This is a genomic window from Pantoea sp. PNA 14-12 (genome assembly GCF_004364735.1).
GTDB classification, from domain to species: Bacteria; Pseudomonadota; Gammaproteobacteria; order Enterobacterales; family Enterobacteriaceae; genus Pantoea; species Pantoea stewartii.
On the sequence record NZ_SOAJ01000006.1, the window covers coordinates 57,026 to 114,696 of the forward strand.

The 57,671-nt window shown below is 52.2% G+C and carries 44 protein-coding genes, 1 tRNA gene and 2 other RNA genes (2 of these 47 running past the window's edge); 14 read left to right on the plus strand and 33 right to left on the minus strand.

The features are described from left to right. The 6 genes from wecC to trxA all read right to left on the minus strand — a co-directional run. Positions 1–581: the 5' end (the start) of a UDP-N-acetyl-D-mannosamine dehydrogenase gene (gene wecC, locus C7434_RS18805; protein ID WP_133745813.1), read on the minus strand. 679 nt of this gene lie to the left of the window's left edge; the window shows 581 of its 1,260 coding nt (coding positions 1–581); it begins with the start codon at positions 579–581; the stop codon falls past the left edge of the window. Continuing rightward, the gene (wecB, locus tag C7434_RS18810) at positions 578–1,708 is read right to left on the minus strand and encodes a UDP-N-acetylglucosamine 2-epimerase (non-hydrolyzing) (RefSeq protein WP_033737347.1); all 1,131 of its coding nucleotides are present in this window, start codon (positions 1,706–1,708) and stop codon (positions 578–580) included. Before wecB ends, wecC begins: the two co-directional genes overlap by 4 nt. 10 nt (positions 1,709–1,718) lie before the next feature. Next, entirely contained in the window at positions 1,719–2,768 is a 1,050-nt protein-coding gene (gene wzzE, locus C7434_RS18815; protein ID WP_033737408.1) for an ECA polysaccharide chain length modulation protein, read from the minus strand. A gap of 26 nt (positions 2,769–2,794) precedes the next feature. Then, positions 2,795–3,880: a UDP-N-acetylglucosamine--undecaprenyl-phosphate N-acetylglucosaminephosphotransferase gene (gene wecA, locus C7434_RS18820; protein ID WP_033737346.1), complete on the minus strand. Its 1,086-nt coding sequence runs from the start codon at positions 3,878–3,880 to the stop codon at positions 2,795–2,797. Between the two features lie 278 nt (positions 3,881–4,158). Then, positions 4,159–5,418 carry a transcription termination factor Rho gene (gene rho / locus C7434_RS18825; protein ID WP_006121431.1) on the minus strand — a complete coding sequence of 420 codons (1,260 nt, stop codon included), beginning with the start codon at positions 5,416–5,418 and terminating at the stop codon, positions 4,159–4,161. Positions 5,419–5,759: 341 nt separating this feature from the next. Next, the gene (gene trxA / locus C7434_RS18830; RefSeq protein WP_006121430.1) at positions 5,760–6,092 is read right to left on the minus strand and encodes a thioredoxin TrxA; all 333 of its coding nucleotides are present in this window, start codon (positions 6,090–6,092) and stop codon (positions 5,760–5,762) included. 117 nt (positions 6,093–6,209) lie between these two features. Between trxA and rhlB the strand changes: the two genes are divergently transcribed. Both rhlB and gppA read left to right on the plus strand, forming a co-directional pair. Beyond that, positions 6,210–7,502 carry an ATP-dependent RNA helicase RhlB gene (rhlB, locus tag C7434_RS18835; protein ID WP_033737345.1) on the plus strand — a complete coding sequence of 431 codons (1,293 nt, stop codon included), beginning with the start codon at positions 6,210–6,212 and terminating at the stop codon, positions 7,500–7,502. Between the two features lie 7 nt (positions 7,503–7,509). Then, positions 7,510–8,994: a guanosine-5'-triphosphate,3'-diphosphate diphosphatase gene (gppA, locus tag C7434_RS18840; RefSeq protein WP_006121428.1), complete on the plus strand. Its 1,485-nt coding sequence runs from the start codon at positions 7,510–7,512 to the stop codon at positions 8,992–8,994. 28 nt (positions 8,995–9,022) lie between these two features. Here the strand turns inward: gppA and rep are convergent, their stop codons facing one another. After that, on the minus strand, positions 9,023–11,044 hold the full coding sequence (rep, locus tag C7434_RS18845; RefSeq protein ID WP_133745814.1) for a DNA helicase Rep: 2,022 nt from the start codon (positions 11,042–11,044) through the stop codon (positions 9,023–9,025). Between the two features lie 141 nt (positions 11,045–11,185). Between rep and ppiC the strand changes: the two genes are divergently transcribed. Further along, positions 11,186–11,467, plus strand: coding sequence for a peptidylprolyl isomerase PpiC (gene ppiC, locus C7434_RS18850; protein ID WP_039339212.1), 282 nt, complete (start codon positions 11,186–11,188; stop codon positions 11,465–11,467). Here the strand turns inward: ppiC and C7434_RS18855 are convergent, their stop codons facing one another. Next, positions 11,468–13,528, minus strand: coding sequence for an AsmA family protein (locus tag C7434_RS18855; RefSeq protein WP_133745815.1), 2,061 nt, complete (start codon positions 13,526–13,528; stop codon positions 11,468–11,470). Positions 13,529–13,591: 63 nt separating this feature from the next. Further along, positions 13,592–14,365: a cyclic-guanylate-specific phosphodiesterase gene (gene pdeH / locus C7434_RS18860; protein WP_058701519.1), complete on the minus strand. Its 774-nt coding sequence runs from the start codon at positions 14,363–14,365 to the stop codon at positions 13,592–13,594. A 268-nt stretch (positions 14,366–14,633) separates the two neighbouring features. On the opposite strand from pdeH, the gene C7434_RS18865 reads away from it, so the two are divergent. From C7434_RS18865 to C7434_RS18875, 3 genes are all read left to right on the plus strand, one after another. Next, positions 14,634–15,566, plus strand: coding sequence for a sugar kinase (locus C7434_RS18865; protein WP_033737334.1), 933 nt, complete (start codon positions 14,634–14,636; stop codon positions 15,564–15,566). A 65-nt stretch (positions 15,567–15,631) separates the two neighbouring features. Further along, positions 15,632–15,931 (plus strand): hypothetical protein, encoded by a 300-nt coding sequence (locus C7434_RS18870; RefSeq protein WP_033737332.1) that lies wholly within the window; start codon positions 15,632–15,634, stop codon positions 15,929–15,931. Between the two features lie 535 nt (positions 15,932–16,466). Then, positions 16,467–17,339: an alpha/beta hydrolase gene (locus C7434_RS18875; RefSeq protein WP_006121422.1), complete on the plus strand. Its 873-nt coding sequence runs from the start codon at positions 16,467–16,469 to the stop codon at positions 17,337–17,339. 4 nt (positions 17,340–17,343) lie between these two features. Here the strand turns inward: C7434_RS18875 and C7434_RS18880 are convergent, their stop codons facing one another. From C7434_RS18880 to C7434_RS18985, 21 genes are all read right to left on the minus strand, one after another. Then, positions 17,344–18,852 carry a pitrilysin family protein gene (locus C7434_RS18880; RefSeq protein WP_033737328.1) on the minus strand — a complete coding sequence of 503 codons (1,509 nt, stop codon included), beginning with the start codon at positions 18,850–18,852 and terminating at the stop codon, positions 17,344–17,346. A 246-nt stretch (positions 18,853–19,098) separates the two neighbouring features. After that, positions 19,099–20,388: a dicarboxylate/amino acid:cation symporter gene (locus C7434_RS18890; protein ID WP_172677667.1), complete on the minus strand. Its 1,290-nt coding sequence runs from the start codon at positions 20,386–20,388 to the stop codon at positions 19,099–19,101. 215 nt (positions 20,389–20,603) lie between these two features. Further along, on the minus strand, positions 20,604–22,613 hold the full coding sequence (gene hmsP, locus C7434_RS18895) for a biofilm formation regulator HmsP (RefSeq protein ID WP_033737324.1): 2,010 nt from the start codon (positions 22,611–22,613) through the stop codon (positions 20,604–20,606). Between the two features lie 186 nt (positions 22,614–22,799). Then, positions 22,800–23,807: a glycosyl hydrolase family 8 gene (locus C7434_RS18900; protein WP_033737323.1), complete on the minus strand. Its 1,008-nt coding sequence runs from the start codon at positions 23,805–23,807 to the stop codon at positions 22,800–22,802. A gap of 9 nt (positions 23,808–23,816) precedes the next feature. Then, complete coding sequence (gene bcsD / locus C7434_RS18905) at positions 23,817–24,263, minus strand: cellulose biosynthesis protein BcsD (protein ID WP_033737321.1); 447 nt, start codon at positions 24,261–24,263, stop codon at positions 23,817–23,819. Continuing rightward, the gene (locus C7434_RS18910) at positions 24,263–28,069 is read right to left on the minus strand and encodes a cellulose biosynthesis protein BcsC (RefSeq protein ID WP_058701523.1); all 3,807 of its coding nucleotides are present in this window, start codon (positions 28,067–28,069) and stop codon (positions 24,263–24,265) included. Before C7434_RS18910 ends, bcsD begins: the two co-directional genes overlap by 1 nt. An 11-nt stretch (positions 28,070–28,080) precedes the next feature. Then, positions 28,081–31,053, minus strand: a complete 2,973-nt coding sequence (bcsB, locus tag C7434_RS18915; RefSeq protein WP_133745816.1) for a cellulose biosynthesis cyclic di-GMP-binding regulatory protein BcsB — start codon at positions 31,051–31,053, stop codon at positions 28,081–28,083. Continuing rightward, positions 31,050–33,158 carry a UDP-forming cellulose synthase catalytic subunit gene (gene bcsA / locus C7434_RS18920; protein WP_133745817.1) on the minus strand — a complete coding sequence of 703 codons (2,109 nt, stop codon included), beginning with the start codon at positions 33,156–33,158 and terminating at the stop codon, positions 31,050–31,052. Before bcsA ends, bcsB begins: the two co-directional genes overlap by 4 nt. A gap of 53 nt (positions 33,159–33,211) precedes the next feature. Beyond that, a complete protein-coding gene (gene bcsQ / locus C7434_RS18925) occupies positions 33,212–34,015 on the minus strand; it encodes a cellulose biosynthesis protein BcsQ (protein ID WP_033737319.1) in 804 nt (267 codons plus the stop codon). Continuing rightward, entirely contained in the window at positions 34,006–34,584 is a 579-nt protein-coding gene (bcsO, locus tag C7434_RS18930; protein ID WP_006121412.1) for a cellulose biosynthesis protein BcsO, read from the minus strand. The genes bcsQ and bcsO overlap by 10 nt, the downstream gene beginning before the upstream one ends. Before the next feature lie 594 nt (positions 34,585–35,178). Continuing rightward, a complete protein-coding gene (gene dppF / locus C7434_RS18935; protein WP_033737317.1) occupies positions 35,179–36,201 on the minus strand; it encodes a dipeptide ABC transporter ATP-binding subunit DppF in 1,023 nt (340 codons plus the stop codon). After that, complete coding sequence (gene dppD, locus C7434_RS18940; RefSeq protein ID WP_006121410.1) at positions 36,191–37,177, minus strand: dipeptide ABC transporter ATP-binding protein; 987 nt, start codon at positions 37,175–37,177, stop codon at positions 36,191–36,193. The genes dppF and dppD overlap by 11 nt, the downstream gene beginning before the upstream one ends. Positions 37,178–37,189: 12 nt before the next feature. Further along, positions 37,190–38,092, minus strand: coding sequence for a dipeptide ABC transporter permease DppC (gene dppC, locus C7434_RS18945; RefSeq protein ID WP_006121409.1), 903 nt, complete (start codon positions 38,090–38,092; stop codon positions 37,190–37,192). A 9-nt stretch (positions 38,093–38,101) separates the two neighbouring features. Continuing rightward, positions 38,102–39,121 (minus strand): dipeptide ABC transporter permease DppB, encoded by a 1,020-nt coding sequence (gene dppB / locus C7434_RS18950; RefSeq protein ID WP_033737316.1) that lies wholly within the window; start codon positions 39,119–39,121, stop codon positions 38,102–38,104. Between the two features lie 205 nt (positions 39,122–39,326). Beyond that, positions 39,327–40,937: a dipeptide ABC transporter periplasmic-binding protein DppA gene (gene dppA, locus C7434_RS18955; protein ID WP_006121407.1), complete on the minus strand. Its 1,611-nt coding sequence runs from the start codon at positions 40,935–40,937 to the stop codon at positions 39,327–39,329. A gap of 899 nt (positions 40,938–41,836) precedes the next feature. Continuing rightward, a non-coding RNA gene (locus C7434_RS18960) (RtT sRNA) lies at positions 41,837–41,965 on the minus strand. 33 nt (positions 41,966–41,998) lie between these two features. Further along, positions 41,999–42,126: non-coding RNA, RtT sRNA (locus C7434_RS18965), on the minus strand. Between the two features lie 33 nt (positions 42,127–42,159). Then, positions 42,160–42,236 (minus strand) — tRNA-Pro (locus C7434_RS18970). Positions 42,237–42,361: 125 nt separating this feature from the next. Then, complete coding sequence (eptB, locus tag C7434_RS18975; RefSeq protein ID WP_006121406.1) at positions 42,362–44,053, minus strand: kdo(2)-lipid A phosphoethanolamine 7''-transferase; 1,692 nt, start codon at positions 44,051–44,053, stop codon at positions 42,362–42,364. Positions 44,054–44,307: 254 nt separating this feature from the next. Further along, a complete protein-coding gene (locus C7434_RS18980) occupies positions 44,308–44,736 on the minus strand; it encodes an organic hydroperoxide resistance protein (RefSeq protein ID WP_006121405.1) in 429 nt (142 codons plus the stop codon). 94 nt (positions 44,737–44,830) lie between these two features. Beyond that, complete coding sequence (locus C7434_RS18985; RefSeq protein WP_033737315.1) at positions 44,831–45,295, minus strand: MarR family transcriptional regulator; 465 nt, start codon at positions 45,293–45,295, stop codon at positions 44,831–44,833. A 62-nt stretch (positions 45,296–45,357) separates the two neighbouring features. On the opposite strand from C7434_RS18985, the gene C7434_RS18990 reads away from it, so the two are divergent. From C7434_RS18990 to tnaB, 3 genes are all read left to right on the plus strand, one after another. Continuing rightward, complete coding sequence (locus C7434_RS18990) at positions 45,358–45,951, plus strand: HD domain-containing protein (RefSeq protein ID WP_006121403.1); 594 nt, start codon at positions 45,358–45,360, stop codon at positions 45,949–45,951. 702 nt (positions 45,952–46,653) lie between these two features. Then, positions 46,654–48,069, plus strand: coding sequence for a tryptophanase (tnaA, locus tag C7434_RS19000; RefSeq protein ID WP_133745818.1), 1,416 nt, complete (start codon positions 46,654–46,656; stop codon positions 48,067–48,069). A 113-nt stretch (positions 48,070–48,182) separates the two neighbouring features. Next, positions 48,183–49,430 carry a low affinity tryptophan permease TnaB gene (gene tnaB / locus C7434_RS19005; RefSeq protein WP_006121401.1) on the plus strand — a complete coding sequence of 416 codons (1,248 nt, stop codon included), beginning with the start codon at positions 48,183–48,185 and terminating at the stop codon, positions 49,428–49,430. 101 nt (positions 49,431–49,531) lie between these two features. On the opposite strand, the gene C7434_RS19010 is transcribed toward tnaB, so the two are convergent. Further along, positions 49,532–49,825 (minus strand): HTH-type transcriptional regulator, encoded by a 294-nt coding sequence (locus tag C7434_RS19010; protein WP_006121400.1) that lies wholly within the window; start codon positions 49,823–49,825, stop codon positions 49,532–49,534. A 985-nt stretch (positions 49,826–50,810) separates the two neighbouring features. Here C7434_RS19010 and C7434_RS19015 point away from each other — a divergent pair. From C7434_RS19015 to C7434_RS19035, 5 genes are all read left to right on the plus strand, one after another. After that, entirely contained in the window at positions 50,811–51,527 is a 717-nt protein-coding gene (locus tag C7434_RS19015) for a DUF3053 domain-containing protein (RefSeq protein WP_006121399.1), read from the plus strand. 437 nt (positions 51,528–51,964) lie between these two features. Then, complete coding sequence (locus C7434_RS19020; RefSeq protein WP_054634740.1) at positions 51,965–53,899, plus strand: PTS mannitol transporter subunit IICBA; 1,935 nt, start codon at positions 51,965–51,967, stop codon at positions 53,897–53,899. Positions 53,900–53,993: 94 nt separating this feature from the next. Beyond that, on the plus strand, positions 53,994–55,142 hold the full coding sequence (gene mtlD / locus C7434_RS19025; RefSeq protein ID WP_133745819.1) for a mannitol-1-phosphate 5-dehydrogenase: 1,149 nt from the start codon (positions 53,994–53,996) through the stop codon (positions 55,140–55,142). A 7-nt stretch (positions 55,143–55,149) separates the two neighbouring features. After that, entirely contained in the window at positions 55,150–55,752 is a 603-nt protein-coding gene (locus C7434_RS19030; RefSeq protein WP_205956235.1) for an MltR family transcriptional regulator, read from the plus strand. 102 nt (positions 55,753–55,854) lie between these two features. Further along, entirely contained in the window at positions 55,855–56,217 is a 363-nt protein-coding gene (locus tag C7434_RS19035; protein WP_006121395.1) for a YibL family ribosome-associated protein, read from the plus strand. Positions 56,218–56,226: 9 nt separating this feature from the next. Here C7434_RS19035 and C7434_RS19040 read toward each other — a convergent pair whose 3' ends face one another. Next, complete coding sequence (locus C7434_RS19040) at positions 56,227–57,189, minus strand: VirK/YbjX family protein (RefSeq protein WP_033737309.1); 963 nt, start codon at positions 57,187–57,189, stop codon at positions 56,227–56,229. A gap of 287 nt (positions 57,190–57,476) precedes the next feature. Beyond that, a protein-coding gene (gene sodA / locus C7434_RS19045; protein WP_006121393.1) for a superoxide dismutase [Mn] crosses the window boundary here: on the minus strand, positions 57,477–57,671 show its 3' end. It continues 423 nt past the right edge of the window; only the last 195 of its 618 coding nucleotides appear in the window; the start codon falls outside the window, past its right edge; the stop codon is at positions 57,477–57,479.

The window sequence follows — 57,671 nt, forward strand, 5'->3', positions numbered from 1 at the left end:
AAAATACGATATAACGCGCTGGCACGGGCAGAACAGGCTGGCGTCATGCCGCCAATAACACGATCGTTTTTAATCAGCTCGACCATGATCTGGCCGGGCAAAACACGCTCAGGGCAGTAGGCAATAAAAACGTCCGGTTCATCGCCCTGCTGGGGGAAACGTAAATCAGGCCGCGCGGCAGCCAGCCACTCCGCCATCTGCTCGGTACTGCCTACCGGAGACGTCGACTCCAGAATCACCAGATCGCCTTTTTTCAAAACCGGTGCGATGGATATTGCGGCCGCCTGCACAAAACGTAAGTCGGGCTGGCGATCGGCCTGGAAGGGCGTAGGGACGGCAATCAAAAAGGCATCCGCCGCTTCCGGTTGCGTGGTGGCACGTAAATCGCCACGCGCAACGGCTGCCTGCACCACCTGTTCCAGATCGGGTTCGACGATATGAATGGCACCGCGGTTGATGGTGTCAACAGCCCGGGCATTGATATCAACGCCCACCACTTTTTTTCCCTTTGAGGCAAAAACGGCTGCGGTAGGCAGCCCAATGTAACCCAGTCCAATGACGGAAATGGTTTCAAAACTCATAAGTTGGCTCTGTTATCTTTTAAGGCTTGTAAGATTCGCCCGCAGGCATTGCCATCCCCATAGGGATTATGGGCGCGGCTCATGGTCTGCCAGGCCTCGTCGTCATTCAGTAATGCGCTGACTTCGGCAACAATCTTCGCCGTATCCGTTCCCACCAGTTTTACCGTTCCCGCGTCAACCGCCTCTGGCCGTTCCGTGGTTTCACGCATCACCAAAACGGGTTTACCCAGTGAAGGCGCTTCTTCCTGAATTCCGCCAGAATCGGTGAGAATGAGCCAGGCACGATTCATGAGCCAGACAAACGGCAGATACTCCTGCGGTTCAATCAGTACAATGTTCTTGATGTCACGCAGAATGCGGTTAACGGGCTCATGGACATTCGGGTTGAGATGCACAGGATAAACGATCTGCGCCTCAGGGTGCTGACGCGCAATTTCGGCTAAAGCGCTACAAATACGCTCAAACCCCCCGCCAAAACTTTCCCGCCGATGGCCCGTTACCAGTACCAGCTTTTTGTTTTCATCCAGAAACGGATAACGTGCAGCCAGTTGCGCATTAATGGCGTTATCATCCAGTACCCGATCGCGCACCCACAGCAGGGCATCAATCACCGTATTGCCGGTAATCACAATGCTGTCATCGGGCAGATTTTCATCCAGCAGGTTCTGTCGGGAACGGGAGGTTGGCGTGAAATGCAGCCGTGCCAGATGGCCTGTCAGTTTACGATTGCCCTCTTCAGGCCACGGCGATGCCAGATCGCCTGTCCTTAAACCCGCTTCAACATGGCCGACAGGTATTTGTTGATAGAACGCAGCCAGACTGGCCGCCAGCGTGGTTGTGGTGTCACCGTGAACCAGAACAATGTCGGGTTTGAAATCGAGAAGGACGGTGTGCATGCCTTGCAGGATACGGCAGGTTATTTCCGTTAATCCTTGTTCAGGCCGCATAATATTGAGGTCGTAGTCAGGTTGAAGCTGAAATAAGCTCAGCACCTGATCGAGCATTTCACGGTGCTGTGCGGTTACGCACAGCCGTGATTCAAAAGCCGGATCCTGTGCCAGGGCCTGAACGAGTGGTGCCATCTTAATGGCTTCAGGTCGGGTGCCAAAAACTGTCAGAACTTTCACACTGTTTCTCTCAATCTTGTGTATCTGACATGGGTCGCCGACGACGTGCCAGTGCCACACCGGCGCCAACCAGTGCCCCTACCGCGCCCCACATCACCATCATAAATACCCGGCGTGGGCTGTCACGTGACACCGGCTCTTCCGGTGTACGTAAATAACGGTAGGTCTGAAATTTATTGGTTAACGCAGGTCCTGCATCCAGTGTCGTCAGCATCGCTTTATTTTGATCGTAGCTTATATCAAAGCTCGGTCCCGTCGCACGCAGGGTGTCGAGTTGCCCCTGCAATAGCGGCTGACCGATTAAAAACAGGTCGCTGTCAGCAAGACTCTCACTGACTTCATTCGTCTGTTTTTCAGTAATTCCTTTTTGGCTGGCCACCTTCAGCGCCTGTTCCAGACGATGAATGCGACGCTGGAAGACGGCATTCGCCACAGCTTCCTGACGCCTGACCTGTGCCTGAAGTTGCGCATCTCGTGCCTGCCACGCACCTTTTAGCTCCGCGTTGAGATGACGTGCTGCGCGCTCACTGGCATAGGCAATGTATTGACGCAACAGGTTGTTGGCATCGCTCGCCGTTTCCGCTTTCAGTTTGACGCTGTCGAACGTGTTACGCGCGGTATCCGCTGGCGTAAACTGGATGTTATCAATTAGCTCATCTAACAGGACCGCATCATTGTGCGCATTGCCGCTTTTCCGGCTTTTGTAATAGTCGGTTTGCAGCCAGAACTCGCGACGAGTATCCCAGGAGGAAAGCTGCACCAGAAACTCATGATAAACCTCATCCATCACGTTGGGAGACGCGCTGGTTAACGTCACGGCGTCATTGCGTACATCCAGGTTATTGAGAAACTGCTGCTGTGAATAGTACGAGCCCAGCATATTCACTGTTGGACGTCCTGTAATCGCCGTTGTGCTCCATACCTGTTTCATCAGCAGCGTCGCCAGCCAGGCTGCCACTGCAAACAGCACTGCGCAACCGACTATCCAGTGCTTTCCGCGCCACAAGCGGCAGCACAGGCCGCGAATATCCAGTTCGTTCTCCACAACGTTTGCAGGCATCACAGCGTCATCCTTTTTAAGACTCATCAGGGTTCATTTTTCCTGGCATTTCTAAAATTATTCAGGCGGCGTTTAAAGCGTCTGATTTTTCTTGCCACGCGCCATGCGTGCTTCAAACAATAGCCGTAACCCATGAAGGCAATCAGAAACAGAATTAACATCACCCATTCAGGTATAAAGGCAAGGTATTCTCCCAGTACGCCAATACCTGCAAGAAGTGCCGCAGCGGAAGTAATCAGGACGAAAGCCTGACGGGAAGTAAAACCGGCCCGCATAATTAAATGGTGAATATGCTGACGATCGGCAGAAAAGGGGCTCATTCCCTTGCTTAAACGACGATACATGATGGCTACCATATCCATTAAAGGAATGGCGATTAGCCACAATGCCGTAACAGGTGTAATAGGATGACTCAGGCCCTGAGTCGTTTCGAGCAAAATCCATATGATGGTGAAACCAATCATAGTGCTGCCCGCATCCCCCATAAAGACTTTGTAGCGCCGGCCCAGAAAACCGAGATTAAGAAAAACATAGGGTAATGTGGCGGCGATCATCGCGAAGCACCACATTGCGAGGCTGTGTTGGCCATCAAGGTAGAGAATAATTCCCATTGCCGCAAAGGTCACAATGGAAAGCCCCCCTAAAAGGCCATCGATGCCATCGACCATATTGAAAGCATTAATTGCTGCCCAGACAGCAAAAAGAGTGAGGACGTAACCAAACGGCCCGACAATCAATTCAACCGGGCCTATGATAAATCCGAGGCTCAGCAAATAGAGCTTGCCAAAAAACATCATCACTACAGCCACAATACCTTGTACTGTCGCGCGAATTTTTACGCTGATGTCGAACCTGTCATCCAGCGCCCCGACAAATACCAGTACGCCCGCGCAGGCCAGGTAAAGCATGGCGTGCGGCAGGTAATAATTAGTAATGTAAAAGGCGAAGCAGATACCTGCATAAACGGATATGCCCCCCACCAGCGGTACTACCCCCTGGTGGCGCTTACGCATATTGGGCTTGTCAACCAGTCCAATTTTCTCGGCTGCTTTACGAGCAAGGAAAAGAAACGCCAGGGAAAAGACAAAAACTAAACCAAGCTCAGTACTCATAGTGAGTAAATTCACGTTAAACGCTCTCAGCTATCATCCTGGATACACACAATACGCGAAAGAAGGCGCATATTACCGTCCCAGATTCCGAATTCGGCATTAAGCGGTGTACGAACGGTCAACCGTCCACCACTTTCACCGTCATTATTATTACGTCTGCCAGACCACAATCCTATAGCCCGTAAATGAAAAACGCCACGTCAGAACGTGGCGTCAGAGCTATTTTACGATCTTTTAAAGTAAAAAACGCCATCCTGCTCAGATGGCGCTTAAAAGGATCAAGAGCGCTTCATCATGTCGAAGAATTCATCGTTGGTTTTGGTCATGGCCAACTTGTTGATCAGGAACTCCATCGCGTCGATTTCGCCCATTGGGTGAATAATTTTACGCAGGATCCACATTTTCTGCAGTTCTTCCTGAGAGGTTAACAGCTCTTCTTTACGTGTACCGGAACGGTTGTAATCAATGGCCGGGAAGACGCGTTTTTCCGCAATCTTACGTGAGAGATGAAGCTCCATGTTACCGGTGCCTTTAAACTCTTCGTAAATCACTTCGTCCATTTTCGAACCGGTATCCACCAGCGCAGTTGCGATAATGGTCAGGCTACCGCCCTCTTCCACGTTACGCGCCGCACCAAAGAAACGCTTAGGACGATGCAGGGCGTTAGCATCCACACCACCTGTCAGCACTTTACCGGAGGCCGGCACCACGGTGTTATAGGCACGTGCCAGACGCGTAATGGAGTCGAGAAGAATGATGACGTCTTTTTTATGCTCAACCAGGCGCTTAGCTTTTTCGATCACCATCTCTGCAACCTGAACGTGACGCGAAGCCGGCTCATCGAAGGTTGAGGCAATCACTTCGCCTTTGACCAGGCGTTGCATCTCTGTCACTTCTTCCGGACGCTCATCGATCAGCAACACCATCAGCACGCAGTCAGGATGGTTATAGGCAATGCTCTGTGCGATGTTCTGCAGCAGCATGGTTTTACCGGCTTTTGGCGGAGCAACAATCAGGCCACGCTGACCGCGGCCAATGGGCGACGCCAGGTCCAGTACGCGCGCCGTTAAGTCTTCGGTTGATCCATTACCGCGCTCCATACGCAGACGACTATTAGCGTGCAGCGGCGTAAGGTTTTCAAACAGAATTTTGTTGCGCGAGTTTTCAGGCTTGTCGTAGTTGACTTCATTAACTTTCAGCAGCGCAAAATAGCGTTCACCTTCTTTTGGTGGGCGGATTTTGCCGGCGATGGTGTCACCAGTGCGGAGGTTAAAGCGGCGAATTTGGCTGGGAGAAACGTAGATATCATCAGGACCGGCGAGGTAGGAGCTGTCTCCAGAGCGGAGGAATCCAAATCCATCCTGCAATATCTCCAGCACACCATCACCGAAGATGTCCTCGCCGCTTTTCGCGTGCTGCTTCAGGATTGAGAAAATAATGTCCTGCTTGCGCATACGAGCCTGGTTTTCCAGCCCCATATTCTCGCCGAGGGTAATCAGCTCAGAAACCGGCGTATTTTTTAATTCGGTAAGATTCATAGTGATGGGTTCTTAAACTCGGGGTAATACTCGAAATGTTTGTCGTGAATGGTATGGCAGTTAATCCATGCCTGTTCTGTTAATGACTTTTCAACTCTTCTCAACGATCGTTGTCTTGAATGATGACTGGAAGCGAGGAGTCGGTCGATTTAAGTCAGAGTAGAGCTAGTCGTTAGATTGCTAAACCGCTGGTAGGTACAGTGCGACAGGGTTTAACAAGGGAAAACTTTGAATGCTAACTACAAGGTATGATCATAGTGCAGTGAAAATAAGTTAGCACGCTTAAAAGCGAACGTCCAGCAGGAGGAAAAAATTTAACCACTGCCGAACGTTCAGCCCGCTTACGCCAGGTTGGCGTTCAGGAACTCTTTTAATTGACCTTTGGACAATGCGCCCACTTTCGTTGCAGCGACTTCACCGTTTTTAAACAGCAGCAGCGTCGGGATGCCACGAATGCCGTATTTCGGTGCGGTACCTGGGTTATCGTCAATATTCAGCTTAGCGATGGTCAGCTTGCCATCATACTCTTCTGCAACTTCATCAAGGATTGGGGCGATCATTTTACAAGGACCACACCATTCAGCCCAGAAATCTACCAGTATAACGCCGTCGGCTTTCAGCACGTCGGTGTCGAAACTGTCATCGGTCAGATGAACGATTTTATCGCTGCTCATGTTTTACTCCACAAGATTATGCCTGGCGAATTGGCGTAATATAAACCAATGTTGGTTGACTTTATTTCATCGGATACGCTTTCGTAAAGCGATAGTAAGCTGATATTCTACCACACTATGAGCAAAACACACTTAACTGAACAGAAGTTTTCCGACTTCGCCCTGCACCCACAGGTAGTGGAAGCCCTTGATAAAAAAGGGTTTCATAACTGCACGCCTATTCAGGCGTTAGCACTGCCATTTACGCTTTCAGGGCGTGATGTCGCAGGTCAGGCGCAAACCGGTACCGGCAAAACGATGGCGTTTTTAACGTCAACGTTTCATCATCTTCTTTCTCACCCTGCACCAGAGGGACGCCAGGTTAACCAACCACGCGCGTTAATTCTGGCACCTACGCGTGAACTTGCCGTGCAAATTCATGCGGATGCAGAACCGCTGGCGGCATCGACCGGCCTGAAACTAGGCCTGGCTTACGGTGGCGACGGCTATGACAAGCAGTTAAAAGTTCTGGAAAACGGTGTCGATATTCTGGTCGGCACCACGGGTCGCTTAATTGATTATGCGAAGCAGAATCACGTCAACCTCAGCGCCATACAGGTCATGGTGCTGGACGAAGCCGATCGCATGTTCGATCTCGGCTTTATTAAAGATATTCGCTGGTTGTTCCGCCGCATGCCACCCGCAACTCAACGCCTGAGCATGCTGTTTTCGGCCACGCTCTCGTATCGCGTGCGTGAACTGGCCTTTGAGCACATGAACAGCGCCGAATACGTCGAAGTCGAGCCGGAACAAAAAACGGGCCACCGCATTAAAGAAGAGCTTTTCTATCCTTCCAACGAAGAGAAAATGCGTTTGCTGCAAACGCTGGTGGAAGAAGAATGGCCCGATCGCGCGATTATTTTCGCCAATACGAAACATCGCTGTGAAGATATCTGGGGCCATCTGGCTGCGGACGGTCACCGTGTCGGCTTGCTGACCGGTGATGTGGCTCAGAAGAAGCGTTTACGCATTCTGGATGACTTTACCAAAGGTGACATCGATATCCTGGTAGCGACCGATGTTGCGGCACGTGGCCTGCATATTCCCGCAGTGACACATGTCTTTAACTACGATCTGCCTGATGACCGCGAGGACTACGTTCATCGCATTGGCCGTACAGGACGCGCAGGGGCAAGCGGCCACTCAATCAGCCTGGCATGCGAAGAGTACGCGTTAAATCTGCCGGGTATTGAAGAGTACATTGGTCACAGTATTCCGGTGAGCAAGTACAACAGCGATGCGCTGTTAAGTGAACTCCCGCCGCCGAAACGTCTGACGCGTAATCGTACAGGCAACGGTCAGCGTCGTGGCGGAAATAACGCCAGTCGTCGCGGTGCTCCACGTCATAACAACCGTAAACGTTCGGGTTAAGTTCACCATGCTAAGCGCATCGACACTCTATGCTGCGATTGATTTAGGATCTAACAGCTTCCACATGCTGGTAGTCAGCGAAGTGTCTGGCAGTATTCAGACTATCGCCAAAATCAAACGCAAGGTGCGCCTGGCTGCTGGCCTGGACAGCGCCAATCATTTGTCAGCTGAAGCGATGGCGCGGGGCTGGCAATGTTTGCGGCTTTTCTCGGAACAACTTCAGGATATTCCGCCTGACCAGATTCGGGTGGTGGCGACGGCTACGCTGCGTATTGCAGCAAATGCACAGGTCTTTCTGGATAAGGCTCAACAGATTCTGGGCTGCGCCGTCAATGTGATTAGCGGTGAAGAAGAAGCCCGTCTGATTTATCAAGGCGTGGCGCACACCACCGGCGGCTCCGATCAACGTCTGGTTGTCGATATCGGCGGCGGCAGTACCGAGTTAGCCACCGGTGACGGCTCCCATGCCAGCGTGCTGTTTAGTTTGCAGATGGGCTGTGTCACCTGGCTGGAACGCTTCTTTGGCGATCGTCACCTGGCGCAGGAAAATTTTGACCAGGCAGAACAGGCCGCCAAAGCCATGCTGCAGCCCATTTCGGCAGAACTGCGCAAACAGAGCTGGCAGGTTTGCGTCGGTGCATCCGGCACCGTGCAGGCGTTACAGGAAATCATGGTGGCACAGGGCATGGATGAGCGCATCACCCTGAGCAAACTCCAGCAGTTAAAGCAGCGCGCTATTCAATGTGGCAAGCTGGAAGAGCTTGAAATCGAAGGACTGACGCTGGAACGTGCGCTTGTGTTCCCCAGTGGGCTCTCAATCCTGATCGCCATTTTTCAGGAACTCAATATCGACAGCATGACGCTGGCCGGTGGTGCACTGCGCGAAGGGCTGGTGTACGGAATGCTGCACTTACCTGTTGATCGTGATATTCGCAGCCGTACTCTGCAAAATGTTCAGCGCAGGTTCAACATCGATGTGTGCCAGGCCGATCGGGTACGTCAGCTGGCTGAAAGTTTTTTTCGCCAGGTCAGCGTGGTCTGGAAACTGGATCAGCGCTGTCGGGAATTACTGCTGAGCGCCTGTGCTATCCACGAAATCGGGCTGAGCGTCGATTTCCGTCAGGCACCTCAGCATGCTGCCTACCTGGTTCGCCATCTTGATCTGCCGGGTTTTACGCCCGCGCAAAAAAAGCTGATCGCCTGCTTACTGCAAAACCAAAGCGGCAGCATCGATCTTGCGTTACTGACCCAACAAAATGCCGTACCGCCGCGTCTGGCAGAGCGCCTGTGTCGCCTGCTGCGCCTGTCGATTATCTTTTCCAGTCGCCGTCGCGATGACACCCTGCCTGCCGTACGTATGCAGGCCGATGATGAAGCGCTGAATGTCACATTGCCGGCGGGCTGGCTGGATGTACATCCGCTTCGGGCGGAACTGCTTGAACAGGAAAGTCATTACCAGTCCTATGTACACTGGCAGTTATCGCTGACCTGAGTACTTGCGGTTACGCCCGATCGGCGCATTAACCCTTTTTCGCCTTTTCCAGCATCGCCCGTAATCCGGCCACCCGACTCTGGCCGGTTTTCATTCGCTCTTCAGCACTGACCACCTTACGCTCGGTTTCCCACACCACATCATCCTGCGGCAGCTCCAGCAAAAAGCGGCTGGGCTCGGGGCGAACCAGTTCACCGTACTGACGGCGCTCACGGCATAAGGTGAACGTCAGCTCTTTCTGCGCACGGGTGATACCGACATAGGCCAGACGGCGCTCTTCTTCAACGTTATTTTCATCAATACTGCTCTGATGCGGGAGCAATCCTTCTTCCATGCCAACCAGGAAAACATAGGGGAATTCCAGCCCTTTAGACGCATGCAACGTCATCAGCTGCACCTGGTCTGACTCGTCGTCACTTTCGCCGCGCTCCATCATGTCGCGTAACGTAAACCGCGTGACGACCTGGGCCAGCGTCATCGGCTCATCCAGATCGCTCCCTTCCAGCATTTCCGTCATCCATTGAAACAGCGTATTGACGTTTTTAATGCGCATTTCAGCGGCTTTAGGGCTACCGGAGGTTTCAAACAGCCAGCTTTCATAATCGATGCCGCGAATCAAATCACGGACAGCGTTGACGGGTTCCCGCTCACTGAGCTGGATAATCTCATTGAGCCAGTGAGTGAAGCGCTGCAGATGCTCAAGACCGCGGCCGGTCAGGGTCTGCCCCAGTCCCACATCGAAGCTGGCGTTAAAAAGACTTTTACTGCGGATAGTGGCCCATTCACCCAGTTTTTGCAGCGTCGCCGGGCCAATTTCACGCCGGGGAGTATTCACAATCCGTAAAAAGGCGCTGTCATCGTCGGGGTTAGTGAGTACGCGTAAATACGCTAACAGATCTTTTATTTCTGGCCGTGAGAAAAAGGAGGTGCCACCTGAAATCCGGTAAGGGATACGGTTCTGCATCAAGAATTTTTCGAATACCCGGGACTGGTGATTCCCCCGGTACAGAATGGCGTAATCTTTATACTGCGTTTTATTGATAAAGTGATGAGCAATCAGTTCACCCGTTACCCGCTCGGCTTCGTGTTCTTCACTGTTTGCGCTCAGCACTTTCAGTTCACTACCGATACCCAGTTCAGAAAACAGGCGCTTCTCGAACACGTGCGGATTGTTGGCAATCAGGATATTGGCAGCTTTAAGGATACGCTGTGAAGATCGGTAATTCTGCTCAAGCTTCACCACTTCCAGCGTCGGGAAATCCTCATTCAGCAGGACCAGATTTTGCGGACGCGCTCCGCGCCAGGAATAGATCGACTGATCGTCATCGCCAACGACAGTAAAACGCGCTCTGGCACCCACCAGCAATTTAACCAGTTCGTACTGGCTGGTATTGGTATCCTGATATTCATCGACCAGCAGATAGCGAATACGTTGCTGCCAGCGCTCGCGCACTTCCTGATTACGCTGTAGCAGAAGGGTCGGCAACAAGATCAGGTCGTCAAAATCCAGCACATTACAGGCTTTAAGGTGCTGATCATACAGGGCATAGCAGTGCGCGAAAACGTTATCGCGCTCCGAACGGGCTAATGCCGCCGCCTTGGGCGGATCAACCAAATCATTTTTCCAGTTGGAAAGGGTGGAAATCAACTGCTGCAGTAAGGTCTTGTCCTCTTCCAGCCACTGGCTGGTCAGGTCTTTAAGCAGGGCCAGTTGATCCTGGTCGTCGAACAGGGAAAAGTTAGACTTCATTCCCAGCGCTGCATATTCGCGCTTAATAATCTCCAGTCCCAGGGTATGGAATGTCGAGATCATCAGGCCGCGCGCCTCCTTACGCCCCAGCGTTTGCGCGACGCGCTCTTTCATTTCACGTGAGGCTTTATTCGTGAACGTCACGGCCGCAATGTGGCGCGCCTGGTAACCGCACTCCCGAATCAGATGTGCGATCTTATTGGTGATAACGCGGGTTTTACCCGAGCCAGCCCCCGCCAGCACCAGACAGGGACCGGTGACAAATTCGACGGCACGTTGTTGGCTGGAGTTTAAACGCATAGGGAATCGCTCTGTTGGAATAAGATACCCGCTTCGCCTCACACGCGTGCCAACGGCATGAACGCGGTGCCGTTAACGTCTCTGCGATTTGAAAAGACGGGTTTATAATGGAGGGCAATTATACACAACAGAGACACCATCATGGCGAAAACTGCCGCGGCTTTACATATTCTGGTGAAACAGGAGGCAGAGGCGAGAGTCTTGCTGGAGAAGTTGAAAAAAGGGGAGAATTTCCAGCAGCTTGCTAAAAAACACTCCATCTGCCCTTCAGGCCGAAACGGCGGCGATCTGGGTGAATTCCGGCGGGGAAAGATGGTAGCTGCATTTGATAAAGCGGCCTTCACCTGCCCACTGTTACAACCCTTTGGGCCGGTGAAAACCGCGTTTGGTTACCACATCATCAAAGTGCTCTATCGCAACTGATTATTTTTTGCTTTTCATCTGCTGCAATATCCGGCTGCACTGATTTTCATCATTATCGCTGGGGGAAATCAGTGCCAGTAAGGCCGCCGCCGGTGCTACCACGGCACCCAGGGCAACGGCTGCCGCACCACGCGCCAGTAGTGGCCCGGTCTTCACACCGGCATCCGGATTTTTAAACGTACCACGGACGTAAAGCGGTGAGCGCAGGGTCACGATACGAATGCCTTTACTCTCTGGATTCACAGACAGGTCCAGACGTTCAGTGGCGAAATTCGCATTTCCCGTCACGTTGATGACCGCATTTTCCGTATCGAACACAAACAGGTTTGGCGTGGCCAGACCGTTTTGCAATTTCAGATCCGTTGCCGCACAGTTGATGCGCACCTCATCATCACCGAACAGCTTACCAACCAGATAGTTACCGACATTTAATCCGGCAATCTCCATCAGGTTGCGGCTAATCAGTCCGTCGTTCATTAGCAGCTTGAGTTGGCCGTTACTGGTTGCGAGCAGGTCAGCCACAGAATTGCCCGTGCCCGTCAAGCTGGCATCACCGTTAAGCTGTCCCAGACTGTTTTGCATTGCCTGTACATTGGGAAACAACTGGCGCAGGCGAAGTTTACGCGCATGAATATCCGCGCGGCCTCGCATGGGAGAGCGATCGCCTTCTAAACGAATAGTGCTGTTCAGGTTGCCCCCGGCCATGCCAAAACGCAGCGGATCGAGCAGTAGATTACCGTTATCAAGCTGCAAATGCGTGTAAAGATCGCTTAACGGCAAGGAATTACTGTGTTCGATACGTTTACCACTGAACTTCACGTCAGCATCCATCACCGACCAGTTTTTCGTATCGAATTGATCATGAGGCAAAACACGATCGGCAGGCTGTGTCGATTTTTCGCCGCGCTTTGCCTTAGCCTGTTGCGTTTTCTCACTGCCTTTGCCGGAGTCAACGCCAATAAGCGGCCCCAAATCTGCCATACGCAATTGGTCAGATCGCAGTTCCCCCACCAGTTTAGGGCGAGGTTTGCCCTGGCTGTAGGTCAGGGAGCCATGAATATCGCTATCGCCAATGTGCCCATTGAATGCCTGATAGCGGAAAACAGACCCGTCTTTACCAGTGAATTTAGCAATAAGGCGACCATCTGTTTCATAGGGCGGCGTATCCGGTAATAACACGCCCGTCAGGCCATACAGATTCGCCAGCGTGTCGCCAGAAAAACGCAAACGCACATCCAGTCCGCCCAGATTTAACGGATCCTGCACACCGCCAGAAAGCTGTACCCGTGTAGTACCGTTACGGACATCCGCCTGCACCGGGAACGGTGTCGTCTGGCTTCGCAGTGATAACATGCCGCCGAGCTTACCCTGGCCCGTGAGTTTTTCATTGTTATAGCGCCCTTCGGCCTGCCAGCCGAAAACAAAGTCGCCCGCCCCTTTTTGGCTGTCGTCTCCACCCGCGATTTGCGCGAAAGGCACAGGTTTGCCAAGCGAATTGAGTTTTACAGTGACATCAGCCTTGTTAACCGCATCGCGATAAAGCAGGGTTCCCTGATCGAACAGAATATTGTCCAGCCGAAATGACCAGGCGGAAGGCGGTGCATTGTCATCTTTGCTGTCACTTTCAGCGAGCGTAAACGTCCAGTTGTTTTTCTTGTCGGCGGTTTGAATCAACCGGGCATCCGGCTGCTGTAGCTTTATCCAGGGGATAAAGACTTGTTTGTGCAGCAGTGCCAGCGGCGCAAGCGTTGCGTCGACGCGCTGGAGATGAATCATAGTGACATCGGGAATATCAGGCGGATTGCCCAGCATGATGTCTTCGGCATGCAGATGCGGCCAGGGGATAAAACTGCGCCATCCCGGTTCGTCGCGTTGTCGTTGCCACGCGATACCCAAATCACCACGAATGGCAAAAGGTCGGTTCAGTTCTGCTGAGACTTTTTTGTTGATGGTCGGCTTCAGGCGATTCCAGTCGAATGTGGCAATGACAATGACCACGACGACGATCACCAGGACTAAAATTCCCGCTATCCAACTGACTATTTTTCCAGCGCGTGACATTAGGCATCCTCCCTGCTCTTTCACGGTCTCCGTTAAAGATAGTCGAGAGCGAGCCGGAAGGGATCAATCAAGCTGGACAGGCAGGTACGCCAGTTCCGAAAAAGGGGCGGGGCGTGAGAAAAAATATCCCTGCGCCGCAATGGCCGGAGAGGCTTTTACCTGCTCCCATTCATCCTGCGTTTCCACGCCTTCAACAATAACGCCGTTACAGTAGCGGTTAATCAGCGACAACAGCATAGGAAAGAGTGTTCGCCCTTCCCCCGATGCACACAACAAAATAAACAATTCGCGCGACAACTTGATGTAGTCGTATTTCAGCTCCGTCAGGGCAGAAAAATTTGCCATCCCTGAGCCGAAATCATCCAGCCAGAGCGGCCCCAACTCCGGCATTTGCGCCACCATCTCTTCCTGAGGCAAAACGTGGTGCTCGGTCAGTTCAAAGCGCACCCAGGGCAATCGGGTGATAAGGCTGCGAATCGGCAGATGATGTTGTATTAATGACAGAGAGGGGCCGTCAATATTGACTGATGCCATGACCTCATTATCGGCAAAGAAAGCTTCCCACTGGCTAAGCAACGTTAACTGCTCCTGCACAACGTCAAGGCGCTCTGCTACCTCCAGCTCAGCAAAATACGCTTCCGGGGAGAGTTTTTTTTCAGGTTCAGACGGATGCATGACCGCCGTCAGCAACTCAATCGCCAACAGCCGCCCAGAGACTTTGTAGATAGGCTGAAAGGTATACTGGCGTTGACACTGTCGCCAGAAGAGGCGCTTTTTCTGCTGGGGAGTGATGTCAACTGAAGAAGGTAGCCATTGACTAATATTCTCCATAACCATGGTCTTTTCCTGGTTGATAGTAAGCGCCTTCATTTGGGCGGCTTAGCGGCAATTATCGTTTGTATTTCGATACATAGTGAAAATCTGGCCACATAGGAGCCACGAGTCTACGCGAGTTTTGACACGACAATCGCCGAAACAGGGCGCGTTATCGGGTTAATTATCATGTTTTAGCGCCCTAAATTAAATTAAAACACTGTTTTAAAAAGTTGACGACAGGCCTTACAAACGCGAGACTGAAGCGAACTTTTACTACAGGCCTGAAACCATGACGCAGATAAAGATCGCTATTATTGGTGAGTGCATGATTGAGTTGTCCGAGAAGGGTGAGAACCTCAAACGCGGCTTTGGCGGTGACACGCTGAATACTGCGGTTTATCTGGCCCGGCAGGTCAGTCAACAGGATGTACGGGTTGATTATGTCACCGCACTGGGCATTGATCCCTTTAGCGCAGAGATGATGACTCGCTGGCAGGCGGAAAACGTCAATACTGCACTGATCCAGCGCCTTGAAAACAAAATGCCGGGTTTGTACATGATCCAAACCGACGATCAGGGCGAACGCTCCTTTTGGTACTGGCGCAGTGATGCGGCAGCCCGTTACTGGCTTGATGGCCCGGGTGCCGACGACATTTGCCAACAGCTTAAACATTACGACTATCTTTATCTGAGCGGAATCAGCCTGGCTATCCTGCCTGACGACAGTCGCGCCCGGCTCATGCAACTGCTCGCAGACTGTCGGGCAAACGGGGGGAAAGTGATATTTGATAATAATTACCGCCCGCGCTTGTGGAAAGATAAGGTCACTACTCGCCAGGCTTACCAGACAATGCTCGAAAACACGGATATGGCGTTCCTGACGCTGGATGACGAGCACCAGTTATGGGGCGAACAGTCTGTTGAGGACGTCATTGCCCGCGCACGTGATGCGGGCGTAAAGGAAGTCGTCATCAAACGCGGGGCAGAATCGTGCCTGATTGCGTTTGAAGACCAGCCATTGGCCGAGGTGCCTTCCGTCGCACTGCCAAAAGAAAAGATTGTCGATACCACGGCCGCCGGCGATTCATTCAGTGCGGGCTACCTGGCCAGGCGACTTGTCGGCGCGACGGCAGAAGAAGCGGCACGGCGCGGTCATCTCACCGCCAGCACAGTGATTCAGTACCGCGGTGCGATCATTCCGCGTTCGGCAATGCCGGAATGATTGCCAGTCGCTCATCACGGGGACACCGGTACAGGCAGCATGTCTGTGCCTGAAGGAAAACGGGGGTGGATACGAAGCACATTAATCTGGTCTGTCTGGTATACGCGACAGGGAAAAAGCGTCAGGCTTTTACAAAGCGAGTGGGTGTAAGACGCAGATTATTGAGCCAAATCCCCCCATCCTGTTTTTCAAAAACCGCGGTACGAAGCCCAGACGTTATCCGCAGGCAAAGGATATTCAACGATACGGTACCGTCTGCGCTCGCTGAAGGCAGCTTCAAAGGCATGGCTTTTGCCATCAAGGCAAAGGCGCAGAATGACGTCGATGCGCTAACAGCGCTGGCAGAAAACCGTGGGACACCGTAGTAAAGCCGCCAAAACTGTTCACGAAGGTAAATCAAGGGGACAGTTCCGTGATCCGGAGGGCTGTTACTGAAACGTCACCTGGACCGCCTTCTGGAAAGTTGACGGTCAGGATACGCTGACGATTAATAAGCCCCCATGAAGCGGGACGATATATTGAGCCGCAATGGCATCGTACCGTCCGGCATCCAGACATTATGTTTCCTGAAACATCACTGGGGAATAAATTCCTGCTATTTCCGTCAGGGCAACATGAAAAACCGCTCATTTAGCTTAAGTCAGCTCAGCCGTTTTAACGCCGTCGCCTCTGGCCCTCATCTGTTAACAGTTTCTAATCTTAATGCGATTTTATTCCTTTTAAATTATTAAGTTAGCCAGACAGCTTCAACGCCAGGCATAGTCCGAATCTCATGTATAAACCGCTTTTAAGTTGGACGATTACATTAAAACAGGCCATCTTTTAAACAGCGACAGCAGGATGCTGTTCTCACGGCCGCGAACAAAACAACGACAACATCTCTCGCATCAGGACACTGCTATGAATACAGAAATTATTAATATCTGGCCAAATGGTGATGCGCCAGGCGCCAGCGATTCTCGTGCTCAGCCCCAGATTGTGGATACCGCAAAAGAGTATGAACCCTACGATCGCGTAGCAACCGGTGTACGCTGCCCGGAAATGGCTATCTGGCATCCTGTTGAATCCAATGGCATCACCTTGCTGGTTGCGCCAGGGGGCGGCTACCAGCGCATCATGATTGATCGTGAAGGCAGTGCGCTGGCAACGTTCTTTACTTCGATGGGTTATACCCTGGCGGTAATGACTTATCGCCTGCCCTATGATGGACATCACGAAGGACCAGATGCACCGCTGGCCGACGCACAGCGCGCCGTGCGCGTACTACGTGAACGGGCACAGCGCGGGCTAAACGGAAAATATATTGTGATGATGGGCTTTTCTGCTGGCGGCCACGTCACCGCGAGCCTGGGTACGCGTTTCGGCGAAAAACTTTATCCCGTTCAGGACAGTGCAGAAAACCTGTCGCCTCGGCCGGATGCAATGGTTCTGGTTTATCCGGTCATCAGTATGCGCGATGGTCTGGCCCATGAAGGATCACGCACACGCTTATTAGGTGCCTGGCCCGATCAAAAAACTATTGATGCTTATTCACTCGAGACCCGGGTTCACAGTCAGGTGCCGCCTACGTTGCTGATTCATGCCGCCGATGATGATGACGTGCCAGTGAATAACAGCATGGTATTTTTTAGCGCGTTACGGGAACATAACGTCCCCGTGGAAGTGCATTTTTATCAGAAAGGCGGGCACGGCTTCGGCATTCGTGGTGTAGCGGATTTGCCCCTTGCCAGTTGGCCGATGCTGGTGACCGAATGGCTCAGGGCAAAAACCTGATCAATCAGGAGGCCGGTGGGGCAGCGTCACCTGCGGGGCTGCTCTCCGGCTGGCTGACGTCAGTGCCGCCTGACTGCGCTGCCGACGGAGCAGGTTCCCCCATCAGTTTGTCCCAGTCAGCTTTAAGGCTTTTCACATTGGTTTCTGTTTCGCCTTCCGGCTGAATCAGCACCATCATGAGTTCCTGACTGAGCTGCTGCCGTAATTCCTGATTCATCTGATCACGTGTCAGACCTGCCAGGAAATCCTGCCGCAACTTTTGATACTGTTCCGGCGCGATATCCACCACAGAATTACGTTGCGAGCGCAGGCGCTGACTGATCAGCACGTCCGTATCAGTGCGAGCATAGGTGGTAAACAGCTTATTCAGTTCCAGCAGCTTCTGAGCCATCAGCGCGTCAAACTCTTCCTGAGGCAAACCGTTATCGCGTACGGCGGCCAGCTCACGTGCCACCAGATTCATATTCTGTTCCAGGCTGTCGTTGCGCGTGTCCATATTAATGGAACACTGGGCGCGTTGATAAAGCACCCGGCAATCAAAGCCAACCTGAACGCCCTGCGCTTTGCTGTTGCTCAACGCACGTTGAACGTGCCAGAACAGCGCCTCACGCGCCAGGTCGCCCCGCCAGTAACGCTGGAGGTTTTGTGAATCACGGATAGGCTGCCAGGGTGTATCCCACACCAGAGAAAGACGGTCCTGCGCGCCGCTGCCGCTTACCAGATTCACTGGATCATGCGGTAACGGAGACAAGGTCGGCACCGGCGCAGCCGAACTGCGCTTGCCTTCCAGCGAGGAGAACGCTTTATTGATCTGCTCAGAAAAACTACGGCTGTCGACATTGCCGACCACATACAGAGTGATGGCATCCGGCGTGTACCACTGCTGATAAAAGCTTTTTAGCTGTGCGATATCCACCGGCGCGCGCGGTTTCTCTGCCGGATCGTGCGCTAATAGCGCGGACCCTTTCAGTCTGTAGCGCCACCAGACATCCTGCGTATCCGTTGGCCAGGTTTTAACCGGATCGGAAGCAGATAACGCGGTGTCCACCACCTGATTAGTGATCGCCATATCGCCAGCCGTCGCGGCCAGCCAGTTCAGGGCTTCCTTTAACAGGTCTGGACGGTTATTGGGTAAGCTTAAGTTATATTGCGTGTAATCATACGATGTGATGACGGGCGGTAACGGGCGCTGTGGATCGATGCCCTGCTGCCATAAAGCACGCTGCTGATTTGTATCCAGTGCGGTGTTATGAACCAGCGCCAGACGTGACAAAAGGTGGCTAAAACCGGTTTGCTGCGCACTTTCTACCAGTGAGCCTGTGTTAACCACCATACGCAATTCAATGCGGTCGCTTGGCCGTTGCGGTGTTGCCAACAGTTGCCAGCTAAATCCGTTGTCCAGTTTTCCCTGTTGCCAGGCTGGATCAGGTTGCAGCGTTTCAGCGGATGCACCGTAACTGGTCGCTGCCAGCACTAGTCCACCAACCAAAAGCCGAATTCTGGTGCCCTGCATGTGAACCCCTACTCAAACAATTCAAAAAATCGTTATCACTGGCACGTTTAGCCGCGTTTATAAGCGAACCGGTCATTGCCGATTCGCGCTGCCGATCATTAACAACAGGTTTGACCACAGGAAGACCGGGATGTCACGCAACGAAGTGAAAAACGTTGAAAAAAAACAAGTGGGGTTATTATCCAAATGCCCGCTGTCAGGGCAAGTGACAGCGGGCATTTGAGAGGATTAAATCACATTCAAGGATTAAATCGTGGATTCAGACGGGTCTTTTGCGCCATTTTTGCCCGCTAATGTCTCACCCAACTGTTTTTTATCCAGTTGATCAACCCATTTCGCGACCACAACGGTTGCTACGCCATTACCTACCAGGTTCGTCAGCGCACGGGCTTCTGACATAAAGCGGTCGATACCCAAAATCAGCGCCAGGCCGGCGACGGGTAAATGTCCCACTGCCGACAGTGTTGCAGCCAGAACAATAAAGCCGCTGCCTGTAACGCCCGCCGCCCCTTTAGAAGAGAGCAGTAATACCACCAGCAGGGTAACCTGATGGAAGATATCCATATGCGCATTTGTTGCCTGAGCAATGAAAACAGCCGCCATCGTCAGGTAGATAGAGGTACCGTCCAGGTTAAAGGAGTAACCTGTGGGAATGACCAGTCCCACCACGGATTTCTTACAACCCAGCCGCTCCATCTTATCCAGCATACGCGGCAGCGCCGATTCGGATGAGGACGTTCCCAGAACAATCAGCAGTTCTTCTTTAATGTAGGCAATGAATTTGAAGATGCTAAAGCCACCGAAGAGGCGGGCAATCAGCCCCAGCACAACGACGACAAACAGCACACAGGTAATATAGAAACAGATAATGAGCTGGCCAAGCTGCACCAGTGAACCTACGCCATATTTACCAATGGTAAAGGCCATGGCACCAAAGGCCCCGATAGGCGCCAGGCGCATAATCATATTGATGATGCCGAAAATGACCTTTGAGAAGCTCTCGATCACATTGAAAATCAATGTGCCCGTGTTGCCCAGACGATGCAATGCGAAGCCAAACAGCACGGCAAACAGTAATACCTGCAGGATATTGCCACTGGCGAAGGCGCCAATCACGCTACCCGGAATCACATCCAGTAAAAAGGCCACAATGCCTTGCTGCTCAGCCTGTTGCGCATAGATGGCAACCGCTTTGGCATCCAGCGTCGCAGGATCAACGTTCATTCCCGCGCCAGGTTGCACAACGTTAACGACGATCAGGCCGATAATCAGCGCAAGGGTACTGACGATTTCAAAGTAAAGCAGCGCAACCGCACCGGTGCGACCCACGGCTTTCATGCTTTCCATTCCGGCAATACCGGTAACGACTGTGCAGAAAATCACGGGGGCGATGATCATCTTGATCAGTTTAACAAAGCCATCCCCTAGCGGCTTCATCTGCGTCCCTAAATCAGGATAGAAATGGCCCAGAAGCACGCCGATGGCGATGGCGACCAGAACCTGGAAATAAAGGCTTTTAAATAGTTTCATAAACAGGTATCCACTAACGAGAGGTAATGTTGTCGGATTTTTTATTGTGACTGTCTGACAGGGCTGGCAGGTCAGGCAGTGGACAGAAAATAACACTCTGTTTACGTGATTAATACAGGGCTGCAAAGTCAGGGGAAATGATAGGCGCGTAATTCTGAACTGAAACGCTTCAGCAAGGGGTTTTGTAACTAAATTTCTCGCAAAATCAAGGAATCAGGGCGTTATTCCTCCTCCAGGGCATTATCCAGCCATTGATGAGTAAATTGCGCCAGCGGCACGGCTTCAGAATAAAGATAGCCCTGACCAATCGTGATACCGCGGGCCAGCAGCCAGTCACGCTGTTCACTGGTTTCCACCCCTTCAGCAATGACATCCAGGTCAATAATGTCAGCAATGGCCGCCACGATACGCACCATCGTGTCGTCCTCAGGCAACGCGGCAACAAAGCTGCGATCCATTTTCAGTTTGTTAACCGGTAAGGCTTTAAACTGATGCAGGTAGTTAAGATTGGAATAGCCCATCCCAAAGTCATCCAGTGCAACGGCAACGCCGGTTTTTTGCAACATCCGCAGCAGGGAAATAGCCTGCTCAGCATCGCCCATTTGCGCGGTTTCGGTAATCTCCAGCACTAATGTGCCTGGCGCAATTGAATGGCGCGCCAGCAAGGATTGCAGATGATTCACAATGCTGACATCGCGTAACTGAACGGCAGAAATATTGATACTCAGCGGGACCCTCACCCCATGGCGCTGCCAGCCAGCCAGAATGCGGCATGCTTCTTCAAATACCCAGCGGCCAATCGCTGAAATCACCCCGATTTCTTCCGCGCTGGCGATGAACTCTTCGGGTAATCCGTACCGGCCGTCCGCCTGACGCATACGCAGTAGTGCCTCCGCACCCGCCAGCCTGCCGGTGCGCATATCAATCTGGGGTTGCAAATAGAGGGCAAACTGCTCGTCGTGCAAGCCCTGTAAGATATCGTGTTCCTGAGTTAAGCGCTTTTGCGCCCGTTCGGTGAGGGCGGCATCAAAAAACAGGATCTGATTTTTGCCCTGACGACGGGCTGACATCATTGCGGAGGTCGCACGATCCAGCATCTCATTAGCCCCCGTCGTTTCATCTTCTTCGCTTAACGCCAGACCGATACTGGCATTGGGTCGCAGTTGTAGCTGATGCAGAGTGACAGGCTGATTAAGGCGAATCATCAGATTGCGGGCCAGCCGCATCGCGCGAAAGGGGTTGCTGGCTGATTTCATCAGTAAGACAAAATCACTGGTAGCAGTCTGTGCCAGCAATGTCTGATCATCAATGGTGCTGCGAATTTTCTCGGCCAGCGTCAGCATCAACGTATCGCGCTGTTCATCACTCAGTACACCATTCGCTTCCTGCAGGGTTTCGATGCGTATCACCATCACACTAAAAGCATGGCGACGAGCGCGGATAAACTGTTCCAGTAAAGCTAAAAACAGCGCCCGATTCGGCAGATCGGTGACGTCGAAATGCGTTGTTAACCGACTCATCTGATCATGAATGGACTCAAGCACCTGCTGGTTGCGGTTATAGCTGCGAATCAGCATACCGATTTCATCGTCACGGTGATCGGCTGGCACAGACAGTTTGTGGGTCAGAATCGCCTGCGGTGGCAGTTCCTGTATTTCACGGGAGATACGGCGCAGCGGATGCACCACCAACCGGTTTATACACCAGCTAATTGAAACGGACAGGATGAGTGCCAGAAGCAAATAGGTGATGATCATCGTGGAGAACGTGCTCAGAATAAACTGGTAAACACGAAATGAATTCGCCTGCAGTACCAGATAAGCCAGCGGCTTCGGTAAACCGGTATGCTCAACAGAGTAGAGCGGTAAGGTGATTTGCACCGGCAGTTCAAAGATCCTGGCGATCAGTCTGGGAACGGGTTTCTCGTTTTCGAAGTTCGCATGCAGCGCCTGGAACGCATTCGGCAGCACCACATCAGCACGCGACAAAATCCCGGCAGGTTTTAACGAATTAAGAATGCGTTCAGCCTGAGGGATGTCCGCTTTCAGCACCGCTTCAGACAGCGGCTGACGCACGGTATGCGCGATATTCTCCATCTGCTGGGCGTAGTCGATTCTGCGCTGTTGCACAAAATGAAACAGTTGGATAACGATAAAAATGCTGATGGTCACTGTCGCAATCAGCGAGACTGTCGCCATCTGTTTTATCGTCAGCGATCGGCTTACGCGCAAAAATTCACTCCCGGCTCGTGACGAGCGTAGACATCAGAAAAGAAAAGCGCGTCAAGTATATCCTATCGCAAGATGTATTTGTGGCTTAAGGGGGCGGAAGCAGACGAATCGGAATTGCGGTCACGTCAGTGACCACAAGAAAAGCGGCATGCCGGAACAGCATGCCGCAGAGCGGGCATCAGGCGCTTAGTGCTTCTCCTGCCAGGCTGTCCAGGTCAGCAACTGGAGGCTGGCAGAAAAGTAGTTCTGCCCGGGCGACAGCTTGTCGCTCAGGTAGCCGGTTTGGTTCAGCACCAAATCCCGTACCGCCAGTAAGCCGCCGTCCATATTATAAGGGGCCGCCGTATTGGCCAGAACATCAAACCAGGCTGGCGTATTCGTGCGACTATAACCTTGCCAGAGGCGCTGAAAGGGGCCCAGCGCCAGGCTTTGCGGATCGTACCACCAGATGTTGAGCGGGACGCGAATCGCGTCATAACTGAATCGGTTTGAATAGCCCACCGCTGGCGCAACGGAACCATCCGCATTCAGCGCTACCCAGTCCAGCGGCAGGTCGCTGTTGCCGAAATGCATTTTGCCCAGCAAGGCCATTCCACCGTCAATCAGCTTATTCCATACCTGTAGATGGCTACGCTGGCCAAACTCCTGCCAGGCAACAAACAGAAAATAAGACGGGTTCAGCACCACATAGCTGTTTTTGTTGAAACCCTGCGCACCGGGCATCAACACGGTGTAACCGCCGAAATTCGCCACATCCAGTTTTACAATGGCACGCTGAATGCGGTCTGATTCCTGTTGGTAATCTGCGACGTTCCACTTTTGCGCCGCACGCTGTAACGCCCAGGCAATTAACACATCGCCATCAGAAGCATTGTTTTTATCCGCTACCGGATCCTGTGCTCCGGGAATATAGCGCCAGTAGAACAGATCGTTTTGCGGATTTCGCAACGTGGTGCGCGTCCATTTCCAGAGCCGGTCAAAAGCCGCGCGGTCATCGTAAGCGACCGCCAGCAACATGCCGTAACCCTGCCCTTCGGTATGGCTGACATTATTATTTCCCGTATCAATAATGCGCCCGTCTGACTGCAGGAAGCGGCTTTTGTAGGTATCCCACCCGTTGGCCATCGCCTGAGCACTAAAAAACATCACCATAAAACAGACCAGAATTCCTGACCACACTGACTTAAGTCTCATCAGAGCACCTTATTGATATCGGAAATGCAACGTATTGCCGTCATTAAGCTCCAGCGTCACCGGTACGGCTTTACTGCCGCCCTGTCCCTGAAGCCAGCCGGAGAAAAGCCCCGCGAGAATGGCAGCAAATGCCGTCTGCCAGTCGGCGACAGGCTGATAACTGTCGCCTGCGGGTGCAGCGTGGTGCTTAATTAAGATGGCATTATCCTGTGGCTGTAACTGAACAAACCCCCAGTTGAAGCGGGCCAGTTGCAGGTTACATTCACGCTCCAGATCCTGCACGGTACGGGCTGCGGGCAACGCATAACGTGCCGCAAGTGATTCACCCATGTTATATAAAAAAGCCGTGGCCTGCTCCTGGCCCGCGTTGGCAATCATGCCTTCGACCAGAACGCTGACCAGATCAAACCAGCCAGGCTGATGTGGGTGGCTCGGCCCACTCAAAGCTTCACTCATTAGTTGTCTCCGAACAGGTAGCGGAAATAGAGCTGCGCGCTGCTTTCGTTATAATCACCAAAGGTGTCATAACCCAGTTGCCCGCCAATCGTGACATCTTTATCGATTTTATAATCGGCACCTGCATGCAGGTTGTAACCTACACCGTTTTTACTGTTGCCCTCGTAGAAGGCGCTTTTGACATGCCCGTTGGCGGCCAGCGCTTCCAGCTGTGCCTGACGGGACGGATCGTTCGGGAAGTACGCACTCTTATCCTGGCTGTAACTCTGGTAACCCAACGCGCCGCCAATATTCACCTTCAGGTCATCGAAGGTGCGCGTGAAGTCGATCGGGAAGGAGATGGACGCATAATCCTGCGGGCTAAAATAGCCACCCTGTCCGTAGCTGAAGTAGCTGAGATTTTTTGAGAAATCCATCCACGATAAACTCATACCGACTTTAAGTTCACGATCGTCAGCATGGAATGGACGAACATAGACGCCCGCATTGGCTTGCAGGTTGTTGTTACTGGCTACGTTTTCACCTACATAGCTGTAAGCGCCAGCCCCGACATACATGCCGGCGTCGCCATTATCGTAGCTCAGTAAGGCATTACCGCCGTTTTTGGTGACGTTCCCCCAACGCTTGCCGCTGGATTTATCTTCAGTCCCGACATAGGACAGCAGACTGTCAGTAATCGCACGCCGTTCCCCGGTCAGGATAAGCGTCAGGAAGTCCGTGATTTTGGGCGACCACTGCACACCACCGACCAGCGTATTCAGGTCCTGGCCCAGCGGCGTACTGCCTAAATCCACTTTGTAGCTGTCGCCCTTAAGCGCCAGGCTTAGCTCAACCCCTGAGGCCGTTTGCGAATTGGTCGAGGCCGTCGGCACGTCGTCCACTTTTGCGCCATTGGCCGCCACCACTTTGCCTTGTTCCAGCGCGTTGGTGCCGAAACGCCGCCATGCATCGCCCGCAGCGCTGCCCGCCGTCAGTGACACTGGCGTCATGGTAAAGTCGAACCGTGCGTCGCCGAACGGCACAGTTGAGAAAGTGAGTGGAGCTTTCGCTTCCGTCAGCTGACTCAGGCCCGACTCACCGTCACGTCCGCGTACCTGTACCGTGCCCTGTGCCCAGGTGCCCGTTTTTTCCTGGAGGGTTTCCATCATGGCATCAATATCATGTAACGTCTGAGCCTGCTGAGAGGGAACATTCGTCGTACTGGCCACGGTGGCATCCGGCGATGTGCCTGATGAGGCCGGCGCAACCTGCCAGGGCAATACCGTGCCATACGTCGACGGCGTGCGCCCAACAGGCGAGGTGCTGCGGTTCACAAATGGGTTGTCGGCGAGTGCCAGTCCGCCGATGGTTGGCGTGGTGCCGGGCTGCGCACCTTGCAGACCGATAATTTGTCCCCGCGCCGTTCGCAGATAACGCATGGCCTGGCTATGGTCGCCATTGGCTTCTGCCACCTGCGCGAGGAGCAACTGACGTTGCGGCGTCGGGTCGGGCGTCAGGCCACGGGCCAGTTCATTGGCACGCTGCACATCGTTTTGCGCCAGGGCAACATTGATCGCGCCAACGCGCGCGTCCTGCGACGGCGTATCCTGCGTCATTAAGTAGTCATAGACGACGCCCGCGTCTTTATTCATTTTGCCGTCCTGATAGAGACGGGCCATGGCAAACATTAAATCGCGGTTTTGTGGATCGCGCTGCAGCGCGCCAATTAACTTATCGTACGCGGCGGCGTACTGTTTCTGCTGACGCAGACGATCCACCTCGTTAATCAAATAGCCTTCACGCAAGTCGGCCAGTTGCTTAGGCGTACTGCGTGCCTGCAGCGCAGGCGTGCTCAGAAAACGTTGTGCTTCACTCTCAAGTCCGGCCTGGTTCAGCACGGCCACCTGTGCAGCATAGTCACCGGCATTGCCCTGAACACCCCGTTGCATATTGCCACGCACGACCGCTACGGCACCGGCAAGATCGCCTGCTTTTGCCAGTTTCTGTGCCAGATTTCCCGCATCAACCGGATTATCCGGCGGGTTGACGGCAAGGGCTTTTAACGTATTCGCCGCTGCCGCATCAGATCCTTGAGCCAGATACTGATCGGCCGTGGCCATTTGCAGATTAAAATTTACCCGCTGTGCCAGTTCCCGCATATCACGCGTTTGTGCACTGGCGGGAATACGGGCCAGCAATGCGCTTGCCTGCTGCCAGGCACCACTTTCGCTGGCGTTTAACGCACCGGCATAAAGCTCAGCCGTGCTGGCGCCGTCGCGCATCACTGGCTGCATCACGCTCGCTGCCTGGATTGAATCACCTTGCTGCCGATAAAGTCGCGCCAGATCAAGGCGTAACCAGCCATCCTGCGGATAGCGCTGAATGCCCTGCTGCAAGGTGGCGATAGCCGCACTGATGTTGCCCGCTGCCACCTGCCGCTTCGCCAACTGGCGAACAGGATCGACGCTGCTGCCACGCGGCGCCACACTTTGTCTGACGCTTTCTGGCAGCGAAGCCAGTAATGTATTGGCCTCCGCAGTGCGATTCTGCTGGCGTAACACATAGAACAGCCCTTCGCGCGCATTGCGGTTATCCGGATCGTTTTTTAAGATCGTGCGATAAGCCTGCTCAGCCTGCTCAGGTTGATTGCTTCGACGTAACACATCAGCGCGGAATAAGCCTGCTGCCACGCCTTTTTCGCCTTCCGCCTGAGTAAGGGGGGCGCTGATTGCCAGTGCCTGCGCACTGTCACCGTTTTTAAATGCCTGTTGGGCGTTGGCTAACTGGGCATAAAAACGCGCATCAGCAGCCTGCTTCTGCCGATCGGCGCTCTGATCGCCGCCCAGTTGTGCCGCGCGCTGCAAGTAGTCCGCCGCCTCCTGATAACGGCCTTCTCGTTGAGCCACATAACCCATGCCAGCCAGCGCATCCGCATCCTGGGGGTTCGCCTGCAGCACTTTGCCAAAACTGGTTTCTGCGCTGTTCACATCACCGCTGTTCAGCGCGCTAAAACCTGCCCCCTTCTCCGCGCCGCCGACATTTTTACGGTAATAGTCCATCACCGCAGTATCCTGGGGATGACGCTGCTGCCAGGTTTGGTAAAGCGGCGCATCTGAAGCCTGGGGCCCCAGCCATAAAAGTGCCTGGCGAAGAGAGCGATCGGCATCCTGATTGCCGCTGGCCAGTGTACTGAGCAGCTCAATCCCTTCACGTCGGGTTGAATCCTGATATGTCAGTGCTTTTCCCAGCGCCAGTCTGGCCCCCATATCCTGCGGATGCTGAGCCGAAAACTGGCGCAATGCTTCAATCGCCTGCGGCAGCAGGGCACGGTCACCCGCCATGGTCAGGTAATATTCCGCAGCAACGCTGGGGGGCGGCTCATTGCCGCTAAAGGTATTGCGCCAGGTTTGCAAGGCCGCCGCGATATTGCCACTCCGCGCCTGCTGGCGAGCCAGGGAGAGCTGTGCCTGAGGAATGCTTTGCAGCTGGCGAGCGTTATCCAGTTCAGCCAGGTGCGGATCGTTGGGCGAAACCTGGCTGAGGCGCGCACGGTACTGCATCGCGCCCGCATTATCGCCACTTTGCTGAGAATAGAGCGCCAGCAGGTAAAGTGCCTGGGTGTTATCAGGCTCCACCATTAACACTTTCTGCAGGGACGCCTTCGCCAGATCATCGTGCGCTTTTTGATGCCAGTAGGTTGCCTGATCAAATAACGCCTGCAGCGCAGGATTGCTGCTCTCCGCTGCCTGAAGCGGCAGAGATAAGGCGATTGTCCCGCCCAGCACTAACGCGCGACAGATCCCGGCACTGATTTGGTTTTTATTCATTATTATGGCCCTTACTTCTTACCGGCATCGCGATTATCATTTGCCTGCAGTCGACGCGAGGCATGTCGTTTCAACATGGCCCACGCGGCACTGCCCACCACGGCGGAAAACAGCAGCGCAGCCAGCGCCATTAATACCGAGTGCTGGTTGGCATACCATACCACCATCATGTACCACGGCATTTCCCCACTGGGAAACTGCGGCCCAACCCGGAAGCTTCGGATGCCATTCTCATCGGTAATAATGGCAGTATCGCCTCTTACCGCCGCATTAATGCGGGCAGAGCTGAGGTCACCATGTAATCTCAGCAACTGGTCGTCACTGGTAGCAACCGCCATCACGACCAGACGATCCGGGTTCCATGTCGAGCGGTAACTCAGAAAACCACGCCAGGACTCATTCGAAGAGAAATAGCGATCGGCATCCAGTGGTTGACGATACCAGTCACCCATCAGCCAGCTGCGCAGTTTTTCAAGCGTGGTCGGTTCTTTCACACCCAGCGCGCTGCCGTTAGCGTCATAAGGCGAGTTTTCGAGCATTGCCTGATTGAATGCGCTGTTTCCGGTCGTGCTCACGGCCAGTAAATCCGTTTGCTGAACCCGTGCCAGGTTATTGCCGCCGTTTGGCAGACCAAACAACACCTGATTCTGTGCCAGGACAACACCCGTCGCATTTCCCGCGCGAGCGGACAGATTTAACAGCGTGGAAATTTCCGCATCGCTGGGCTGCCCGGGCAGCAGTAGTGTGGTTTGTGAAAAGTCCGCCAGACGGGAAAACGGAAACGAAGCGCCCACAAAATAGGACAGGTTAGGCAACATGCTAAAGTGCCGCGTGTGACTCAGATCGATCCAGGAGTCCTCTTCAATTCGGCTCTTAATATTGTTGTTGAGTAACACGCCGCAGGGCGCATCGGCCTTGGGCTTAATATTAAAATAGAGCGCCAGCTGGTTATCGCCGTAAATCAGATAGGGATCGAGGTTAATCTGGTAATGCTCCTGACGCGCATCGCCACCCAGGCGGTGCCAGACGCTTTCCAGAAGCCCCTCTTTATTGACGGTCAGATTACGCAGGAAAGTTCCGTTCAGGGTGACATTGAGCAGTGAGTTTTTCTCATCAATCCAGGTCTCTGACGGAAAGCGGTAATGCAAATGGAGCGGAACCGTATCCCCATCCCACAAAAACAGATCGGGCGCTGCGCGGAAATTAACCCGCATCGCATCGTGCCAGATACCGGTCGCGGTAAGGCTTTGATCTTTGCGCAACAGCTGACCCAGACGGACAGGATGGAGCGTATTGATCCAGCGAGGCGCATCGTAAGGACTGCGACTGGCAATGGATTGCGGCTTAACCTGTAACATGCTGCCATCGGTAGTCAGGGGCTGGGTTGTCAGACGATTCGCGGCCTGGCGCAACTGATTTTCGTCTGCGCCACTCACCAGCAGCAGCTTATACACCGGATTGCCTGGATTATCGACCATTTGCAGGGTGGGCCCTGAACCGGCAGGAAAGGTCAGTGTGCCAATCTTGTCACCGGGATGACCAAACAAGATGCCGTTTTTTTCCGGCAGCGTACCGCGGACGACCGGGAAGCTGATGCCGCGGTAATCACTTTGAATGCCCAACCAGGATGCCACCAGCACTGCCGCAGTGACCGTGTCGGGTGAGACGCTGTTGGTAAAGGCGAACGTGACATCCGCTGCGGTCATACGTTGCGGGTCAATAAATGGCCGCGGGAAGTTACGCAGGCTGGTACCAATATTTAACTGCTGGCCTTCAAGGCTCAACATCGTTTTGGGCAGAATAGTCACCTGATACTGTTCCGCACTGTCTTTTTCGCACAACAGCTTATCGGCGTCGTTAATTTTAAAACTCAGGTTGTTGTTGGACACGATCATGGCCGCCGGAATGTCCAGCTGGTAATCGCTTTCATCACTGTCGCCCGAACCTAACGGCAGCGTACCGAGCGGTTGGCCGTTTAACATTAACTGCAGAGAGGTATTACGTGCCGCCAGCGCCTGGGAAACGCGCAGCGACAGGTTAAGGCGTGCGTTGGTCACTACCTCATCGCCTGGCAACGTAAACAGGATACCCGATTGCAGTTGACCACCGGTCAGCGTAATCCCCTGTCGCTGCCCCATTTGCGCCACGCTCAGCGTGCTGCTGACGGGCTGATTGAGCATGCTGCTGGCCATCGCGGTCGCCGTAGCCTGACCCGGTGCATAAGGGGTTGCACCCGCCGCCGCTTCCAGGGCCGGTTCTGCGTTATCAAGCCCCGCCGGTGGCGGTACGCTCGACAGCGCGCTGCTGTCATGGGTGACGGTAGCAGGGCTGCTGGCAGACGGCGCAGCGGCTGTCCCGCCATTCGGCATCGCCGATCCGGAAGCCGCCTCATGAGTTGAGGTTGATACCGCAGGGTTCTCTGCCCCGGTGCTGGCTGCTGGGGCTGCGCTGTTATTCAGCCCAGCATTGCTGTCTGACGCTGGGCTGTTGTTTGGTGTGGTATTGCTATCCGGTGCAGTCCTCATGATCGGGGCAGCACTGCTATCTGGCACAGAGCTGTTGTTGATTACTGCGTTGCTGCCAGGTGCGGCGCTGTTGTTGAGGGTGGTATCGCCATCCGTTGCAGTCCTCATGATCGGGGCAGCACTGCTACCTGTCGCAGGGCTGTTGTTGATTACTGCGTTGCTGCCAGGTGCGGCGCTGTTGTTGAGGGTGGTATTACCATCCGCTGCAGTCCTCATGATCGGGGCAGCACTGCTACCTGTCGCAGGGCTGTTGTTGATTACTGCGCTGTTATTCGGCACCGCGCCACTTTCCGGTGCCGCGCTGTTGTTTAACACCGCATTGCTGTCCGTGGTCTGGCCGTTATTTACCGCAGTAAGGCTGGCGTTATTACCGGCAACGGGCGCCTCTGCCGACGCCGGCAGAGCCCACAATGCAGCCGAAAGCGACCCTGCAAGCATCGACTGTATCAACATTCTCATACTGCACTGTCCTCTTTCACCGCCACGTTTTGCGCTCCGCCTTTACGTTTCTCACGGCGATCTAACCAGGTCAGCCAGAACAGTTCGAAAACAGTACGAATAATGGTACCCAAAGAAGTAAGGGGATTATCTTGCTTATATTCAGGCTGAATCCATGCATCCGCTCGCGCCAGTACCACACGCACCAGTTCGCGACGACGCGACAGCGGCATTGCGCCAAAGCTGAGACGAATGCTCTCTTCATCGCCGGAAATTTTGCTTGCCGGGATAGTAATCGTGCCGGATTTCAGCAACAGATCGATCTCTTCAATCGTGTCATGCTCATGACGGTTATCCGGTGCGTCCAGATGCGCGCCTCCCATTGAGAGATCGCTGGTCATAGTGCGCGAGGAAATACCGCTGGCGTAATGAATAATGGCCGGAATTTGCACCTCGATACGAATCGTTTTTCGTACCTGCTTGGTTTCACGCGCGACCGCAATCGCGGCCATTAAAATAATTAAGCTGAAGATCGCCCAGCCTACGTTAAGGGCAATCACGTAAGGATCGACACCAAAATAGTCATGCATCGTCGCACGCACGATACCCGCTACGATGCCAATGCTGAGCAATAGCGCAACGATGACGTGCGGGCGAACAATATGGAAATCGAAGAAGCCCTGATCCAGTACGCCGCCTTTGTCCGTTACGTTAAATTTGCCATGCTTAGGTGACAGCAATGTCAAAATCGTCGGAATCACCAGGTGGAAACACATGACGGTTTCATAAATTTCCCCCCAGAAGGTGTAGCGGAAACGGCCATTCATACGCGAGTTTACCGACAACGACAGCACCAGATGAGGCAGGACATAAGCAAAAATAAGCGATGCTGACGAATGGATAATATTCAGATTGAACAACAGATAAGCCAGCGGCGCGGTCAGGAAGATGACGCGCGGCAGACCAAACTGGAAATGCAGCATGGCATTGAGATAGCAAAGCCGCTGTTGCCACTTTAAGCCACGACCCAAAAGTGGGTTATCGACGCGGAAAATCTGCGTCATTCCGCGGGCCCAGCGGGTACGTTGTATTACGTGCAGGCCCAGACGTTCAGTCGCCAGACCTGCAGCCAGAGGAATGGCCAGAAAGGCCGATCCCCACCCACGACGCTGCATTTTCAACGCCGTATGGGCATCTTCGGTCACCGTTTCGACGGCGAAACCGCCAATCTCTTCCAGCGCAGAACGACGAATGACGGCACAGGAACCGCAGAAGAAAGTCGCGTTCCAGTTGTCATTACCCTGCTGCACCGGACCATAGAACAGCGCACCCTCATTAGGAATACTGCGCGCTGCGCGCAGATTGCGTTCAAACGGATCGGGCGAATAAAAATAGTGCGGCGTCTGTAACAGCGCCAGCTTAGGATCTTTCAGGAACGGGCCCACCGTTGCCTGTAAAAATGTGCGGGTCGCTACGTGGTCGCAGTCAAACACGCAAATCAGTTCACCTTTTGTGATCTTCATTGCGTGATTAAGATTACCGGCTTTGGCATGGCTGTTATCGTCGCGCGTGATGTAGCCCACACCCACGTCGGCCGCGAATACAGCAAACTCCCGGCGTTTTCCATCGTCAAGCAGGTAAACCTTTATCTTGTCACGCGGATAGTCAATACACTGTGCGGCCAGAACAGTGTCACGTACGACATCAAGACTTTCATTATACGTGGGGATATAGACATCAACCGTTGGCCACAGGCTGGTGTCCTCCGGCAGGGGTTCAATCGTTCGCTTTAATGGCCATGTGGTTTGCAGGAAGCCGAGTATAAGGATCAGCCAGACATACAGTTCCGCAATATATAAGCCAATGCCAAGAATCGCTTCGATTTCAGAATTAAAATACAGTGTTTCCGTCGTCCGCCACCATATATAGCGGGATGACATCAGGGCAGAAAGAATAACCAACACTACCGTTATTTTACGGCTTTTACTGAACCCCAATAAAAACACCATACCAATGCTAATCAAGCCAAAAATATACTGTTTTTGACTATCCATCGGCGTGATAATAATCACCGCAGCAACAGGTGCAAGCACCAGCAGCAGCAGGTAAAACCCAAGTTTACCCATGACCCACCCTGAAAGAGCTGTTTTTTTTAACCTGCCGGAGCAGGTCATTACATTTAGTAGTTACCGGTGTTAATTTGCGCCTGAACTTCGCCATTCCCCACCGTGATATTCAGAATACTGGCGACACGCTTGGTGATCAGTTCGATATCAAAGGCAGCAGCAGAGGCAGGGCTGAAATCATAAACGGATTGCTGCGAGGCGTTGGCCTCACCCACACTTTCATCACGATGAATCTGCCCCAGGAGCGTATCGCCCAGCCGTTGCTGAAGAAAAGCGGTCACATCGCGATTGATATTCCGGCGATTGTCGCACTGGTTGAGGACAAAATAGTGACCGTGCCGGCTGTTCAGCGGCTGCCCAATCAGGCGGTTTTCTTCAATATGGGGTAACAGTGACACGGAGGCGGTATCCGCCAACATAACGACCAAATGCATATCGGCTAATGCCCTGATGGCTTTAAGCGCAGGTCCGGGTCCGGGAGGAAAGTCCGCTACCATCACCAGGCCGGGATAGTTCAGTAACGTATCAAGGCCTCGCTTGAGAAAATGCGGGTCTTTAGTCAGATTCTCTTCGAACCGCTCACGCTGGGCTTCGGTAACATTGCCGTAAGGCAGAACAAAAATGTTCCCTCCGGTCGTCAAAATAGACTGGCTCCAGTCAGCCTGCTCTTCTGAGCGAGCAACGAAACCCCGTCCGTCATTCAGGGGAACGCCGAAATGAAGACGCAATGCATTCTGTACATCAAAATCAATTGCCAATACCTTGCTACCCGATCGGGCCAGACTCCAGGCCAGATTGGCTGCCAACGTAGTTTTTCCCACCCCACCTTTGGGCGAGCACACACAAACTAACGGCATAAGGCAATCTTCTCCAGTAACGGTTTTAATAACGTTTCTTTAGGTAAATTCTCTGACGCGCTGTTACGCGCACGGAACAGATCGCTGAAGCGACCGTTCTCTGCTTCAGGACGTGCCGGGATTGAGGGGGCAGTGTCAGGTGCCGTTACCGGCGCATGCGTCTTCTGTACAGCGACCCCGGCCTGAGGCGTTGCTGAGGATGTCGGGAACAGGGAAGAGGAAGCGTGTGAAGCAGGCTCAGTCACGTCAGGAAGCGGCTCGCTGGCTGACAGGCTGTTTATGAGGGAACGGGAAGAGGCAGATGCAGGCGTCGACACCTGCGCGCTCTGAGTTAACGCTGAACCCATGTCCAGACTAAACTCATCACCCTGAATCGGTTGTGGCTGGGGTAAATCAATACGCTGGCCACCACTAAACGGCATTTGCTGATCGTCACTCGCCAGTTGACGAATGAGAGACCATTTACTTTTCTCCGCCGCTTCCTGCGATTGGCCTGACATATCCTGAAAGGCGATATCGAGCGTTTTTGTCTTTTCCTTAAAACGCTGTAAGTCGTCGTAATTCTTCATACACCACAACCTAAAACATAGGGAGGATTTTTCCAGGAATATATCATAATAATTTGAACACAGTGAGATAATTCTGATTACAAAACCAACAGATTCAATAAGAAAGCTTAATGCTAATTAGTTGTGTTTAGCAAAAAATGAGCACTAACTCACATATATTTCGTAAAATTATTGAGACAGCCTTAAGTAAAATATCAGCCTCAATGATTAACATCTAAGTATCTACTAACCCGGGGAGCATGGCTAACACAACTCCTTGTATTGGAAAGCAAAAAAAAAGCTGTCTCGTGTACTGTCGTTTTTACAGCATTCAGACGTTGGTGCTTAAGGGTTGTGAGAATATTGAATTATGGTTGGTAAAGTATTACTACGCGAATGCGTGGCCAACAAAACCTGTATTCTTCAAATCCGGCGGCACGTCACATCCCAGGATTTATGAATGCCGCGAACGGGCAGAGGAAGAACATGCCACTAACCAGCGGTGCATTTTGGCGATGAGTGACGCCAGGAAGGTAACGACAGCGTTGCGGGCTTCTACAGTCAAGCGGAATCACCTGTCGTTTACCTACAAGGATTCCGCCTGACAGGACATCTCTAGCGCGTCACATCACCTGACGCAATCAGTTGGTTTTCATCCTGATCAACCGCAAAACAGGCTATCTGCTGCTCACCGTACTGCTTCAGTTTCGGCTGCAACTGAACACAGGTGCCAAAACGGCGACGGCAGCGCGCATTGAACGCGCAACCCGGAGGCGGATTGAGCGGGCTGGGGAGTTCACCGGTCAGCTTGATACGTTCACGACGATCGTCAGGATTCAGACGTGGCGTGGCCGACAGAAGCGCCTGGGTGTAAGGATGGCGGGGATGAGCAAAAATCGCCTCTTTACTGCCCTTTTCAACGCAGCGTCCCAGGTACATCACCATCACGTCATCTGCAATGTGTTCAACCACCGACAGATCGTGAGAGATGAAGACATAAGACAGCCCCATGTCTTGCTGCAGATCCATCATCAGGTTAAGCACCTGCGCACGCACTGACACGTCCAACGCCGAAACCGGTTCATCTGCGATTAAGACATCCGGATCGAGCATCAGGCCACGCGCAATCGCAATACGCTGACGTTGTCCTCCGGAAAACATATGGGGATAACGGTCATAGTGCTCGGTTTTCAGACCGACTTTGGCCATCATTTCCAGCGTTTTTTCACGCCGCTCGGCTTTAGTGAGCGAAGTGTTAATGATCAGCGGCTCTTCCAGAATCTGGCTGACTTTTTTACGCGGGTTTAGCGAACCATAGGGATTTTGAAACACGATCTGAATTTTCTGTCGACGCAGCTTTTGCGCCTGCGGATCGTGTTTTAATAAATCCTGACCATGCCAGTAAAGCTGCCCTTCCGTCGGCGTTTCAATCATAGTCAGTAAACGGCCTAACGTGGATTTGCCGCAGCCTGACTCCCCCACCACGGCCAGTGTTTTTCCGCGCTCCAGGTTAAAAGAGACACCATCCAGCGCTTTGACCAGCCGCTCCTGACCAAATAAGCCTTTTTTCACCGGATAGTGTTTTTTCAGGTCAATAGCCTGCAGCAGATAGTCGTGCTTCGTTTTCTCAGGACTCATAGGTTGGTCTCCCGGCATCGTCCAGCGGATAGTGACATTTGGACTGACGTCCCGGAATCGTCCGCAGTTCAGGTTCTTCTTTACGGCAGCGATCGTTAGCATAAGGGCAGCGTGGATTCAGCAGACAGCCCATTGGACGATCGTATTTGCCTGGCACCACCCCCGGCAATGAGGCCAGGCGTGCTTTATCGGCCGCGAATTCTGGCAGCGCACGCAATAACGCCTGCGTGTAAGGATGACGGGGGGCTTTAAAGATATCGGACGCTTTGCCGCTCTCTACTACCTGGCCGGCATACATCACAATGATATGGTGGGCCGCTTCTGCCACCAGTGCCAGGTCGTGTGTGATCAGGATCAGCGCCATGTTTTCCTGCTTTTGCAGGTCCAGCAGCAGTTCAATGATCTGCGCCTGAATCGTTACGTCCAGCGCGGTCGTCGGTTCATCGGCAATCAGCAGCTTTGGACGACAGGCGATCGCCATCGCGATCATCACGCGCTGGCTCATCCCACCAGACAGTTGATGCGGATACACATCCAGCCGCGAGGCCGGATCGGGAATCCCCACCTGATTCAGTAGATCAATCGCCCGCTGGCGGCGGGTACTTTTATTACCGCCCTGATGGACCTTAATGGCTTCCATGATTTGGTAACCCACGGTATAGCAGGGGTTCAGGCTGGTCATCGGGTCCTGAAAAATCATGGCCACTTCGGCGCCCACCAGCTGACGGCGCTCTTTTTCAGAGATACGCTTTAGATCGCGTTGGTTGAATTCGAGCTTTTCCGCCATCACCTTACCGGGGAAATCGATCAACCCCATGATAGCCAGAGAACTGACGGATTTACCCGAACCCGACTCACCGACAATGCCCACCACCTGGCCCTGTTCAACCTGATAACTGATGCGGTCTACTGCGCGGAACGGTGCCTTATCGTCGCCGAAATGCACCGATAACTTATCTACATTTAATAACGCCATCTCGGTGCCTCTTTACTGCTTGAGTTTCGGGTCGAGTGCATCACGCAAACCATCGCCCATCAGGTTAAATGCCAGCACGGTCAGCAGAATGACTAATCCGGGGAACGTCACCACCCACCAGGCACTTTGCGCGTACTGCAATACGTCGGAGAGCATAGTGCCCCACTCCGGCGTTGGCGGTTGCGCACCCATACCGAGAAAGCCCAACGCCGCCATATCAAGAATGGCGTTGGAAAACCCTAACGAGGCCTGAACAATTAACGGGGCCAGGCAGTTAGGCAGAATGTTCACAAACATCTGACGCAGCATACCGGCACCGGCGACACCTGAGGCCGTCACATAGTCACGATTGACCTCAACCAGTACCGCCGCGCGTGTCAGACGGATATAGTGCGGCAGCGCGACAAAGGTCAGAGCAATAGAAGCATTGACGATCGACGGACCAAAAATGGCGACCAGAACAAGGGCTAACAGCAGGCTAGGCAGCGCCAGCATAATGTCGACCAGACGCATAATCGTGGCATCAACCGCTCCACCGATATAGCCCGCCAGCAGGCCGAAAATCACGCCAAAAATCAGCGACAACACAACGACCATGCAGCCCACCAGCAAGGAAAGGCGCGCGCCGTACATCAAACGCGAGAGGATATCGCGTCCCACATCGTCGGTGCCCAGGATATAGCTCCAGCTTCCTCCCTCCTGCCACACAGGTGGATGCAGCAGGGCATCACGGAACTGCTCCGCCGGGCCGTGCGGTGCCAGCACCTCGGCAAAAATGGCAATCAACAGCATCAGAATGATGTAAACCAGCCCGATAACCGCACCTTTGTTACGTTTAAAGTAGTGCCAGAACTCCTGAATCGGGGTCATCGGCTTAGGTGCGACATTCACACTCGCGGGATCAACGACAGACATGATGCCCCCTTATTTCTTATGACGTATGCGCGGGTTCACCACGCCATACAGCAGATCAACCAACAGGTTGACCAGGATAATCAGGATGGCCGTCAGCAGCACACCGCCCTGCACGACCGGATAATCACGGCGTTGCAGCGCTTCGATCAGCCAGCGCCCCAAACCCGGCCAGGAGAAGATGGTTTCGGTCAGGATGGCCCCTGCCAGCAAGGTGCCCACCTGCAAACCGATGACCGTCACAACCGGCAACATCGCATTACGCAGAGCGTGAACGACGATAACGCGCATACGCGTCAGGCCTTTCGCCCGGGCGGTGCGGATATAGTCTTCACCCAGCACTTCCAGCATAGAGGAGCGCGTCATGCGCACGATGACGGCCAGCGGAATGGTGCCCAGCACAATCGCGGGCAGAATCATATGCATGACGGCATCTTTGAAGTCGCCAGGCTCGCCCCAGATGAACGTGTCAATCAGCATAAAACCGGTCAACGGATGGCTGTCGTCCAGAAACACCGTATCTGCCACGCGACCTGAAACCGGTGTGAGATTGAGCTGGACCGACACCAGCATAATCAACATGATGCCCCACCAGAAAATCGGCATCGAGTAGCCGGTCAGGGAAATCCCGACCGCGGTGTGATCGAATACAGAACCACGTTTTACTGCGGCCAGAACGCCAACCGGAATCCCCACGGCGACGGCAAACATCATGGCGCAGATCCCCAGTTCCAGGGTGGCTTTAAAGCGCGGGACGAATTCAGTCCATACAGGAATGCGGCTCTTCAGTGAAATACCTAAATCACCGTGCAGCACACCGTTGATATAGTGCAGATACTGTTTCCACAGCGGCTGATCGAGCCCCATCATCGCCATTAACTCAGCATGGCGCTCGGGGGAGATACCGCGCTCACCTGCCATGATCAGCACCGGATCGCCCGGGATCATATGCACAAACGCGAAGGTCAATAATGTAATACCGATGAACGTTGGGATGACAAGCCCCAGACGCCGGAGTATGAACTGCAGCATAGGCGTAATTCTCAGTCGTTTTCCTCTGGCCCTGGCCAGAGATAACATTGCTCATTAACCGCATCCCGCGACAGCAGAACGCGACGCAGGAAGCGCTTCTTTTTGTAAAAGTAATTAGCCGGAAAAAAAAGAGCAGATAACAGGCGACCTGACACGGTCGCCTGAGGGCCGTTAAAACCGGCCCTGACTGCAGTAATCCGAAAGGTTATTCCTGAATATCGACGGTATCGAAGTGATGTTTACCTAATGGATCAACGACATAACCAGTAACTTTCTTGCTTACAGGCTCATAAACGGTTGAGTGAGCGATGATCAGCGCAGGCGCCTGGTCATGCATGACAACCTGAGCCTGCTTGTAGTACTCAATACGTTTGTTGTGATCGGATTCCGCACGTGCTGGCTGAATCAAATCTTCAAACGGCTTGTAGCACCAGCGCGAATAGTTAGAGCCGTCTTTCGCCGCCGCACAGCTGAACAGCGTTGCGAAGAAGTTATCGGGATCCCCATTATCGCCAGTCCAGCCCATCATGACCGTCTGGTGCTCACCCGCTTTGGCACGTTTCAGGTACTCGCCCCATTCATAGGTGACAATCTTGGCTTTCACGCCAATTTTCGCCCAGTCAGCCTGAATCATCTCTGCCATACGGCGCGCGTTCGGGTTATAAGGACGCTGAACCGGCATTGCCCACAGATCGATAGAGAAACCATCCGGCATACCGGCTTCTTTCAGCAACGCTTTGGCTTTCTCTGGATCGTAGGCATAGTCTTTAACATCGTTGTTATAGCTCCACATTGTCGGTGGAATCAGGTTTTTCGCTGGCTGGCCGGCGCCCTGATAAACCGCATCAATGATGGCTTTCTTGTTTACCGCCATGGTCAGTGCCTGACGCACTTTCACGTTATCCAGCGGTTTTTTCTCGGTGTTGAATGACAGGTAACCGACGTTCAGACCTGGCTGCTCCATCAGGTTAATTTTGCTGTCTTTCTTCATGCTGGCGATATCAGCCGGATTCGGATACGGCATGATCTGACATTCGCCTTTCTGCAGCTTGGCGTAACGTACTGACGCATCGGGGGTAATCGAGAAAACCAGACGATCGATTTTTGGCTTGGTTCCCCAGTAATCCGGGTTGGCTTTGTACAGGATACGTGAGTCTTTCTGGTACTGCTGAAGCACAAACGGCCCGGTGCCCACTGGATTCAGGTCAATTTTTTCAGGCGTGCCGGCTTTCAGCATGTTGTCAGCGTATTCTTTGGACATGATGGAGGCGAAATCCATGCCCAGATCAGCCAGGAAAGGCGCTTCAGGACGCGTCAGCACAAAGCGAACGGTATGATCGTCTACTTTTTCGATTTTGCTGATCAGCTTTGGCATATCCATACCTTCAAAGTACTCGTAGCTGCCGCCAGAGACGTTGTGGTATTTGTTGTTTTTGTCTAACTGACGCTCAAAAGAAAACACGACGTCATCCGCGTTAAATTCACGCGTAGGTTTGAAATCTTTAGTCGTTTGCCATTTTACGCCGTTGCGCAAATGGAAGGTATACGTTTTACCGTCAGCACTGACGTCCCACTTTTCAGCCAGTCCAGGTACCAGTTCGGTCGTACCCGTTTTGAATTCAACCAGACGGTTATAGATTGGAACAGAGCTGGCATCGTACGTCGTACCCGACGTAAAGAGTTGCGGGTTAAACCCTTCCGGAGAACCTTCAGAACAATAAACCAGGGTTTTCGCCTGAACACCTGCGGCTACGGTCATGGCGACGAGGCTCAGACCGACCTTCAGCATCCTGGATTTGGCCAGGGAGTTGATCATGCTTTTGCTCCATTGTGATGTGTTGTTGTGTGCATTGCCCGACCTCTGGTTTTTTTATGCGGTTCAGGCGGTCCACCCTGAGCGGGTGATAAGAGTGAGATATTTTTGTTTTGATAATGCTGATTGATAAGTACCCATCAGAAAAATCTGTATCTGCACCGTTATTGACGCATCAATTTGTCAACAGTTGCAAAGAACGTCAATACAACGGTTAGTTATTTACACAGAGTGTGAGGAATAGCAAGCAACGATAAAAAAAACCCTGCGCGCGCTAACGCCCTATATTGCACAGTGGCGTGGCTTTATTTCCGCGCATTCTGCTACCACAGTCATCGTTAAGCAGTCATTACCACTAAATAAAATCGTACATCATTTAGCGCCAAATGTTGGATATCTGAACGATTCCCTGTGCGTTATGACGTTCATACAGCGGAAAATGCTGATATTTTCTCGCAAAAATTTAACATTTTGCTTTTTTACAGCATAACCAAAACTTATATTTCGCCTGCCAGCATCCCTCAGACAACAAGGCCTGCATCGCCTTGAGACGGCAAAATAGCGGTCTGCCATGAAATTGCGCTGCAAGGATGTGTTATTGGTTTTTCACAAAATTACTGACATGAGATTTTCTAATAACAAACCCATAAAGGCTTGCTGTGAGGACGTAATTTTCACAACACGTCATAAGCTCCGTCACAAACACAGGTGACGATGACTATGTCAGGCCGCAGCAAAAAAGCTGTTTTATCATTGGGTTAAAAACTAAACAGAAAGAGTAAAGAAGGCACCCTTTATTAACGAAACCCTACGCATACACGGCGCAAGCTGCCTTCGGCAGTTCTCACCCGCTTTTATTCAGGCGAAAAAAAACCTGTCTTTGCAGAAAGGTTTCTTAAACAGGGTCGGCGAGAGAGGATTAGGCTTACTGCGTAAGGCCCCCTTCGGGCCGTTGCGTTCGCAACGTTGTCTCGCTTCGCCCGGCGCAAACCTCCTCCGGAGGTTCTCATCCTCTTTTATTCAGGCGAAAAAAAACCTGTCTTTACAGACAGGTTTCTTAAACAGGGTCGGCGAGAGAGGATTAGGCTTACTGCGTAAGCCCCCTTCGGGCCGTTGCGTTCGCAATGTTGTCTCGCTTCGCCCGGCGCAAACCGCCTCCGGAGGTTCTCATCCTCTTTTATTCAGGCGAAAAAAAACCTGTCTTTGCAGACAGGTTTCTTAAATATGGTCGGCGAGAGAGGATTCGAACCTCCGACCCACTGGTCCCAAACCAGTTGCGCTACCAAGCTGCGCTACTCGCCGATGGGGGCGCATGTTACTGCTCCCCCTGATAAGCGTCAACCGCTTTTTGCGCTTTTAAGGCCAATCGCCTGGAAAGCAGGCGATCAGCGGCTTCTCGGCGTTATCAATCCAAAATCCCTGTGTGATTACAGCGCTTTAGTCGCCGTTCTGGCTGGCGCCTGACACCAGTTGTTCGCCTGCTTAATTCCACCATCGGGCGAGGTATAACCCAGGCAGCCCAGAATCGTATCAAACAGCTCAACATGACGATGGGTTTTGCCCGTACGCTGTTGCGCCTGCAGTCGTTCAAAGTTTTCGCGATTCGTAGAGTCCGCCAGGTATTTGTCCGATGCCCAGACCATCATCGGCACGCGGAACTGCTCTGGTGGTGCCATCTCACGCGGCGTGCCGTGCAAATGCATATTGTCGCTAATCGATTCACCATGATCAGAGGCATAGAAAACAATCGCTTTCTTATCACGCAGCTGATCCAATACGCTGTCCAGCATGCTGTCGACGTAGAGTACCGAATTATCATAGGCATTAATCAACTGCGCTTTGCTACAGGTTTCATCCACGCCCATGCATTCAGGCTGGTAACGCGCAAAACTGCGCGGATACCGTTGCGAATAGAGGTAATGGGAACCTTTGGTATGCAACACAACCAGATGCTTACCTTTTGGATAACGCTGCAATGATGCCTGCAGCTCAGGTACAAGCAGCATATCATCCACTGACTTGCCCTGATTGCGTGGTTCTGAACCGATCTGCTCACGGAAAGAGAAGTTATTAGCGTTGATGTTATCGTAGAACCAGACTTCACTCTGCATCGCAAACAGCTCTGAGGTGAAGCCTAGCTCTTTCATTACCGCGAAAACATTTTGCTCTTTTAACGTCCGGCCAGGATTATCCATGGTGCCGCCTTCACGTACAAACATACAACGTAAAGACAGCTTGGTCGCGGTATCACAGGATTCACCGCGGAATGCGACCAGATTTTTCTCCTGAGAAAGCTTCGGCGTGGTATTACGCTCGTAGCCCAGCAATCCCATATGGTCCCAGCGCGTGGTTTCGCCGATAACAAATACAACGTAAGTATCATCTAAGCCCGGCGGCGCAACATAGGTAAACTTTTGGGCAGGATCCAGCAGTTCATGGTTTTCCAGCGTTTCGTCGACTTTCGTCCAGGTAAACAGGCCCAGCGCGGCCAGCCAGTTAGAGGGTAAATAGGAGTGCGCAACTACGCCGCCATAACTGGGCAGATCGATATTGGTCACTTCCTCATTGTTTTTTTGCAACTTATCAAGGTAGCGGATGGGCAGCCAGACGAGGGCGACGCAAGCCAGCAGGATAAGCGTCGGCTTAAGACGCTGTCCTGGTGTGCGCAGTTGCTCATTGAGCGTCATGCTAAGACTGTTACGCCAGATGAAGAACAACGGCAGCGCACTGGCCAGGACCATCCACAAAATGAAGTGATAGCCCACGACCTCTTTAGACAGATCGGTATCGGTTGTCATCACGGATGCAACAATGCCATAGCCGATAACCACATTAAAAAAGGCCATGTAATAGGCGGCGGCGACAGAAATCAGCACGATCAACGTGGCCAGAATACGGTAAAACACTCTTCCACCCAGCGATAACAGCCGCATCAGGAAAAACGTTAACAGTACGATAGCCACAACCTCTGTAAGCGCGGTGAGCCAGGCTGTCACGGTTGAGGTTGTCAACAGTCCCGCAAAGCGGCGATAAAAAATCGGCAAATTCAGCAGTATACCGAGATACAAAGCCAGCAAGAGCGACAGCTTTTGCTGTGTTAATGATTTTATATAATTCATGAAAAATGGAGTTTCCCCGGACTAAGCGCTTAACCAAACGTTAATCTGACTGCCATATTTCTGCAGAGTTCGCGAATTAAGCAAGCCGGTTAAATAAGAAGAGAATTCTGAGCGTTTTGACATGCCCTGATATAAAGCGGCACAGTTAAGCACGCGGCCACGCTATAAACCAGAAAATAATCCTGTTCAGCACGATCCGGGAAGTGGGCCAGAAGAGAAAGTAAGGAAGGGCCCGGAACCAGGCCCTTGATCGCTTAGCGAATAATGTTCAGTGTTACGTCAATATTGTTACGTGTGGCATTTGAGTAAGGACACACGATGTGCGCGGCGTCAACCAGCTTCTGTGCTTCTGCTTCATCCATGTCAGGCAAGTGGATATTCAGCGTCGCTTCGATACCAAAACCATTTGGGATTGGACCAATTCCGACTTCACCTTCAATCCATGCATCTTTTGGCATCGCAATCTTGTCGCGGCCAGCAACAAATTTCATCGCACCCAGGAAGCAAGCTGAGTATCCCGCTGCAAAAAGCTGCTCTGGGTTAGTGACTTCGCCACCTGCGCCGCCCATCTCTTTTGGCACACCCAGTTTGACATCCAGCACGCCGTCAGAAGACGTTGCGCGGCCATCACGACCACCGGTAGCTTTAGCTTTTGCACGGTAAACCACTTGTTCTAAAGACATCGCTTTTCTCCATTGCACTATTTAATCGCTCGCTACTCATCACAACGTAGTCGAACAGTGAAGGTTAATTTACTGCCTGTACTCATTAGAAAATTTAGCGCGGAGCCATCAGTTTGTCACGTAACTGGTTGAGCTGTAGCTTAAGCGCATACATCTCGTCCTCGCTACAGTCTGACGCACACTGAATGTCATCAGGAATACTTTCAGCCTGCTGACGTAAAGCCCACCCGGCATCCGTTAAGCTGACCACCACCTGACGTTCATCCTGACGGGAACGCTGACGGTTGATTAAGCCCGCATTTTCCAGACGTTTCAACAGCGGCGTCAGCGTCGCTGAATCCAGAAAAAGCCGTTCGCCTATTTCTGACACCGTGAGTGAATCCTGTTGCCACAGCACCAGCATGACCAGATATTGCGGATAGGTAATATCCATCTGGCTAAGTAACTTGCGATAGACTTTATGCATCGCCAGATTGGCGGAATAAAGTGCGAAGCAAAGTTGCTGATCGAGCAACAGTGGCGCTGCTTTCACTTTTTTGTCATCTTGATAACTGTTCATGGAAGTAATATAGATAGCACACTAGTTAATTGCAAGCAATTTATGACAGCCGGGGGTAGTGCATGCAGGATTCTTTGGAAGAACAGGCACGACGCTATGCCACGCAGGTCCATGCTGAATCAGGACAGCGGCGTAAATATACCGATGAGCCCTATATTGTTCATCCGACAGCCGTGGTGGAGTTGGTCAGAAGCGTAACCGATGACCCGGTTATGCTGGCCGCTGCCTGGCTGCACGATACTGTAGAAGATACGGCGACGACACTCAACGATATTGAAAATCATTTCGGCCCGGAAGTGGCCCGACTGGTTGAAATGCTGACCGATACCGCGCCCACGCAGGCAAAAAATCGGGCTGCCAGAAAAATGGCGCATTTCCGTCATACTGCCCAGGCCAGTCCTGAAGCGCAAACTATTAAGCTGGCCGATATTATTGATAACACACGGGCCATCGTCCGCTTCGATCCGCACTTCGCCCGCGTTTACCTGATTGAAAAGAAAATTCAGATTGGCCTGCTCAAAGAAGGCAGTGAAGTACTCTGGCATCAGGCCTCGACAAATATTGAAAAGGGCATTGCACAGCTAAGTCAGGCACCGTACAGCGTGCCCGAGAACTGGTTTATAAAGCAGGCAGCGCGGTACGGCGGGTTACGTTGACGCTGACTGAGTATCTTTCTCACAGCAGGTAAACGCCAGCCATAGTCGAATCTGAACGCAGCGCTGGCTGTTCCGGTTCCCGAAATGCGTCACCGGGCCTGTCGTCCGAATCCCTGTGCTGCGAGTACGCCGTTGTTTTTTCCTGATGGCAGACGCCGTGGAAACGTAACGGTGTAATAATAACGACGACAGGGCCAGCAATAGGCTTTTGAAAGAGATCCAAATCCAGGTTAAATCAGTAATAATTTACCTTTAACGAGCACACTTTTATTACTGTGATAATAATCACGATAGCCTACAAAAACGATGGACTTATAAAGATAATAGAATAGGGTAATATGATGTTTAATGAGAGTTGAAACATTATGATTATCTTAAACAATCCTGCCCTGTTATCTAAATGGTTTAACCTTGACAATATTATCGTCAATCATCGCCCTTAATCCTTTCCTTTTACCGTTCTGAGCACTCGCTGGCTTATACCTCCGGTGTCGCGGGTGCACGCACGCGCATCCTGATTTCATTAAGACTGCATAAATAGTGTCGTCCTGTTGCATCGCTTTTCTCGCTCTTTTTACAGGCTACGTACCCTGCCGTCTCAGCGAAATTCATGGACATTTAAATTTAAAAGAATGGCCACGCCTGATTTTTATTTATTTGCAAAAGTCACGGCACCGGCATGCCTGAATAAAAGGAAGAGCAATGAATAACTTTAAACATTTACCGGAACCTTTTCGCATTCGTGTTATTGAACCCGTTAAACGGACGACCCGCGAATATCGCGAGGCGGCGATAATAAAAGCGGGTATGAATCCTTTTTTACTGGACAGTGAAGACGTTTTTATTGATCTCCTCACGGACAGCGGCACCGGCGCAGTGACACAAAACATGCAGGCAGCCATGATGCGGGGCGACGAATCATACAGTGGAAGCCGCAGTTACTATGCATTAGCCGATGCCGTGAAAGCCATCTTTGGGTATGAATATACCATTCCGACTCATCAGGGCCGGGGTGCAGAGCAAATTTATATCCCGGTATTAATTAAAAAACGTGAAAAGGAAAAAGGCCTCGACAGAACCAAAATGGTGGCTTTTTCTAACTACTTCTTCGACACCACGCAAGGACATAGCCAGATTAACGGCTGCACTGTCCGAAACGTTTATATCAAAGAGGCTTTCGATACCGCAGTACGTCATGATTTTAAAGGCAATTTCGACCTGCAACGTCTTGAAGACGGTATAAAGGAAGTGGGTGCCCGTCACGTGCCTTACATTGTGGCGACGATCACCTGCAACTCGGCTGGAGGACAACCTGTCTCCCTGGCCAACTTAAAAGCCATGTACCAAATCGCAAAGCAATATGACATTCCTGTGGTCATGGATTCAGCCCGTTTCGCTGAAAATGCCTACTTTATCCAGCAACGTGAAAAAGAGTACCAGGGCTGGACAATCGACGCGATTACCCGGGAAAGCTATCAATATGCCGACATGCTGGCGATGTCGGCCAAAAAAGATGCCATGGTGCCAATGGGCGGCTTGCTCTCCTTCAAGGACGACCGCGTCTTTGACGTCTATACAGATTGCCGAACACTGTGCGTCGTGCAGGAAGGTTTTCCCACCTATGGCGGCTTAGAAGGCGGTGCGATGGAACGGCTGTCAGTAGGGCTTTACGACGGGATGCGTCAGGACTGGCTGGCCTATCGCATCAGCCAGATTCAGTACCTGGTAGACGGGCTGGAATCCACAGGCGTGACCTGTCAGCAGGCTGGAGGGCATGCTGCTTTTGTCGACGCCGGTAAATTATTGCCTCATATTCCCGCCGATCAGTTTCCGGCTCAGGCCCTGGCCTGTGAGCTGTATAAGGTGGCAGGCATTCGGGCGGTAGAGATTGGATCATTTTTGTTAGGTCGCGATCCGAAAACGGGTAAACAGTTGCCCTGCCCGGCTGAATTGCTGCGTCTGACCCTTCCCAGGGCCACCTACACGCAAACGCACATGGATTTCATCATTGAAGCATTCGGACATGTGAAAGAGAATGCGGCCAACATAAAAGGCTTAACCTTCATCTATGAGCCTGAGGTATTGCGCCACTTCACTGCAAAACTTAAAGAGATTTAACTGTCATACCTGTAAAGTGAGCGGCTGTCAGCGACAGCCGCTCTGCCGCATCGCTCTGTTAACCTCACAACAATAAAAATGATAAACATGAGATACCGTATTGAGAGGACACCATGGACGATCATCCACATCAAAAACATTCCGCCTTTTGGGGCGTGATGGTTATTGCCGGCACGGTCATCGGTGGCGGCATGTTTGCACTGCCCGTCGATCTGGCCGGCGCCTGGTTTTTCTGGGGCACTTTTATCCTGGTGATCGCCTGGTTTTCCATGCTGCATTCCGGTCTGTTATTGCTGGAGGCCAATTTAAATTACCCACCAGGCTCAAGCTTTAATACATTAACCAAAGATCTGCTGGGTCAAAAATGGAATGTAGTTAGCGGCATTACCGTTGCGTTTGTGCTGTATATTCTGACGTACGCCTATATCTCAGCCAATGGTGCGATTATCAGCGAAACGCTGTCCGCTCACACGGGCCTGACTTTGCCTGCCCGCGTCGTCGGCATCGGCACCGCGGCAGGTGTTGCTGGCGTGCTGTGGATAAGCTCACTGGCAACAAGCCGGATTACATCCCTCTTTCTCGGCGTTAAAATCCTCGCCTTTATCATTGTTTTCGGTTCATTATTTTTTGACGTTGACTATGCCATTCTCAGCGATGCCAGCAGCCTCAGTGACACGCATTCTTACTTCGCCTGTATCTTTATGGCTATCCCTGTCTGCCTTGCTTCATTTGGTTTTCATGGCAATATTCCCAGCCTGATAATTTGTTATGGCAAGCAGAAAGACAAGCTGGTGAAAAGCCTGGTTCTGGGCTCCTTACTGGCGCTGTTTGTCTATCTTTTCTGGTTGTATTGCACTATGGGCAATATCCCGCGCGAAAGTTTTAAAGGCATTATTGCGTCGGGGGGCAATGTTGACGCCCTGGTGAAGTCGTTTATGGGCACCCATCCCGACAGAGTTATTGCCTTTTTCCTGCTGGTTTTTTCTAATCTTGCCGTTGCCAGCTCTTTTTTTGGCGTCACGTTGGGGTTATTCGATTATCTGGCGGACTTGTTTAACATAGAAAATACCGCCGTTGGGCGAGGCAAAACGGTGCTGCTCACCTTTCTTCCCCCCAGCCTTTTGTACCTGATCTTTCCAAATGGCTTTCTCTATGGCATTGGCGGCGCAGGCTTATGCGCAACGGTGTGGGCCGTCATCGTGCCTGCCCTACTGGCAATGCAGTCCCGGAGACGCTTTCCCGACCAAATTTTTACCGTGTGGGGTGGCAGAATCATTCCCGCCATGGTCATCATTTTTGGTGTCGTTGTGATTGTCTGCTGGGTAGGTAACGTACTGGACGTGTTACCGAAGCTTGCCTGATAAGACGCTGGCAGGAAATACGGATGGCGTTGTGTGCTGGAGGCTAAACAGCCGGCCACCCTTGTGACCGGCCTCACCTGTAAACGAGTGGGTTTTAAAACTTAATCAAGCAGCTGACGTCCAAGATACGGATTGGCGTGAAGTAATTTCATCAATTTCTGTGCCGTTGCTGAAGGGCGCGTACGCTGTGCTTCCCAACTTTTAACCGAAGAAACGCTAACACCCATGATTTTTGCAAACTCATCGACCTGCATTCCCGCCATTTCGCGCAGACGTTGCGGCTCTGGCATTGCAGGTTGACGCTGAGTTTGCAGCGCAACAGGGCTGTTATCACGTGTCAAAACAATCTGCTCAAGGCTGCTGAGCAATTCAAACATAGGATCTTTTAACTCCATAGAGAACTCCTTAAAACTCACTATGAATCACGTGAAAGAAGGTACACGAACCTGAAATCAGGTTCAGAAACCGGACTAAGCAAGCTGCATCCCATAAGAGTTTGTATTTATGATGAAAATCTTATGGGACACAGCCTGTACTGCACCGCTGCTTAAACATGACAACGCAATGCAACATATGCCGGGAGACTAAGTATGGATAGAGACCTGACAATTTGCAGTGCAAATTAAACATTTTTTTTAACTTTACAATTCTGAAAAAAGGCTAAAAACCCTAACCGTTTGATGCAATTGATTTTGTTGATACGGCATCCACTTCGCGTTCCGATCTTTTTTTCTTCACCCTCTTCGGTGAATAAATCGTCAGAACCCCGCACGCGCTTACAACAAAAGAATTTGCAAAATATGCGCCAGATCTTTCGATTTTCTACAACAAAACGGTCAGTACCAGCAATTTATCAAGCTACGCACTGGCGATGCCGTGGCTGTCGTGCCGCCAGCGCCCAAAGACATAACGGTTATCAGGCAATGACCAGTACGATTAATCCTGCTCTGTCATCTGGACAGGCCCTTCGCATAGCGAGCCAGAGCGACAGGTTGCACTACTTTAAGGCAACTGAACAATGAGAGGGCATTTAAAAGATAGCTGTTAATACAGCCTGCACCCGGTACGGGATGCTCAGGCAGTGAGCGCGGTTCCGGGCGGGCTTAACAAAGGGCGTCTGAACAGGCCCCGATCCGGGTTTATTCTTACTGCCTTTACAGCACGAGCCGCCCCTTATCGGGTATGGAAAAACGCCTTTTCACTGCTCTTTAACAGGCTTTGTAAACGAATGAGGCCCTGATTTTACGTTTAACCTCTTTTTTCTTACCCATAATGGCCTGACAGCGCGCTTTCACATTGTGTGGCCATTAACGTTTGTTCTATTCTTTAGGCCACTGCTTACCCGGACATCAGCCAGTTTTACTGACAGGAGTTGAACCCATGGCTTCAGGAATTTCCCGCGTCCTGGCACGCAGCGGCATTATGCTGGCTGGCGTGCTTATCGTTCTGCAACTCACCGCGTGTGGTGATAAAGAAGGCGAACAACGCAAAGCGTTTATCGATTTCATGCAAAATACCGTTATGCGTAGCGGTGAACATCTGCCGAGTCTGAGTGAAAACCAGAAACAGAGTTTTGGTCCCTTTGCTGGGGATTACGCGATTTTGTATGGTTTCTCACAACAGGTGAATAAGACGGTCGATCAGGGCATGCGCCCGGTCGTGGATGAGCTTTCTGCTATTCGCGTGCCGCAGGACTACCTGAGTCGCCGGGATTCTCTGGCTCAGGCCACCAGCGCCCTGACCGTCGCCACCCAACAACTCGAAAGCGCCAAAATGCAGGCGGATAAGAGCAAAGCCGGTCTGAAACAGTCTGACGATCTGAAAAAGGTTTTCGATACCGCCTATGACAAGGTCGTCACTCAGCCTGCCGCTCAGTTGATCCCATTGTTACCTAAACTCCAGGCGCTTAGTCAGGATGCGGTTAAAACTGGTGAATTTCTTCAGGCACAGGGGACACGCGTCAGTTTTAATAATGGCGGAGTCCAGTTCCCTACTCAGGAACAGGCTACCCAGTACAACAGCCTGATGACCAGTTTATCAGCGAATGTCCAGGCACTGACTCAGGCCAAGAATGCCGTTCAGGGCACGGGACAATAAATTTCACACGGACAGATTAGCGACTGTCCACCTCATAATCACTTCACCACGCGCTTACGCTTCATAAAAACGGGCCAGATCAAAATGTGATCTGGCCCGTTTTTTATTAAATTAAGTTGTGACTTTAATCACATTTTATAAACAAAGCAGCATGATAAAAGTGTGATAAATATCACTTAAAGTAAAAAGAAATGGTCAAAATTTGGTCATAACTTTCCCGTATGACCCTTATTTTGTGATCTAAATCACTTAAAACGCCCCTGTCACCCCGTCACAAATGTGACCTGCATCACTCATGAGGCCACCCACTACGCAGGCCAATATTCGCGTGATAAAGTCCGCCTGCATACAGTAATACTGACGGCGCATCGCCGTAGTGGCTAAACAAAAACAAACGCGCGCTCCTGTTGCAGCGCGTCTCAACAAGGGGTGGGCTTATGTCCTCATCAGTAAAGGTCAAAGTTCAAAGCTTTGGTCGCTTTTTGAGTAATATGGTGATGCCTAACATCGGCGCGTTTATCGCCTGGGGTATTATCACCGCGCTGTTTATTCCAACGGGCTGGATTCCAAACGCAACACTGGCGAAACTTGTCGCCCCGATGATCACTTACCTGCTGCCATTGCTAATTGGCTTTACAGGTGGACGTCTGGTGGGAGGCGATCGCGGCGGTGTGGTGGGTGCCATCACGACAATGGGCGTGATTGTCGGTGCTGATATGCCGATGTTCCTCGGCTCGATGATCGCAGGCCCGCTTGGTGGCTGGGCAATTAAGTCATTTGACCGCATGGTTGACGGCAAAATCAAAAGCGGCTTCGAAATGCTGGTTAACAACTTCTCTGCCGGGATCATCGGCATGTTGTTGGCGTTGCTGGCCTTCCTGGCGATTGGTCCCCTTGTCGAAGGTTTGTCACATATCCTGTCCGCTGGCGTCAATTTGATGGTGCAAAATAACCTGCTGCCATTGACCTCTGTCTTTGTCGAACCGGCGAAAATCCTGTTTCTTAATAATGCTATTAACCACGGCATCTTCTCACCGCTGGGGATTCAACAGGCAAGCGAAGCCGGTAAGTCAATCTTCTTCCTGATTGAAGCCAACCCAGGCCCGGGTATGGGCGTACTGATGGCCTATATGTTCTTTGGTCGTGGTAGTGCGAAGCAGTCTGCCGGCGGTGCGGCTATCATCCACTTCCTGGGCGGTATTCACGAAATCTACTTCCCTTATGTCCTGATGGCACCACGCCTGCTGCTGGCCGTGATCCTCGGCGGTATGACCGGCGTGTTTACTCTGACGGTTCTGCATGGCGGCCTGGTTTCCCCTGCCTCACCGGGATCTATCCTGGCGGTATTAGCCATGACGCCAAAAGGCGCTTATTTTGCGAATATTGCCGCCGTCTTCGCTGCTTTTGCTGTTTCCTTCGTGGTCTCTGCTATTTTGCTCAAAACCAGCAAAGTGAAAGAAGACGATGATATCGAAGCGGCTACGCAGCGCATGCATGATATGAAAGCCGAGTCAAAAGGACAGGCGGTGTCAGGTGCCGCGGTTGCCAGCGATGCGATGAGCGTTGACCTGAACCATGTGCGTAAAATCATCGTGGCTTGTGATGCCGGCATGGGGTCAAGCGCTATGGGGGCAGGCGTACTGCGTAAGAAAGTTCAGGATGCAGGCTTAACGCATGTGTCGGTAACCAACAGCGCCATTAACGCGCTGCCGGGTGATGTTGACTTAGTCATTACGCATCGCGATTTGACCGAACGCGCCATTCGTCAGGCTCCTCATGCCCAACACATTTCACTGAATAACTTTCTGGACAGTGCTCTGTACAGCACGCTGACCCAGCGCCTGGCGGCGGCAAACCGGAGTGAAGCGAACCGGGAAGTCGTACAGAAAACATTGGGTGACAGCTATGATGACGGCAGTGCCAACCTGTTTAAACTGGGGGCGAGCAACGTGTTCCTGGGACTGAATGCCAGTAATAAAGAGCAGGCCATCCGCTTTGCGGGTGAGCAGTTGGTGAAAGGGGGTTATGTTCAGCCCGAGTACGTTGATGCGATGCTGGAGCGGGAAAAGCTGACGCCGACATACCTTGGCGAATCGATCGCGGTCCCGCACGGCACGGTTGAGGCTAAAGACCGGGTGCTGAAAACCGGTGTGGTTTTCTGCCAGTACCCTGCTGGCGTGCAGTTTGGTGATGAACCCGATGAGGTGGCGCGCCTGGTCATTGGTATCGCCGCCCGCAATAACGAGCATATTCAGGTGATCACCAGCCTGACCAACGCACTTGACGATGAGCAGGTCATTGAAAAACTGGCTCATACTAACAGCGTTCAAGATGTGCTGGATCTGTTATCAGGCAAGCCAGCGTTAGCCTGATTCGGTCCGACATTTTCCCTGGGGCGGTTATGCCCGTCCCACTTTGTTGGGGCGGACATGCCCGCCCCGTTGTCATTTGATATGGGTCAAAATTATGAAAGCGTTACATTTTGGAGCGGGTAATATTGGTCGCGGTTTTATTGGTAAACTGCTGGCAGACGCAGGTATTGAGCTGGTTTTCGCAGATGTGAATCAGACGGTACTGGATGCCCTGAATGCACGTCATGAATATCCTGTGCATGTCGTCGGTGAACAGGCCAACGTCGACATCGTTACAGGCGTCAGCGCCGTTAACAGTACCAGCGACGATATTATCCCTCTGATCGCTGAAGTTGATCTCGTTACCACTGCGGTTGGCCCGCAAATCCTGGAACGCATCGCCACCAGCGTCGCCAAAGGTCTGGCCAAACGCAGTGATAACGGCAATGTTCAACCGCTAAATATTATCGCCTGTGAAAATATGGTTCGTGGTACCAGTCAACTCAAACAGCATGTGCTGCAGGCACTACCGTCCCAGTATCACGCCTGGCTTGAGGCGCATGTTGGCTTTGTCGATTCTGCGGTTGATCGTATTGTACCGCCTTCTGAAGCCGGCAGTGAGGATCCGCTGGAAGTCACCGTGGAAACCTTCAGCGAATGGATTGTGGATAAGACCCAGTTTAAGGGCGATCTGCCCACCATTCCGGGCATGGAACTGACTGACAACCTGATGGCCTTTGTTGAGCGTAAGCTTTTTACACTCAACACCGGCCACGCGATTACGGCCTACCTGGGACAACGGGCTGGCCACCAGACCATCCGCAATGCCATTCTTGATGAGGGTATTCGCGCCGTCGTTCAGGGCGCCATGGAAGAGAGTGGCGCGGTGCTCATCAAACGTTATGGGTTCGACGCCGATAAACATGCTGCCTATATCCAGAAAATCCTGGGCCGCTTTGAAAATCCTTACTTAAAAGATGATGTTGAACGCGTGGGTCGGCAGCCACTTCGTAAGTTAAGTGCGGGCGATCGCCTGATTAAACCAACGCTGGGCACTCTGGAATACGGGTTGCCGCATGCCAATTTGGTGAAAGGGATTGCGGCCGCCATGCACTACCACAGCGACCAGGATCCGCAGGCGCAAGAGCTGGCTGCACTGCTGGCGGAAAAAGGGCCACAGGCAACCCTGGCTCAGGTATCTGGCCTGGAGGCTGACAGTGAGATTGTAAAAGAAGCCGTTAGCGCCTGGCACGCCATGGCATAATAACGCCATGTTAGCAATCCAGATCGGGGGCGATGACGTCGCCTCCGACAGCAGTACGACATTGACGCAGGCCATAATGGAAGAAAAGCAGGCTTTTGAAAATCGTGTGCTTGAACGTCTGAACGCGGGGCGATCGGTGCGGAGCTTTCTGTTCGCCGCAGTTGAACTGCTGGCCGAAGCCGTTAATGTGCTGGTGTTACAAGTATTCCGTAAAGATGACTACGCCGTGAAATACGCCGTGGAGCCCCTGTTGCTGGGCGACGGCCCGCTCGGCGAGCTGTCGGTCAGGCTTAAGCTGATTTATGGCCTTGGGGTGATTAGTCGTCATGAATATGAAGATTGTGAACTGCTGCTGGCCCTGCGCGAAGAGCTGAATCACGACGCGGGCGATTATCGTTTTACCGATGATGAAATTCTGGGTCCTTTCGGTGAATTGCACTGCGTCTCAGCCTGGCCACCGGTTCCCACCTTACAGGCAGACGATCCCGCCTTACAGGCGATGCAGCAGCAACGCTACCTGCAAATGGTGCGCTCCACGATGTTACTGTCTCTGACAGAACTCATTTCCCGTATCAGCCTGAAACAGGCGTTTAAGAAGGCATCCAGCTAAATCCTGCGGGGAGCCTGAACCGCTCCCTCTTTCACCCTTCTCCCGAGAATCTGTCGTGAATTTGGTGTATCCTTAGCCTGTTTTCCTCAACGAGTTGTTGTCATGAAAGAGCAAGAAAAGAACGAAATTAAACGCCTCAGCGATCAACTGGACGCGCTGAACCGTAAAGAGCCTCAGCTACTGGAAGCGGGTGATGCTGAAAAGCTGGGCGCGCTTTTAAAAGAGAAAGAAACGCTGGTGACGGAAATTGAACGTCTGCGCAATCAGCGCGACGCCAAATTGAGCCAGGAAGCGCAAAAGCTGCAGAAACTGCCGTTCAGCCGCGAAATTACCAAAAAAGAACAGGCCAATCTGGGTGCCTTAAAGAAAAGTGTACGCGGCCTGGTTGTCGTGCACCCTATGACCGCGCTGGGACGAGAAATGAACCTGCAGGTCATGACAGGCTTTGCCAAAAGCGCCTTTTGATGTGTGCGATCAGGCAGCTGCCTGATCCACCGCATGCTGGCCAGTAGCCGTATTCACCTGCTCTGCCAGCGTATCCAGCAGCGTATAACGACGGCGGTATTCGGCCCGCTTCTTGCTGGCAATGTCCTCAAGCGCTTTTCGTGGCAACATCAGCGGCAGCGCAAACATGCCGTCAGCGCGGGCCTGACCATTCAGCGTCAGCCAGAATTCACTGTAGCTGGCGAAAAACTTATCACCTTTGCTATGACGATAACGCAGGCTACGAAAAACATGGGTTTCGTCGCCAACCGCCGCAATTTTCTTAACGCCGCATTGCTGAGCCAAAATAAATACAACTTCCATTAACAGGCGTTTAGGAAATAAGCCGTGTGCGGCTTTCGTTGCATCACGAATAACATCATTTGAGATATGTTTACGTGGTCCCTGCAAACCACCAATCAGCAAAGTTCGCTGTTTTTCGTCATTCATAATGGTAAATGACAGAGAAGCCAGCGCCTCATTTTCATAACGTAAAACAACCGTGACTTCCCCTTCACGATCGAAATATCCGGAGCGACAAGTAATATTGAACGCTTCATTATTTTTACCTTCAAACCTGGCAAGGACTGTCTCCTCTCCGCTTTGCAGAATCTGGCGAAGCTGACTGTTCTCCAGACTTCCCATCAACGCATAATGATCAAGAATCGCCTGCGCCCGTTGCGCGACGCTCATCCCCGCACGCAGATAGGGGCGATGAAGTTTTGCAGGTAACAGCCCCTGTACGTGCATTAACTGGGTGATTCTTGGTAACGCAGAAAGTTGCTGTAAATAACGCAAAGTCGTAACAGGTGCAATAAGGGTTCTTAAAGCAAATTTAAGCCGGAATCGCCGGCTCCGCCAGATTTTGTTGGGGACGTACTTTCCGCTAAGTAATTGAAAAAATAAACTGGCGTATGAATCCGCCATCACATCGTGTGTAGTATAAATAGACATAGCCGACATTCTTATTGGTCTGATAATGACACTGATGATAAAACGACCGGCATCAACGGCAGGTTAATGACTCAAATTGTTAAAAATTTAGCGGGGTAAACTGACGCTTCGTTTAATTTTCGTTTAGGCCCTTAAGCCCGACTGCATGTGTGCAGGTAGTTTGAAGGTAATAAAATGCCAGAGCAGGCACCATTGAGAAGTTGCAGGGTGGAAGAACAGCATCCTGCGGGCGTAAAAAAACCGGCAGAGCCATTCTGCCGGTTGAAAGTACCTGTGGCGCTTGGCGCTTACTTAGCGGATGCGAAGCGCGCTGCCGCCTCGTCCCAGTTAACCACGTTCCAGAAAGCTTTGATGTAATCCGGACGTTTGTTTTGATACTTCAGGTAGTAGGCGTGTTCCCACACATCCAGACCGATGATAGGGTAACCCGATACGCCAGCGATCGCTTCGCCCATCAGAGGGTTGTCCTGGTTAGCGGTTGA

Bases quoted from the DNA above. Each gene is read 5' to 3' on its own strand.
- wzzE (WP_033737408.1), bottom strand. From the start codon at position 2,768: ATGCCTGCAAACGTTGTGGAGAACGAACTGGATATTCGCGGCCTGTGC.
- wecA (WP_033737346.1), bottom strand. From the start codon at position 3,880: ATGAGTACTGAGCTTGGTTTAGTTTTTGTCTTTTCCCTGGCGTTTCTT.
- rho (WP_006121431.1), bottom strand. From the start codon at position 5,418: ATGAATCTTACCGAATTAAAAAATACGCCGGTTTCTGAGCTGATTACC.
- trxA (WP_006121430.1), bottom strand. From the start codon at position 6,092: ATGAGCAGCGATAAAATCGTTCATCTGACCGATGACAGTTTCGACACC.
- rhlB (WP_033737345.1), top strand. From the start codon at position 6,210: ATGAGCAAAACACACTTAACTGAACAGAAGTTTTCCGACTTCGCCCTG.
- gppA (WP_006121428.1), top strand. From the start codon at position 7,510: ATGCTAAGCGCATCGACACTCTATGCTGCGATTGATTTAGGATCTAAC.
- rep (WP_133745814.1), bottom strand. From the start codon at position 11,044: ATGCGTTTAAACTCCAGCCAACAACGTGCCGTCGAATTTGTCACCGGT.
- ppiC (WP_039339212.1), top strand. From the start codon at position 11,186: ATGGCGAAAACTGCCGCGGCTTTACATATTCTGGTGAAACAGGAGGCA.
- C7434_RS18855 (WP_133745815.1), bottom strand. From the start codon at position 13,528: ATGTCACGCGCTGGAAAAATAGTCAGTTGGATAGCGGGAATTTTAGTC.
- pdeH (WP_058701519.1), bottom strand. From the start codon at position 14,365: ATGGTTATGGAGAATATTAGTCAATGGCTACCTTCTTCAGTTGACATC.
- C7434_RS18865 (WP_033737334.1), top strand. From the start codon at position 14,634: ATGACGCAGATAAAGATCGCTATTATTGGTGAGTGCATGATTGAGTTG.
- C7434_RS18875 (WP_006121422.1), top strand. From the start codon at position 16,467: ATGAATACAGAAATTATTAATATCTGGCCAAATGGTGATGCGCCAGGC.
- C7434_RS18880 (WP_033737328.1), bottom strand. From the start codon at position 18,852: ATGCAGGGCACCAGAATTCGGCTTTTGGTTGGTGGACTAGTGCTGGCA.
- C7434_RS18900 (WP_033737323.1), bottom strand. From the start codon at position 23,807: ATGAGACTTAAGTCAGTGTGGTCAGGAATTCTGGTCTGTTTTATGGTG.
- bcsD (WP_033737321.1), bottom strand. From the start codon at position 24,263: ATGAGTGAAGCTTTGAGTGGGCCGAGCCACCCACATCAGCCTGGCTGG.
- C7434_RS18910 (WP_058701523.1), bottom strand. From the start codon at position 28,069: ATGAATAAAAACCAAATCAGTGCCGGGATCTGTCGCGCGTTAGTGCTG.
- bcsB (WP_133745816.1), bottom strand. From the start codon at position 31,053: ATGAGAATGTTGATACAGTCGATGCTTGCAGGGTCGCTTTCGGCTGCA.
- bcsA (WP_133745817.1), bottom strand. From the start codon at position 33,158: ATGGGTAAACTTGGGTTTTACCTGCTGCTGCTGGTGCTTGCACCTGTT.
- bcsQ (WP_033737319.1), bottom strand. From the start codon at position 34,015: ATGCCGTTAGTTTGTGTGTGCTCGCCCAAAGGTGGGGTGGGAAAAACT.
- bcsO (WP_006121412.1), bottom strand. From the start codon at position 34,584: ATGAAGAATTACGACGACTTACAGCGTTTTAAGGAAAAGACAAAAACG.
- dppF (WP_033737317.1), bottom strand. From the start codon at position 36,201: ATGAGTCCTGAGAAAACGAAGCACGACTATCTGCTGCAGGCTATTGAC.
- dppD (WP_006121410.1), bottom strand. From the start codon at position 37,177: ATGGCGTTATTAAATGTAGATAAGTTATCGGTGCATTTCGGCGACGAT.
- dppC (WP_006121409.1), bottom strand. From the start codon at position 38,092: ATGTCTGTCGTTGATCCCGCGAGTGTGAATGTCGCACCTAAGCCGATG.
- dppB (WP_033737316.1), bottom strand. From the start codon at position 39,121: ATGCTGCAGTTCATACTCCGGCGTCTGGGGCTTGTCATCCCAACGTTC.
- dppA (WP_006121407.1), bottom strand. From the start codon at position 40,937: ATGATCAACTCCCTGGCCAAATCCAGGATGCTGAAGGTCGGTCTGAGC.
- eptB (WP_006121406.1), bottom strand. From the start codon at position 44,053: ATGAATTATATAAAATCATTAACACAGCAAAAGCTGTCGCTCTTGCTG.
- C7434_RS18980 (WP_006121405.1), bottom strand. From the start codon at position 44,736: ATGTCTTTAGAACAAGTGGTTTACCGTGCAAAAGCTAAAGCTACCGGT.
- C7434_RS18985 (WP_033737315.1), bottom strand. From the start codon at position 45,295: ATGAACAGTTATCAAGATGACAAAAAAGTGAAAGCAGCGCCACTGTTG.
- C7434_RS18990 (WP_006121403.1), top strand. From the start codon at position 45,358: ATGCAGGATTCTTTGGAAGAACAGGCACGACGCTATGCCACGCAGGTC.
- tnaA (WP_133745818.1), top strand. From the start codon at position 46,654: ATGAATAACTTTAAACATTTACCGGAACCTTTTCGCATTCGTGTTATT.
- tnaB (WP_006121401.1), top strand. From the start codon at position 48,183: ATGGACGATCATCCACATCAAAAACATTCCGCCTTTTGGGGCGTGATG.
- C7434_RS19010 (WP_006121400.1), bottom strand. From the start codon at position 49,825: ATGGAGTTAAAAGATCCTATGTTTGAATTGCTCAGCAGCCTTGAGCAG.
- C7434_RS19015 (WP_006121399.1), top strand. From the start codon at position 50,811: ATGGCTTCAGGAATTTCCCGCGTCCTGGCACGCAGCGGCATTATGCTG.
- C7434_RS19020 (WP_054634740.1), top strand. From the start codon at position 51,965: ATGTCCTCATCAGTAAAGGTCAAAGTTCAAAGCTTTGGTCGCTTTTTG.
- mtlD (WP_133745819.1), top strand. From the start codon at position 53,994: ATGAAAGCGTTACATTTTGGAGCGGGTAATATTGGTCGCGGTTTTATT.
- C7434_RS19030 (WP_205956235.1), top strand. From the start codon at position 55,150: ATGTTAGCAATCCAGATCGGGGGCGATGACGTCGCCTCCGACAGCAGT.
- C7434_RS19035 (WP_006121395.1), top strand. From the start codon at position 55,855: ATGAAAGAGCAAGAAAAGAACGAAATTAAACGCCTCAGCGATCAACTG.
- C7434_RS19040 (WP_033737309.1), bottom strand. From the start codon at position 57,189: ATGTCTATTTATACTACACACGATGTGATGGCGGATTCATACGCCAGT.